This window comes from Zobellia barbeyronii (genome assembly GCF_018603515.1).
GTDB lineage: Bacteria > Bacteroidota > Bacteroidia > Flavobacteriales > Flavobacteriaceae > Zobellia > Zobellia barbeyronii.
In genome coordinates this window covers 922743-980413 of record NZ_JACATN010000001.1, presented here as the reverse complement: position 1 = coordinate 980413, position 57671 = coordinate 922743, and the positions used below count along the sequence as shown (strand labels likewise).

At 37.0% G+C, this 57671-nt stretch carries 57 protein-coding genes (2 of these 57 cut by a window edge); 13 read left to right on the top strand and 44 right to left on the bottom strand.

The annotated features are described in order from the left end of the window. The 5 genes from HW347_RS03945 to HW347_RS03925 all read right to left on the bottom strand — a co-directional run. On the bottom strand, positions 1–214 hold the 5' end (the start) of the coding sequence (locus HW347_RS03945) for a CoA transferase subunit B (protein WP_214610626.1). It extends 440 nt beyond the left edge of the window; 214 of the gene's 654 nt are visible here — the first part of the coding sequence; the start codon lies at positions 212–214; its stop codon lies off the left edge, out of view. A gap of 20 nt (positions 215–234) precedes the next feature. Next, positions 235–936 carry a CoA transferase subunit A gene (locus tag HW347_RS03940; RefSeq protein WP_214610625.1) on the bottom strand — a complete coding sequence of 234 codons (702 nt, stop codon included), beginning with the start codon at positions 934–936 and terminating at the stop codon, positions 235–237. A 117-nt stretch (positions 937–1053) separates the two neighbouring features. Then, positions 1054–3396: a penicillin-binding protein 1A gene (locus HW347_RS03935; protein ID WP_214610624.1), complete on the bottom strand. Its 2343-nt coding sequence runs from the start codon at positions 3394–3396 to the stop codon at positions 1054–1056. A gap of 3 nt (positions 3397–3399) precedes the next feature. Beyond that, the gene (locus HW347_RS03930) at positions 3400–3885 is read right to left on the bottom strand and encodes a gliding motility lipoprotein GldH (RefSeq protein ID WP_214610623.1); all 486 of its coding nucleotides are present in this window, start codon (positions 3883–3885) and stop codon (positions 3400–3402) included. Continuing rightward, positions 3878–5158 carry a PSP1 domain-containing protein gene (locus HW347_RS03925; protein WP_214610622.1) on the bottom strand — a complete coding sequence of 427 codons (1281 nt, stop codon included), beginning with the start codon at positions 5156–5158 and terminating at the stop codon, positions 3878–3880. The genes HW347_RS03930 and HW347_RS03925 overlap by 8 nt, the downstream gene beginning before the upstream one ends. A gap of 175 nt (positions 5159–5333) precedes the next feature. On the opposite strand from HW347_RS03925, the gene HW347_RS03920 reads away from it, so the two are divergent. Further along, entirely contained in the window at positions 5334–6503 is a 1170-nt protein-coding gene (locus tag HW347_RS03920; RefSeq protein WP_214610621.1) for an MFS transporter, read from the top strand. A 3-nt stretch (positions 6504–6506) separates the two neighbouring features. On the opposite strand, the gene trhO is transcribed toward HW347_RS03920, so the two are convergent. Continuing rightward, entirely contained in the window at positions 6507–7538 is a 1032-nt protein-coding gene (gene trhO / locus HW347_RS03915) for an oxygen-dependent tRNA uridine(34) hydroxylase TrhO (protein WP_214610620.1), read from the bottom strand. 524 nt (positions 7539–8062) lie between these two features. Here trhO and recA point away from each other — a divergent pair. The 6 genes from recA to HW347_RS03885 all read left to right on the top strand — a co-directional run bounded on the left by recA (position 8063) and on the right by HW347_RS03885 (position 13953). Next, positions 8063–9073 carry a recombinase RecA gene (recA, locus tag HW347_RS03910; RefSeq protein ID WP_214610619.1) on the top strand — a complete coding sequence of 337 codons (1011 nt, stop codon included), beginning with the start codon at positions 8063–8065 and terminating at the stop codon, positions 9071–9073. Positions 9074–9215: 142 nt separating this feature from the next. Further along, positions 9216–9644, top strand: a complete 429-nt coding sequence (locus HW347_RS03905; RefSeq protein ID WP_214610618.1) for a hypothetical protein — start codon at positions 9216–9218, stop codon at positions 9642–9644. Between the two features lie 85 nt (positions 9645–9729). Continuing rightward, positions 9730–10302 (top strand): RNA polymerase sigma factor, encoded by a 573-nt coding sequence (locus HW347_RS03900; protein ID WP_214610617.1) that lies wholly within the window; start codon positions 9730–9732, stop codon positions 10300–10302. Positions 10303–10358: 56 nt separating this feature from the next. Next, the gene (locus HW347_RS03895) at positions 10359–11981 is read left to right on the top strand and encodes an outer membrane beta-barrel protein (RefSeq protein ID WP_214610616.1); all 1623 of its coding nucleotides are present in this window, start codon (positions 10359–10361) and stop codon (positions 11979–11981) included. 91 nt (positions 11982–12072) lie between these two features. Beyond that, positions 12073–12957 (top strand): LysR substrate-binding domain-containing protein, encoded by an 885-nt coding sequence (locus tag HW347_RS03890; protein WP_214610615.1) that lies wholly within the window; start codon positions 12073–12075, stop codon positions 12955–12957. A 75-nt stretch (positions 12958–13032) separates the two neighbouring features. Beyond that, the gene (locus tag HW347_RS03885) at positions 13033–13953 is read left to right on the top strand and encodes a YeiH family protein (protein WP_214610614.1); all 921 of its coding nucleotides are present in this window, start codon (positions 13033–13035) and stop codon (positions 13951–13953) included. A 13-nt stretch (positions 13954–13966) separates the two neighbouring features. Here the strand turns inward: HW347_RS03885 and HW347_RS03880 are convergent, their stop codons facing one another. After that, on the bottom strand, positions 13967–14710 hold the full coding sequence (locus HW347_RS03880; protein ID WP_214610613.1) for a lysophospholipid acyltransferase family protein: 744 nt from the start codon (positions 14708–14710) through the stop codon (positions 13967–13969). A 72-nt stretch (positions 14711–14782) separates the two neighbouring features. On the opposite strand from HW347_RS03880, the gene trpS reads away from it, so the two are divergent. Next, the gene (gene trpS, locus HW347_RS03875) at positions 14783–15751 is read left to right on the top strand and encodes a tryptophan--tRNA ligase (RefSeq protein WP_214610612.1); all 969 of its coding nucleotides are present in this window, start codon (positions 14783–14785) and stop codon (positions 15749–15751) included. Between the two features lie 182 nt (positions 15752–15933). Here trpS and dprA read toward each other — a convergent pair whose 3' ends face one another. Continuing rightward, on the bottom strand, positions 15934–17037 hold the full coding sequence (gene dprA, locus HW347_RS03870; protein ID WP_214610611.1) for a DNA-processing protein DprA: 1104 nt from the start codon (positions 17035–17037) through the stop codon (positions 15934–15936). 105 nt (positions 17038–17142) lie between these two features. Here dprA and HW347_RS03865 point away from each other — a divergent pair, with 105 nt between their 5' ends. Together HW347_RS03865 and HW347_RS03860 are read left to right on the top strand one after the other, a co-directional pair. Further along, positions 17143–18102, top strand: coding sequence for an HU domain-containing protein (locus HW347_RS03865; protein WP_214610610.1), 960 nt, complete (start codon positions 17143–17145; stop codon positions 18100–18102). A 130-nt stretch (positions 18103–18232) separates the two neighbouring features. After that, positions 18233–18745 (top strand): acyl-CoA thioesterase, encoded by a 513-nt coding sequence (locus HW347_RS03860; protein WP_155595248.1) that lies wholly within the window; start codon positions 18233–18235, stop codon positions 18743–18745. Between the two features lie 7 nt (positions 18746–18752). Here the strand turns inward: HW347_RS03860 and HW347_RS03855 are convergent, their stop codons facing one another. The 19 genes from HW347_RS03855 to HW347_RS03765 form a co-directional block, all read right to left on the bottom strand. Further along, positions 18753–19595: an aldo/keto reductase gene (locus tag HW347_RS03855; protein WP_214610609.1), complete on the bottom strand. Its 843-nt coding sequence runs from the start codon at positions 19593–19595 to the stop codon at positions 18753–18755. A 7-nt stretch (positions 19596–19602) separates the two neighbouring features. Then, complete coding sequence (locus HW347_RS03850; protein ID WP_225901802.1) at positions 19603–20778, bottom strand: murein hydrolase activator EnvC family protein; 1176 nt, start codon at positions 20776–20778, stop codon at positions 19603–19605. Positions 20779–20821: 43 nt separating this feature from the next. Then, positions 20822–21616 carry a DUF4292 domain-containing protein gene (locus tag HW347_RS03845; RefSeq protein WP_214610607.1) on the bottom strand — a complete coding sequence of 265 codons (795 nt, stop codon included), beginning with the start codon at positions 21614–21616 and terminating at the stop codon, positions 20822–20824. 14 nt (positions 21617–21630) lie between these two features. Further along, positions 21631–22575: a tetratricopeptide repeat protein gene (locus HW347_RS03840; RefSeq protein ID WP_214610606.1), complete on the bottom strand. Its 945-nt coding sequence runs from the start codon at positions 22573–22575 to the stop codon at positions 21631–21633. Between the two features lie 42 nt (positions 22576–22617). Beyond that, on the bottom strand, positions 22618–23052 hold the full coding sequence (dut, locus tag HW347_RS03835; RefSeq protein ID WP_214610605.1) for a dUTP diphosphatase: 435 nt from the start codon (positions 23050–23052) through the stop codon (positions 22618–22620). Positions 23053–23128: 76 nt separating this feature from the next. Continuing rightward, on the bottom strand, positions 23129–24595 hold the full coding sequence (locus tag HW347_RS03830; protein WP_214610604.1) for a lipopolysaccharide biosynthesis protein: 1467 nt from the start codon (positions 24593–24595) through the stop codon (positions 23129–23131). Positions 24596–24675: 80 nt separating this feature from the next. Next, positions 24676–25122, bottom strand: coding sequence for a hypothetical protein (locus HW347_RS03825; RefSeq protein ID WP_214610603.1), 447 nt, complete (start codon positions 25120–25122; stop codon positions 24676–24678). 195 nt (positions 25123–25317) lie between these two features. After that, positions 25318–26178: an ATP synthase F1 subunit gamma gene (atpG, locus tag HW347_RS03820; RefSeq protein WP_214610602.1), complete on the bottom strand. Its 861-nt coding sequence runs from the start codon at positions 26176–26178 to the stop codon at positions 25318–25320. 86 nt (positions 26179–26264) lie between these two features. Beyond that, positions 26265–27845, bottom strand: a complete 1581-nt coding sequence (atpA, locus tag HW347_RS03815) for a F0F1 ATP synthase subunit alpha (RefSeq protein WP_155595257.1) — start codon at positions 27843–27845, stop codon at positions 26265–26267. 55 nt (positions 27846–27900) lie between these two features. Beyond that, positions 27901–28440, bottom strand: coding sequence for an ATP synthase F1 subunit delta (atpH, locus tag HW347_RS03810; RefSeq protein WP_214610601.1), 540 nt, complete (start codon positions 28438–28440; stop codon positions 27901–27903). A 66-nt stretch (positions 28441–28506) separates the two neighbouring features. Then, complete coding sequence (locus tag HW347_RS03805) at positions 28507–29007, bottom strand: F0F1 ATP synthase subunit B (protein ID WP_214610600.1); 501 nt, start codon at positions 29005–29007, stop codon at positions 28507–28509. 88 nt (positions 29008–29095) lie between these two features. Then, positions 29096–29284: an ATP synthase F0 subunit C gene (gene atpE / locus HW347_RS03800; RefSeq protein WP_194551881.1), complete on the bottom strand. Its 189-nt coding sequence runs from the start codon at positions 29282–29284 to the stop codon at positions 29096–29098. A gap of 38 nt (positions 29285–29322) precedes the next feature. After that, a complete protein-coding gene (atpB, locus tag HW347_RS03795) occupies positions 29323–30501 on the bottom strand; it encodes a F0F1 ATP synthase subunit A (protein WP_214610599.1) in 1179 nt (392 codons plus the stop codon). Positions 30502–30596: 95 nt separating this feature from the next. Then, positions 30597–30983 carry a DUF6168 family protein gene (locus HW347_RS03790; RefSeq protein WP_214610598.1) on the bottom strand — a complete coding sequence of 129 codons (387 nt, stop codon included), beginning with the start codon at positions 30981–30983 and terminating at the stop codon, positions 30597–30599. Positions 30984–30985: 2 nt separating this feature from the next. After that, the gene (locus HW347_RS03785) at positions 30986–31210 is read right to left on the bottom strand and encodes an AtpZ/AtpI family protein (RefSeq protein ID WP_214610597.1); all 225 of its coding nucleotides are present in this window, start codon (positions 31208–31210) and stop codon (positions 30986–30988) included. Then, on the bottom strand, positions 31188–31634 hold the full coding sequence (locus tag HW347_RS03780) for a bactofilin family protein (RefSeq protein WP_214610596.1): 447 nt from the start codon (positions 31632–31634) through the stop codon (positions 31188–31190). Before HW347_RS03780 ends, HW347_RS03785 begins: the two co-directional genes overlap by 23 nt. A gap of 3 nt (positions 31635–31637) precedes the next feature. Next, positions 31638–34193: a type IX secretion system periplasmic lipoprotein PorW/SprE gene (porW, locus tag HW347_RS03775; RefSeq protein WP_214610595.1), complete on the bottom strand. Its 2556-nt coding sequence runs from the start codon at positions 34191–34193 to the stop codon at positions 31638–31640. Between the two features lie 427 nt (positions 34194–34620). Next, positions 34621–35349, bottom strand: coding sequence for an ABC transporter ATP-binding protein (locus tag HW347_RS03770; protein WP_214610594.1), 729 nt, complete (start codon positions 35347–35349; stop codon positions 34621–34623). Between the two features lie 52 nt (positions 35350–35401). Further along, a complete protein-coding gene (locus HW347_RS03765; protein WP_214610593.1) occupies positions 35402–36871 on the bottom strand; it encodes a DUF5687 family protein in 1470 nt (489 codons plus the stop codon). Positions 36872–37138: 267 nt separating this feature from the next. On the opposite strand from HW347_RS03765, the gene HW347_RS03760 reads away from it, so the two are divergent. After that, the gene (locus HW347_RS03760) at positions 37139–38188 is read left to right on the top strand and encodes a ferredoxin--NADP reductase (protein ID WP_214610592.1); all 1050 of its coding nucleotides are present in this window, start codon (positions 37139–37141) and stop codon (positions 38186–38188) included. 42 nt (positions 38189–38230) lie between these two features. On the opposite strand, the gene HW347_RS03755 is transcribed toward HW347_RS03760, so the two are convergent. From HW347_RS03755 to HW347_RS03715, 9 genes are all read right to left on the bottom strand, one after another. Then, complete coding sequence (locus HW347_RS03755; RefSeq protein WP_214610591.1) at positions 38231–39016, bottom strand: patatin-like phospholipase family protein; 786 nt, start codon at positions 39014–39016, stop codon at positions 38231–38233. A gap of 41 nt (positions 39017–39057) precedes the next feature. Further along, positions 39058–39978, bottom strand: a complete 921-nt coding sequence (locus HW347_RS03750) for a nucleoside hydrolase (RefSeq protein ID WP_214610590.1) — start codon at positions 39976–39978, stop codon at positions 39058–39060. 50 nt (positions 39979–40028) lie between these two features. Next, positions 40029–40748 carry an ABC transporter ATP-binding protein gene (locus tag HW347_RS03745; RefSeq protein ID WP_214610589.1) on the bottom strand — a complete coding sequence of 240 codons (720 nt, stop codon included), beginning with the start codon at positions 40746–40748 and terminating at the stop codon, positions 40029–40031. Further along, entirely contained in the window at positions 40748–41521 is a 774-nt protein-coding gene (locus HW347_RS03740) for an ABC transporter permease (RefSeq protein ID WP_214610588.1), read from the bottom strand. Before HW347_RS03740 ends, HW347_RS03745 begins: the two co-directional genes overlap by 1 nt. Further along, positions 41511–42365, bottom strand: a complete 855-nt coding sequence (locus HW347_RS03735) for an ABC transporter permease (RefSeq protein ID WP_214610587.1) — start codon at positions 42363–42365, stop codon at positions 41511–41513. The genes HW347_RS03740 and HW347_RS03735 overlap by 11 nt, the downstream gene beginning before the upstream one ends. Then, the gene (locus tag HW347_RS03730; protein ID WP_214610586.1) at positions 42355–43578 is read right to left on the bottom strand and encodes an ABC transporter substrate-binding protein; all 1224 of its coding nucleotides are present in this window, start codon (positions 43576–43578) and stop codon (positions 42355–42357) included. The genes HW347_RS03735 and HW347_RS03730 overlap by 11 nt, the downstream gene beginning before the upstream one ends. 82 nt (positions 43579–43660) lie before the next feature. Then, positions 43661–45103 carry a SusD/RagB family nutrient-binding outer membrane lipoprotein gene (locus HW347_RS03725; protein WP_225901801.1) on the bottom strand — a complete coding sequence of 481 codons (1443 nt, stop codon included), beginning with the start codon at positions 45101–45103 and terminating at the stop codon, positions 43661–43663. A gap of 39 nt (positions 45104–45142) precedes the next feature. Then, entirely contained in the window at positions 45143–48361 is a 3219-nt protein-coding gene (locus HW347_RS03720) for a SusC/RagA family TonB-linked outer membrane protein (protein ID WP_214610584.1), read from the bottom strand. 90 nt (positions 48362–48451) lie between these two features. After that, positions 48452–49162 carry a TIGR04282 family arsenosugar biosynthesis glycosyltransferase gene (locus HW347_RS03715; protein ID WP_214610583.1) on the bottom strand — a complete coding sequence of 237 codons (711 nt, stop codon included), beginning with the start codon at positions 49160–49162 and terminating at the stop codon, positions 48452–48454. A 361-nt stretch (positions 49163–49523) separates the two neighbouring features. Between HW347_RS03715 and HW347_RS03710 the strand changes: the two genes are divergently transcribed. Continuing rightward, positions 49524–50141 (top strand): TetR/AcrR family transcriptional regulator, encoded by a 618-nt coding sequence (locus HW347_RS03710; RefSeq protein WP_214610582.1) that lies wholly within the window; start codon positions 49524–49526, stop codon positions 50139–50141. Between the two features lie 7 nt (positions 50142–50148). On the opposite strand, the gene HW347_RS03705 is transcribed toward HW347_RS03710, so the two are convergent. From HW347_RS03705 to HW347_RS03695, 3 genes are read right to left on the bottom strand one after another with little or no spacing between them, the layout of a single operon-like run. Next, complete coding sequence (locus HW347_RS03705; RefSeq protein WP_317195301.1) at positions 50149–51198, bottom strand: glycosyltransferase family 9 protein; 1050 nt, start codon at positions 51196–51198, stop codon at positions 50149–50151. After that, the gene (locus HW347_RS03700; RefSeq protein WP_214610581.1) at positions 51185–51787 is read right to left on the bottom strand and encodes a DUF4254 domain-containing protein; all 603 of its coding nucleotides are present in this window, start codon (positions 51785–51787) and stop codon (positions 51185–51187) included. Before HW347_RS03700 ends, HW347_RS03705 begins: the two co-directional genes overlap by 14 nt. 32 nt (positions 51788–51819) lie before the next feature. Further along, entirely contained in the window at positions 51820–52644 is an 825-nt protein-coding gene (locus HW347_RS03695) for a hypothetical protein (protein ID WP_225901800.1), read from the bottom strand. Between the two features lie 318 nt (positions 52645–52962). Between HW347_RS03695 and HW347_RS03690 the strand changes: the two genes are divergently transcribed. Beyond that, on the top strand, positions 52963–53184 hold the full coding sequence (locus HW347_RS03690; RefSeq protein ID WP_214610579.1) for a DUF6341 family protein: 222 nt from the start codon (positions 52963–52965) through the stop codon (positions 53182–53184). A gap of 51 nt (positions 53185–53235) precedes the next feature. Here HW347_RS03690 and purD read toward each other — a convergent pair whose 3' ends face one another. From purD to HW347_RS03665, 5 genes are all read right to left on the bottom strand, one after another. Beyond that, complete coding sequence (purD, locus tag HW347_RS03685; protein WP_214610578.1) at positions 53236–54507, bottom strand: phosphoribosylamine--glycine ligase; 1272 nt, start codon at positions 54505–54507, stop codon at positions 53236–53238. A gap of 89 nt (positions 54508–54596) precedes the next feature. Then, positions 54597–55964, bottom strand: a complete 1368-nt coding sequence (locus HW347_RS03680) for a sugar transferase (RefSeq protein WP_214610577.1) — start codon at positions 55962–55964, stop codon at positions 54597–54599. A 19-nt stretch (positions 55965–55983) separates the two neighbouring features. Further along, positions 55984–56730: a glycosyltransferase family 2 protein gene (locus tag HW347_RS03675; protein WP_225901799.1), complete on the bottom strand. Its 747-nt coding sequence runs from the start codon at positions 56728–56730 to the stop codon at positions 55984–55986. Positions 56731–56811: 81 nt separating this feature from the next. Further along, the gene (locus HW347_RS03670; RefSeq protein WP_214610576.1) at positions 56812–57306 is read right to left on the bottom strand and encodes an acyltransferase; all 495 of its coding nucleotides are present in this window, start codon (positions 57304–57306) and stop codon (positions 56812–56814) included. Next, positions 57306–57671 carry the final stretch of a lipopolysaccharide biosynthesis protein gene (locus HW347_RS03665; protein WP_214610575.1) on the bottom strand. 903 nt of this gene lie beyond the right edge of the window, so the window shows 366 of its 1269 coding nt (coding positions 904–1269); the start codon falls outside the window, past its right edge; the stop codon is at positions 57306–57308. Before HW347_RS03665 ends, HW347_RS03670 begins: the two co-directional genes overlap by 1 nt.

Genomic DNA, 57671 nt, shown 5'->3' with positions numbered 1-57671 from the left:
TTTGCTTCCCCGCATTAATAATATCAGCATCTTCCTCGCCTTCAAACGGAAATGGACCCATGCCTAATACTCCGTTTTCACTTTGAAATTCTACATTTATATCATCTCTTACAAAGTTGGCTACCAAAGTTGGTATACCAATGCCTAGGTTAACATAATAACCGTCTTTGACCTCTTTTGCAATTCGCTTTGCGATTCCATTTTTATCTAACATAAACAAACTCTATGATTGGATTAATTACGCGGTCTAACCGTTCGTTGTTCAATACGTTTTTCATAGTTCTCTCCTTGAAAAATACGTTGTACGAATATTCCAGGAATATGAATTTGATTTGGGTCTAATTCTCCCGCAGGAACAAGTTCTTCTACCTCAGCAACGGTAATTGTCGCTGCCCCGCACATACAGGGATTAAAATTTCTTGCCGTACCCTTAAAAATTAAGTTTCCCGCTTCATCTCCTTTCCAGGCTTTTACGAAAGCAAAATCGGCTTTAAATGCCTCTTCCAGCACATACATTTTTCCGTTGAACTCCCTAGTTTCCTTACCTTCTGCAACTTCAGTTCCATAACCTGCAGGCGTATAAAAAGCTGGAAAACCCGCTTGTGCGGCACGACATTTTTCTGCTAAAGTGCCCTGAGGAGTTAGTTCTACCTCAAGCTCACCACTGAGCATCTGCCGCTCAAACTCTTCGTTCTCACCTACGTAAGAAGATATCATTTTTTTTATCTGATGTTTATGAAGTAAAAGTCCTAGACCAAAATCATCTACCCCTGCATTATTAGAAATACAGGTAATATCTTTAATATTGGAGGAAACCAGTTCCGTGATGGCATTTTCCGGTATTCCGCAAAGACCAAAACCACCTAACATAAAGGTCATTCCGTCTTGAATGCCTTTCATGGCTTCTTTTACATCAGCTACTTTCTTAGAGATCATACTATAAAGGAATAAAAGATTTCTGTTGCAGTCAAGTTACAATTTTTAAACGAAATTGCCCGTGACTTTCATTGAAAGTCACGGGCAATTTAACAAGCTGTAATCTGCTTTTATGTATTAGAAATTTAGATCATCTATATCATCATCCAAACCATCTTCTTCATCGTTGTTCTCTACAACTCTGTCACAATCTATATTAATTGACAGGTTTGAAGGTTTTTCAAACTCACTATCAGAAATTCCTAAACTTTTATTCTCATAATTCTTTTTCATGTACAGACCCCAAATAGGTAAAGCCATAGATGCTCCCTGACCATATTTAATAGATTCAAAGTGAATAGATCTATCATCACCACCAACCCAAACACCGGTAACTAGGTTAGGAACAATACCCATAAACCAACCGTCACTATTATTTTGTGTTGTACCTGTTTTACCCGCAATAGCATTTTTGAAACCATATGGGTAACCAGTAATAATTTCTTTATAAACTGTGGTATTCTGCATACCCCTATGTCTAAGTCTTGTTCCGGAACCACCATGTGTAACACCCTCCATTAGGTTTAACATAGCGTAAGAAACATCTTTGCTCAGTACATCTTTAGTCTCAGGCACGTATTCATATAAAACCGTTCCGTTCTTATCCTCTATACGTGTTACCATTACCGGCTTAACATATACCCCTTGGTTTGCAAATGTACCGTAGGCACCTACCATTTCGTAAACATTAGTGTCATGAGTACCCAATGCTATAGAAGGTACTTCAGGAATATTTCCAGTAATACCCAAGTTTTTAGCAATAGAAACTACTGATCCCGGTCCAACTTTATCAATTAATTGTGCCGTTACCGTATTTACCGAGTTTGCTAACGCATCTTTAAGTGAATACATTTTTCCTGAGTATTGACCTACAGCATTTTTAGGACACCAAGCTTCTGTGTTTCCATGTTTCCCTGCCTCTATACAATATTGCGTATCCGGTAAAGAGTCACAAGGCGATAGTCTCAACTGATCAATAGCTGCCGCATATACAAAAGGCTTAAACGTTGATCCTGCCTGACGTGAGCCCTGAATAACATTATCATATTGGAAGTGTCTATAATCAATACCACCAACCCAAGCCTTTACGTGACCTGTCTGTGGCTCCATAGACATCATTGCAGCTCTTAAGAATGTTTTATAATATCTGATAGAATCCATTGGCGTCATAATGGTATCGCGCTCACGACCCTCACTATTCCAATCAAAAACAGTCATCTCCCTTTTCTTCTTAAACGATTCACGGATAACCTTTTCAGATTTGCCTTCATCTGCCATACTTCGCCATCTAGAAGAGTTTTTCATTTCTCTTTCTAGAATTTTATTTATTTCAAATTTCTCTAAATCTAAAAATGGAGCCGTGGGATTTCTCTTTGGTGTATTTTGATGAAAAAATTCATTTTGAAGATTCGCCATATGCTTACGTACAGCATCCTCTGCATTGGCCTGCATTCGTGAATCTATAGTTGTATAAATTTTTAATCCATCTAAATATAGATTCCATTTATCCCTACCTCCTTCCAAAGCTGGTTTGGGGTTTTTAGAGATCCAATCGTTCATGAACCCTTGTAGGTACATTCTAAAATAGGTAGCCAAACCTTCCTTGTGAGATTCTGGATTAAAATTAATATCCATCTCCATAGCCTGTAAGGAATCTTTCTCGTGCTCAGTAATAAACTCATATTTGGCCATCTGTCCCAATACCGTATTTCTACGATTGGTCACTAATTCCGGCCTTCTAATTGGATTGAAATAAGACGAGTTCTTAAGCATACCTACTAAAACTGCCGACTCTTCTATCTTTAGTTGTTGCGGTTCTTTACCAAAATAGATTTTTGAAGCAGAACGTATACCATCTGCGTTATTAAGAAAATCATATTGGTTGAAATACATAGCAATAATCTCTTGCTTTGTATATTGAGTTTCCAAACGGGTAGCGAGTACCCATTCCATTGCTTTTTGTTTGATGGTCTCAAATTTATTTTTAGACCGCACCCCCACAAAAAGTTGACGTGCCAACTGTTGCGTTATAGTACTGGCACCACCATTTTTTCCTAATTTTGCAACTGCTCTTAAAACACCGAATCCATCAATTCCTGAGTGATCATAAAAACGAACATCTTCTGTTGCAATAAGTGCGTTCACTAAATTTTGTGGAAGACTATCATAAGGCACCGGAGTTCGGTTATCATCCAAATAGAACTTACCCAATGTTTTCGCATCCGAAGATATAATCTCGGTAGCCAGGTTAGTCTGCGGATTCTCCAGATACTCATATTCTGGCATATCGCCCAACAGTCCCCAAGACGCGGACAAAAACAACAATACAACTAATAGAATTCCTGAAACAAACAGGATCCAAAACCACTTGATGTATTTAAAATACCCATTGGTTTTTTTCTCTTTAACAACCTTGGCCATACGTTACTCGTTACTTTTTTCTATTTCAAAACCGACGTCGGTTATGCCTTTCAAATTTTCAACACCGTTTACACTACCATTCTTACGCATGGCATGCCAAACACGTAAATTATATACGCCCGAAGAAGGAAAAACGATGTTTTCCTTAAACCATAATTTATTTTCTTTAATACTGCCGTATCCTTTCCCCAACCAAGTACCGTCTGGCAATGCCATTTCATACTCTAAGGTATCTTTTATGGTTTCCCCCGAAGGGTATTCCAATTCTGCAATCAGGAACAAGTTATTATACGGAAAAGTAGCATCATTACGCACAGTAATAAACATATTGTGCCTTTGGGTAGTGTCTATTTCTGAGAACGAGAAAAGAATATTATCCGTCTTGTTCCACACACCACCTTTTGTTGCCTGAAATTCGGATTTTACCAAATTATCATTGCACGAAAAGCACAATACCGTCACAGCAAAAACCAGTAAAATCCTAGCCATTATCTTGCTGTTTTTTAGGGTTGTTTCTCCTTCTCTTATTTTTAGAAGTATTTGCATTACCCGTTTTATTCCTGTTATTATTATTATTATTCGAGTTCGTATTCTTATTGTTGTTATTAGCGTTGCCACTAGTGCTTTTGGACTTATTCTTCTTGCGGTTATTTCTATTTCTAGATTGTTTAGGCCTATCAAAACGGGTAAGGCTATCCTGCCCAACAACATTCTCAAACACCTTTTCTTCCTTAACGAAATTATCTACCGTATATTCCTCTAAGCTGGCAACTTTTTCTTTCTTTTTGTTTTTTTCTAAAATTTCCTGAACCTGCTCTTTAGTAAGCGTGTGCCAATTTGCTGGATCGTCTCTGTACGAAAACCAAAGCATACCCTTAAAAATATCGGTCTTTTGACAGAATGCAAGTCCTTTTTCAGTGAACAATTTGGTGTCTTGGGAAGGAAAGTCCTTTAAAGCATCCAAATACATGTCTAGCTCATAGTTTAAACAACATTTAAGCTTCCCGCATTGCCCAGCTAACTTTTGTGGATTTAAAGATAATTGCTGGTAACGAGCGGCAGACGTACTTACAGATCTAAAATCTGTTAACCAAGTAGAGCAGCATAATTCACGCCCACAAGAACCAATACCACCTAAACGTTGGGCTTCTTGACGATAACCAATTTGTCTCATTTCGATACGGATACCAAAAGCTTTGGCCATATCTTTTATTAACTGTCTGAAGTCAACACGGTCTTCGGCTGTATAATAAAACGTGGCTTTTGAACCATCACCTTGAAACTCAACATCTGAAATCTTCATTTGAAGTTTCAAAATAATCGCTATTTCTCTCGCACGTTTTTTAATTTCTTCTTCTCGATCACGACATTTCTGCCATTTATCGATATCGTTTTGCGACGCCTTACGATGAACTTTAGGAAGGTTTTCGTCCTTATAATCAACTTTTTTGCGCTTCATCTGCACTTTCACCAACTCACCTACAAGGGTAACCATACCAATGTCATGACCTGATGGTGCTTGTGTTGCCACAATATCACCTATTGAAATAGATAAATTTTCGCTATTTCTGAAGAATTCTTTTCTACTATTCTTAAATCGAACTTCAACGCAATCAAACGGTTTTTCGCCGTTAGGAAGCGACATGTTGGAAAGCCAATCAAAGACGGTTAATTTATTACAACCATCGGTACCACAAGTTCCATTATTCTTGCAACCAGAAGGTTGTCCGTCCTTACCGGTCGAACAACTGCTACAGCCCATATATTATATCTTGGTTTGACCTAAACGGGGGTTTTTGGCCAAATAGGGTTCTTACTAATTTTATATGTAAAGGTACTAAATTTTTAATGTGATAGAAAGTTATCTCAACTTACACAGGTTCTTCGTTCCTTTGCGCCAAATTTGGCTCTGTTTTAAAAAATTGATGCTGCATTACATGGAAAAACAAAAAACACTTAGCAATACCGTTCTCTACCTCATGAGCATCTCAGCAGGTTTGGTCGCAGCAAATCTCTACTACAACCAGCCTTTACTACACATGATTTCTGTGAGTTTTGGTGTTACCGAATCTGCAGTGAGCAACGTTGCTTTAGCCACACAATTGGGTTATGCGTTTGGTTTATTGTTTGTAATTCCGCTAGGGGATATGGTTTCCAATCAAAAAATACTTAAAATTGATTTTCTATTCATGCTCCTGTCATTACTGGCCGCTGCTTTCTCTACCTCGTTATGGCTCCTTGTTGTTTCTAGCTTTTTTATAGGATGCACATCTGCCTTGCCGCAGTTATTCGTTCCCATGGCGGCACAATTATCAAACGCCGAAAATAGGGGTCGTGCCATAGGAATTGTTATGAGTGGTTTGCTTATTGGTATTTTGGGAAGCCGGGCTATTAGTGGTTTTGTTGGCGAACAGTTTGGGTGGCGCACCATGTATTTTGTAGCAACGGCCATGATGTTTGTTTTATTTATTGTTCTGAAATTTAAACTGCCCAGGGTTGAGCCGGTCTACAAAGGCCGATATATAGATTTGATGAAATCATTGATTCACTTCTTAAGAACCGAGCAGCCTTTGCGCCTTGCAGCAATACGAGGTGGACTTTCATTTGCTGGTTTAAGTGCTTTTTGGACCACCCTAGTTTTTCTTATGGAAGATAACTTTGGTTATGGGAGTGGCATCACCGGAACTTTTGGGCTTATTGGCATTGTAGGAGCTTTGGCAGCTACCGTAGTCGGAAAACTAAGTGATAGAATGAGTAAAAACCGAATCATTATTTCATCAACCCTTATTCTTATTCTTTCTTGGTCTGTATTCTTATTTTCCCATCATTCCATTATAGGCATTGTCATTGGGGTTATTTTGGTAGACCTTGGGCAACAATCGCTTCATATTGCCAACCAGAACATTATATTCTCTAGAAACGAAAATGCCCGAAACAGAATAAATACTGTGTACATGGTCATCTTTTTTCTAGGAGGTGCCCTTGGAACAATTCTAGGTGCCTTCGCATGGCAACATTACCAATGGGTAGGTGTATCTATTTTAGGACTTATCCTTTCTGTAACAACACTGGTAGCCCATTTATTATATGGCGATAAGAATATGTAAAACTTAGTTTTTAAACTTAAGCACTTCTGACCTTCCTTTTTTGAAGATTTTGTTACTGGCCCCTTTGCCCTTGCGTAACTTTTTTTGTTCTTCATAAGGTAATTCATGTACTTCTTTACATGAGTCCGAACAGCAGTCGTGCATTTTTTTTGCGCAGTCTTCACATTGAATAAACAAAAGATGACAAGCTTCATTGGCACAGTTAACATGGTTATCACAAGGATTTCCACATTGGTGACAATTCGCAATAACATCATCTGTAATACGCTCACTACGGCGGTGATCAAAGACAAAGTTTTTACCCAGAAATTTATTTTCAAGCTTTTTATTCTCTACTTGACGGGTATAATCAATAATACCACCTTCTAATTGGTAAACTTGTTTAAAACCTTTGTGCTTGTAATAGGCACTTGCTTTTTCGCAACGTATTCCCCCAGTGCAGTACATAACCAGTTTTTTATCTTCCTTATGGTCTGCGAGGTCTTTTTCTATAATATCTAGCGAATCTCTAAACGTATCTACATCTGGAGTTATAGCATTCTTAAAATGACCAATCTCACTTTCATAATGATTACGCATATCTACCAAAATGGTATCTGGATCATCAATAAGTTCATTGAACTTTTCAGCACCAACGTGAATTCCTTTGTTTGTAACATCAAAAGTTTCATCTACCAAACCATCTGCAACAATCTTGTTTCTAACCTTGACCTTCAATTTTAAAAAGGAAAGATTATCCTGCTCTATGGCAACATTCAATCGTACGTTCTCTAAAAAGGTGATGCTGTCCAAATGAGCCTTGAACAGTTCAAAATTCTCCGCAGGAATAGACAATTGGGCATTTATACCTTCATGAGCCACATAGATGCGCCCAAGAACGTCTAGTTCATTCCAATTAATGAAAAGGTGATTTCTAAATAGTTCAGGATTGCCAATCTGTGCATATTTGTAGAAAGAAATGGTCAAGCGTTCTTGCCCGGCTTCTTCAATAAGAGCCGCTCTTTCTTTTGCACTTAAGTTATTGTACAGTTGCATGCTATACTAATGTTTTAAGTTTATAAAGAATTTTCTAAGGCTGCAAAGATAAGAAATATTGATAATTCTTTTCTATTGATACAATTTAGACTGCTTAACCAACATCTGTAGTAAAAATAAAAAAGAGCCCCGGTAAATTACCAAGGCTCTTAATTGACCGTTCCCATTTTTCTTTTTCATAGCATCTTTCAAAAAACACATAAAAAAGGAACTGGTCGCCATTGCTCCCTAACACTAAAAAGGGAAGCTTATTTTGAGTTAGTTTCCAATCGTTAAACCGAAACAATATTTTAAATAAGATACAACGCCATCATAAGGGTCGCGTTAGAGAAACAACTTTTAATAAACACTTTTCTTTAGACGTGTAATAAACGTATGCCTTACAGCTACCAACATCAATTCTGAAAACTTTAACGTATTGAGAATAAGTGAAAAACTAGTTGTCTATTTTCAGAAAATGAATCACAGAGCTGGCATTATGATAAAAGAAATGGTAATTTAGCAACCCTTAAAAAAAAGAAAATATGAGCTCGGAAAAAGAAGCAAAACTGAAGGCACTTAAGCTAACCTTAGATAAATTGGACAAGACTTACGGAAAAGGTGCCGTAATGAAAATGGGAGATAGTGTCGCCCAAGATGTTGAAGTCATTCCTTCCGGTTCATTAGGTCTTGATATAGCCTTAGGAGTTGGCGGTTACCCACGTGGTAGAGTCATTGAAATATATGGTCCAGAATCATCAGGTAAAACTACGCTTACGTTACACGCCATGGCCGAAGCTCAAAAAAACGGGGGTATTGCCGCGTTTATTGATGCAGAGCATGCTTTTGACCGTTTTTATGCGCAAAAGCTAGGTGTAGATATAGATAACCTTATTATTTCTCAACCAGATAACGGTGAACAAGCTTTAGAAATAGCCGATAACCTTATCCGTTCGGGAGCTATTGATATTGTTGTTATTGACTCCGTTGCAGCTTTGACTCCAAAAAGTGAGATTGAAGGCGAAATGGGAGACTCTAAAATGGGACTTCATGCAAGGTTAATGTCACAAGCACTTCGTAAACTTACGGGGTCTATTAGCAAAACCAACTGTACGGTTATTTTCATTAACCAGTTACGTGAGAAAATTGGTGTAATGTTCGGAAACCCTGAAACTACTACTGGTGGTAACGCATTAAAATTTTACGCTTCAGTACGACTTGATATTCGTAGATCTACACAAATCAAGGATACAGACGGTAATGTTCAAGGTAACAAAACACGTGTAAAAGTGGTGAAGAACAAAGTAGCTCCACCATTCAGAACTACTGAGTTTGATATCATGTACGGCGAAGGAATTTCTAAAGTTGGTGAAATCATTGATCTTGGTGTAGAGTATGAAATAATCAAGAAAAGTGGTTCATGGTTCAGTTATGGCGATACTAAATTAGGACAAGGTCGTGATGCGGTTAAATCTTTGTTATTAGATAATCCAGAACTTTTTGAAGAATTAGATGGAAAAATAAGAGCTGCTATAAAAGCCCTTAAAGACGCATAAATACTTCTTCTTATATATTTGCGCCGATAAGAAACAACAAACCATCGTTGTTTCTTATCGGCGCAACTTTTTTATATAGCTTACAGCTACTTCACGCAACCCTTGCTCTTCTTTTTCATCTACTAAGAAAAATTGAAGTACAATGAGGAAATCATATCTTAAGATTTTAGGCTTAGCATCCTTGCTAACTATCGCGTCTTGTAGTTTAGATGACGATCGCGTAAACTTTCAATACACACCACTTCATATAACCAATGCCAGTTTACCTGATACATTTGAGTTAGGTCGCGTGTATACGGTAGATGTAAATATTCTTAGACCAGATGATTGCACCCTACTAGACCAGTTTGATGTACGACGTTCGTTTACGGATAGTACTCAAATTAGAACCGTATCTGCAGTAGGCATTACACTTGATAAAGAAGATTGCGCTGAAGTTAATGACGAACTACAAGACGGATTTCAATTTGAGGTTCTCTATACCAAATCGTATATTTTTAGATTCTATACCGGTGATGATACTGAAGGTGAGCCTGAATTTTTAGAAATAGAAGTGCCAGTAAAAGAATAATTATCTTTAACCTAAGCCATTAAAAATTTCTAATGCATTCTTTCAAAGCCTGTAAACCACAAGCTTTAAAAAACACCATACCACTTTGGGTCTAGAAGAACTCATAAATAATTGTAAAAAAGGCAACAGACTGGCACAAGAACAATTGTACCGGGATTACTCCCGCACATTGTTTGGTATCTGCCTGAAGTATTCGCGCAACAAAACAGAGGCCGAAGACAACTTACACGACAGTTTTATGGTCATCTATAAAAAAGTTGATCAGTTTAAGTTTAAAGGTTCTTTTGAAGGATGGCTCAAACGTATTACGGTAAATACGGTTTTTCAAAAGTATCGCAAAGAAGAGCACCTGAGTTTGGTAACAGAAAACACTGAAGAAGCAGAACCAGAAGTGGATGGAGATTACGAGCGCATAAGTTTAGACGTCTTACTGAAACACATTCAAGAACTGCCGGATAAGTATCGCCTAACGTTCAATCTGTATGTTCTTGACGGATATACCCATAAAGAAATTAGTGAACTTTTAGGCACTAGCCAAGGCACATCAAAAAGCAACCTAGCCCGTGCTCGAAAACTTTTAAGAGAAAAAATAGAGATTACAAAGAATAAAGCCATCATTGGTCTACTCATCTTCTTTTTATTAGGATTTTGCGTTTAGCCCTTGAAAAATAGTACATCAAAAAAACAAAATACCGAGTACCTAAGCATTGAAAGATGAGTAAGAAAAATATAGATAATTTATTCCAAGAGAAGTTTCGCGACTTCGAGGAGATTCCGGACGAAAAAGTCTGGAACGCCATTGAGGCCTCTTTGGATAAAAAGAAAAAGAAAAAGGTCATTCCTATCTGGTGGACATTAGGTGGCACAGCGGCAGCTTTGGTTATTGCTCTTGTTGCATTCTACCCTTTTTCAAAAAATGACGTAGCTCCAAATATTATATCTGACACAGAAAAGGTTAATGATACTAAGGATGACGCGATTAAAAATACCAATAAGTTTATTATCGAGCCAACTGAAAATATAGATGAAGCGGTTGTAGTTAGTTCTAAAACAGATGTTGATGTCAATACGGTTACTGACTCGTATAAAGAGAAAAAAGAAGACAAGAATTCTAATGCTTTAAATACGGAGGCACCCAAAAAGGATACTAAAAACAAAAGTGATTATAACCAAGGTTTTAAAACGTCTCAAGACACTGAGCTTGCTCAAATTGATCAAACTGAAGATGCGGTAAACGCAGAAATCGAAACTAAAAATTCAGATAAAGTCGATTATGCTTTTGGGGCAGAAAAAAGTCAAGAAGCGGCTACCTCATCAGCTAATTCTCGGTCAAATGATGATTTTAATTCACCCAAAAATAATCCCACGGAAGCAACTGGCATTGCGTTAACTGAAAACAGATCTAACAACTTAAAACCAAACACAGAGGATCCTGAAAATTCAACTAGCAAAACTAATGTAGATGATAACATTACCAAGTCACCAGATGAATTAGGTATCACAGAAAACACCACAGAAGAAGAAAAAGAGACAGAAAAGAAATCTATTTTTGATGAAATTGAAACTGAGGAAGAAATTGTAACCGCAGATAAAAGTGGGCGTTGGTCTGCAGGACCTAATATTGCTCCGGTTTACTACAATGCCCTTGGTGAAGGATCACCCGTTAATTCAATCTTTAACGAAAACTCAAAGTCTGGTAATACCAACCTCAGCTACGGGCTTACCGTTGCCTATGCAATAAATAAAAAGTTAAGCATCAGATCTGGCCTAAATAAAGTAGATTATGGTTACGATACTAATGGCGTCGCGTTTTCGTCTACCCTACAAGAAGCATCCACCGAAAAAATTCAAAACATAGACTATTCTAGTACCGCCAAAAATATAGTGGTTACTAGCCAAAGCAGTAATTTCAGTAGCTCGCCAACCTCTGATTCTATGTTCGCTTTTGAAATATCTAACGCTACTAGCTCTCAACGAGATGGCACAATGGCACAGCAATTTGGATATTTAGAAGTGCCATTAGAGCTAGATTATGCTTTAATAGACCGCAAGTTTGGATTAAATATCCTTGGCGGAATTAGTTCGCTTTTCTTAATAGACAATTCTGTAACTCTAACTTCTGGCGAACTAACTACCGAAATAGGTGAAGCAAACAACGTGAATTCGGTTAACTTTAGTACGAACATTGGTTTTGGGGTTAATTATAAATTTACACCCAAGATTCGCTTTAACGTAGAGCCGGTTTTTAAATATCAACTAAATACCTTCTCGGATGTATCGGGAGATTTTAGGCCATTTTCGATTGGAGTATATAGTGGTCTGAATTTCAAATTCTAAAATTTCCTTCAATCATTTTAAACCATCTCATTTATTGATTCCCCTTAATTATGCATAGGTTTACCAAATAATTATCTGATTATTTAAGTTGATGAAACAGAAACTTCAAATTTTTAAGGCGGTAGCATTTCACTCTAGCTTTACAAAGGCGGCCGAACAGTTATTTATATCGCAACCTGCCGTTTCTAAAGCCATCCGCAGTATTGAAGATGAATACAAAACTACATTTTTTCTTCGCAAACGTAATTCTATTGAACTTACAGAAGACGGCAAAGCATTCTTAATATATACCAATAGAATATTAGAAATCCATGCAGAAATAGAGAATCAATTTCTACATCAAAAAGAACATATTCCTGATTCAATCCATTTTGGAGCAAGTACCACCTTGGTCAATCATATCGTTCCAAAAATAATCGCCAAGTTTAGAACGCAACATCCGCATACCAATTTTGACATTAAAAGTGGCAATTCAGAGGAAATAGAAGAGTTTATCTTAAATCAACAATTAGACTTTGGTATTACCGAAGGCAGCAACACCAACCGTAAACTACATTATAAAAAGTTTATAAAAGACGAAATTGTATTGGTTACAAGCGTTAAGAACCATGCGTTTAAACAAAGTACTATAGGTACAAAAACCCTTCAAAAACTACCCATAATTGAGAGAGAAATGGGTTCTGGAACCAGAGAAATTATATATGAGTTCCTAAAAGAGCATGAGATTAAAAAACTAAACAATATAGTAACCCTGAACAGCACGGAGGCCATTAAAAACTACCTCTACCATTCAGATACTTTTGCATTACTCTCAATTCACGCCATTAATGAAGACCTCGTTGCCAACAAACTGAAAATTATAGACATTAAAAATGTGACCATTGAGCGTTGGTTCTATTTTGTATCTCGAACTGGTTATCAGTCCAATGTAATGGACTACTTTGAAAAATTCGCCAAGAACAACTATAACTTTTAGTTATTTCATATAGCATTTTAAATTGCTTAAAAGTAATTTAACACGCTTACTTTTGTATTATCAAATCAGGGTGATATGAAAGATAGAATGGCAAAAGTGGTGTTTTTAGGTATTGCACTTATCGTTTTCAGTGGATGGGTCAATAGCCCTACTGCTTTGCTACTTGGTTTTGGATTTACTTTATTCTTTGACAATCCATTTAAAGCATATTGCCATAAGGCCATCCATTCATTTCTTAAAATAGCTGTAGTAGGTCTTGGTTTTGGTATGTTCCTAAAAGAAACGCTAGAAACCAGTAAAGAAGGTTTTACACTAACTTTTCTCTCTATTATATTAACCGTAAGTCTAGGGTTTCTTCTTACTAGAGTTTTAAAGCTAGACACCAAATTAGGGCATCTAATTACTTCTGGAACTTCCGTTTGTGGCGGTAGTGCTATTGCGGCTATTTCGCCTGTAATAAATGCTAAGAGTAGGGTCATTAGCATTGCGTTGGCCGTTGTTTTTCTTCTAAACTCCGTAGCCTTGTTTGTTTTTCCTGCAGTTGGGCATTACCTCAACTTAACCCAACATCAATTTGGTCTTTGGTGTGCGGTTGCTATTCATGATACAAGTTCTGTAGTTGGCGCGGCAATTGGTTATGGAGATGAAGCTTTGCGGATCGCAACCACGGTAAAATTATCTAGAATGCTATGGATAATACCTTTATCCTTGCTTTCTATGTTTGTTTTTAAAACGAAAGGCGAAAAAGTAAAAATGCCTTATTTCATTCTTCTTTTTATAGGGGCCATAATCATAAACAGCTATCATCTCATACCAGCCCCAGCAACTAGTTTTTTAGTATCTAGCTCTAAGCACTTGTTGATACTTACCTTGTTTCTTGTGGGTTCTACCATCTCCATAAGAGATTTAAAGAAAACCGGAATAAAACCTATGGTATTAGCATCACTGCTTTGGATATTTATTTCTGTCCTTTCCCTAGCATATATTCTACACTAGTTGTAGAATAACTCTAAATATCTTGTTGAAGTTCTTTTAAAATAATAGCTCTGACGTTTTCTCTAAGGTTCACTTTATCTTCTTCAGAGAGATTCTCTGTCTTAAAGAACTTATGCACTTTAGCCCGAATACGGCCCGGACCACCACTAAAAAAAGAAAAAGAAAATCGCTTTTTGTTATCATAAAACGTAATTGGAACGACCGGTATTTTATGAGCAATAGCCATTCTGAAAGCGCCATCTTTAAAAGAATCTAGAATAATACTTTCATCATCAGGCACGCCGCCTTCTGGAAAAATACAAATACTAAGACCTTGACTTAATCGTTTTTGGGCACGTCTGTAAACTGCCATTCTGCTCTTGGCATCACTACGATCAACCATAATACAGACTCGTTTAAAGAAAAAACCAAAAAGAGGAATTTTAGCCAATTCTTTCTTCCCCACAAAAACAAAAGGGTTCTTACTAACATAAAACATTAGCATAATATCTAACATACTGGTATGGTTAGCTACGAGCATATAGCTCTTTCCCTTTTCAATATTCTGTTCCCCAAACACTTTTGGTGGGCACCCCATACCATATAAAATAGGTATGGCCCAAAGGTTTCTGGCCATCCAAAAAAATTGGGAATACCACTTTTCAGACAAAGTACTAATCAACAAAAACGGAAAAAATAAAAGTATGGGTAAGGCAACCAAAATATAGAACCAAATGCGGTACAAGGTGTAGCCAATTTTTTTAAGTAGTCTGGGCATAAAATCAAAAGTAACAATTTTACGAGGTATAATCCATTTCTTTTATCTTTGGGCTTCTTTGAAAATAAGCAAATGGCAAGAATCTTAACAGGAATACAAAGTACAGGCACTCCGCACCTAGGAAATATCTTAGGCGCAATCATGCCGGCAATAGAAATGGCGCAAGACCCAAAGAACGAATCGTTTTTGTTCATTGCGGATATGCACTCGCTTACACAAATTAAAAATGCGGAAGAATTACGCAGAAACACCTATGCCATAGCTTCTACTTGGCTTGCTTTTGGATTAGATATAGAAAAGACCGTTTTTTACCGTCAAAGTGATGTTCCCCAGGCTACTGAACTTTCTTGGTACTTGAGCTGTTTCTTCCCTTTTCAGAGATTAACATTAGCTCACGGGTTCAAAGATAAAGCAGACCGTCTTGATGATGTGAACGCAGGGCTATTCACGTACCCTATGTTGATGGCCGCGGATATACTTTTGTACGACGCCAATATTGTTCCCGTAGGAAAAGATCAAATGCAACACTTGGAGATGACTAGGGATGTAGCTTCTCGTTTTCATGCCCAAATGGGAGAAACTTTTGTGCTTCCAAATGGTAAGGTACAAGAGAGCACCATGTACGTTCCTGGAACCGATGGTGAAAAAATGAGTAAGAGTAGAGGTAACTTGATCAATCTTTTTCAGACCGATAAAAAACTGAGAAAACAAATCATGGGCATACAGACTGATAGTACGCCAATGGAAGATCCAAAAGACCCAACTAATGATAATGTTTTTGCTCTTTACAAAATACTAGCGACACAAGAACAGATTGAAGAAATGAGTGCCAATTACCTTGCGGGAAATTATGGTTATGGCCATGCGAAACAAGCACTTTACGAAGTCATAGTAAACAAGTTTGGCGACGCTCGAGAGAAGTATGATTACTACATGAACAACACTCAAGAGGTAGATGAAGCTTTGGCAATAGGTGCAGAAAAAGCACGAAAAGTTGCCAACGGTGTACTCGAAAGAGTACGAACAAAACTGGGATATTAAAATTTAACAAAACCGACCATATGGTCGGTTTTGTTTTTATAAAGTGTTTTGTGAATCTAAAATTGCTCCGTTTTTAGTAGGTTTTTAATCGATAAACCCCCATTAAAGCGATTATTTGTTCTTTGAAACTAATTTTACAAACCAATCAGTCGGTTGTTCTACTAGTTTATTTTCCAGTTTTGTTAAATAGCTTCGAACAGTTTTCCTGGTAGGGGACGAATGACACCCTTCATTTCCATATTCAAAAGAGTAGAAGAAACCTTAAAGACCGGCAGCTTACATTCTAAGGCTATACTATCCAACAATTGCTTCCCATTTTTCTGCAAGTAATCATAAATAGATTGTTCAGTAGGTTCAAGCTCTACGAAGAGTTGTTTTTGAACTGTTTTGGTTTCTTTCTCGGTAACATCCCATCCTAATAAATAGACCAAATCCGCAGCCGAAGTAAGCATGTGTGCCTTTTGTTGTTTTATTAGATTATTACACCCTGAGCTGTACTTATCTTGCGCCCTTCCCGGTACGGCAAATACATCTCGGTTATAACTATTTGCAATATCTGCAGTAACCAAACTACCTCCTTTTTCAGCAGATTCGATAACCACGGTAGCTTCACTCATACCTGCAATAATCCTGTTCCGTTTTAAAAAATTAGCCCTGTCAGGATTACTGGTACTTCTAAACTCGGTATAAAACCCACCATTCTTTTCTACGTCTTGAAGGTACTTGCAATGCACCTTAGGGTATATCTGATTGAGCCCATGTGCCAGACAGCCTATAGTTTGTAAATCATGTTTAACAGCTGCCTTTTGAGCCGTAATATCTACGCCATACGCAAAACCACTTACTATAATAGGGTTTAATGGTGCTATATCTTCAATAAATTTCTCAACGAAAGCAGTGCCATAACTGGTTATATTACGCGTACCAACTATACTTATGACTTTACGGCCTTCTAAATTAATATTACCCCTTTTATAAAGTAACACAGGACTATCAATACAATGTTTTAAATACGCTGGATAATCGGCATCCATAAAATAAGAGAAACCAATGTCATTCTTTTTTATGTACTCGTACTCCTGCTCGGCAGATTCTTGATGCTCTCCATCATATAAACCTCGTAAAGCATGCGTTCCTATGCCATCAATTTTTAATAGGTTTTGTCTTTTTTCTTCAAAGACAGCACTGGCACTTCCACAATGTGCAATAAGTTTTTTAATTGTAACATCGCCAATTTTTGGAGCACCTTGCAATCTTAAAATTGCAAGCAATTCATCTGTAGTCATTTATAGAAGCATCAAAGTTATCCACAAAATACACAAATTATAATGTTAATAAAAAGTTATGTTGCCACTGGTCTGACCCTATAATTTTTTCCATATTTGTGTTCTATGGGACTAGAACGCTATATCTCTGAATTAATGTACCGCTATAACTGTGTAGTTGTACCAGGTTTTGGAGCTTTTTTAACGGAACAGAAATCGGCTGTTATACACGAAAGTACTAACACTTTTTACCCTCCGGTAAAGACCGTTTCATTCAACCAACAGTTGTTGTCAAACGACGGACTATTGGTTTCATATGCTGCTGAAGCTCAAAATATTTCTTTTGAAGAAATGTTGAAGGAAGTAAGTGACATCGTAGCTGAATGGAAAGCTGACCTAAAAAAAGGCGGAAAATTACAGTTATCCGATATAGGAACACTTTGGTATAGTTCAGAAGATAAAATTCAATTTCAACCTTCAGGTAACGTTAATTACCTGACAGCTTCTTTTGGAATGTCTTCTTTTGTTTCTGCGCCCGTAACTCGCGAAGTCTTAAAAGAAGAAGTAAAAAAACTAGAAGAAAAAGTTCCGTTTGCTTTTACACCTGAAAAACGTGAAGCACTTACACTTCGTCCTTATTTAAAATATGCGGCAGTTGCCCTTATTGCTTTAACGTTAGGCGTAACAGGTTTCCAGTTCTATAAATCTAACGAGAACAACCAACAATTGGCTCGCCAAGATGCTGAACAACAAGTATCACAACGTATTCAAGAAGCAACCTTTTTTGATGCACAGCCATTAGAATTGCCAACTATTACACTTAAAACTTCTAAAAAAGTAGAAGCTAGTATAGCTGAAGCACGCATGCATCATATTATTGCAGGTGCCTTTAGATACCGGACTAACGCTGATAAGAAGATAGAGCAGTTGAAACTCAAAGGTTTTAACCCTTCTTATATTGGCACGAATCCTTTCGGTCTATATTTGGTTGCTTACGACAGTTTTACTGATTCTAACAAAGCTTTAGAAGCGCTTCGTGAAATTAAGCGTACGCAGAAAGATGCTTGGTTAAAATCAGGTCACTAACACTTCATTTACTTTACGAATTTCTCCAGAAAAGCTAATTTATCCGTTTTTCGATTTCACCCTTTGCCACAAGCAAAAGGTTATACCATGATGCTCATTAAAAAAGGTATCTTTGCCCAAAAATTGATTTATGCAGGCTAAAAATCCACGTGATTCTAGAACTATATTAACCGATATGGTACTCCCCAGTGAGACCAACCCTCTTAATAATCTATTTGGTGGCGAACTTTTGGCCCGAATGGATCGTGCCGCAAGTATTGCTGCACGTCGTCATAGTAGACGTATTACCGTTACCGCTTCGGTAAACCATGTAGCCTTTAATCAATCTGTACCTGTAGGAAGTGTTCTTACTGTAGAAGCAGCCGTTTCACGGGCTTTTAGAACCTCTATGGAAGTATATATTGATGTTTGGATGGAAGATCGTTTCACTGGTGAAAAATCAAAAGCCAACGAAGCTATTTACACTTTTGTAGCTGTTGACGATACTGGAAGACCTACAGTAGTACCACCGTTACAACCGGAGACCGAACTTGAACAAGAACGTTTTGAAGGCGCTTTGCGCAGAAAGCAATTAAGCCTTGTTCTAGCTGGCAAAATGAAACCTCATGACGCCACAGAACTAAAGGCTCTATTTATGGACTAATAGTCTATTAGAAATCAAAATTATCAGGGTCAGGTCCTGTGCGTTCTCCCTTGTCCAACCTATCTAAATAAGATATATCGGCTTCAGAAAGCTTAAAGTCGAAAATATCGGCATTTGACTTGATCCTATCCACATTCACAGATTTTGGAATAACCACAATTTCTTTCTGCAAATTATATCGTAAAACAATCTGCGCGATTGACTTTTTGTATTTATCAGTCAAATCAGAGAACACCTCCGATTTTCCATCAAAAAGTTTTCCGTGCATAAAAGGCGACCACGATTCGTACTGAATCCCTTTAGAATTACAAAAGTCGATTAAATCTTGTTGAACCAAATATGGATGAAATTCCATTTGATTGACCATCGGTACAACATCAGCGGTTTCCAATAAATCTTCTAAATGGTGCTGCAAAAAATTACTTACCCCAATAGCTCTAATTTTCTTTTCGCGATACAATTTCTCCATGGCGCGCCAAGTATCCTTGTATTTTCCGGCCACGGGCCAGTGAATTAAATAAAGGTCTAGGTAATCAACTCCTAAACGCTCCAAACTCTCTTCAAAGGCTTTTAAAGTGCTTTCGTAGCCTTGGTCAGCATTCCATAGTTTTGACACTAGAAACACCTCTTCACGAGCTATATTGCTTTCTTGAATACCTTTGCCTACTCCTTCTTCATTCTTATAAGCCGCAGCCGTATCAATATGTCTATAACCCGCATTCAAAGCATTCTTTACGGCATCAATAACTTCTTGGTCATTGTCTGCTAAATAGGTTCCCAATCCAAAATAAGGAATTTCTACACCGTTGTTTAAAGTAAACGAGCCTTGCAAGTCTGTTATCTTTTTCATAGTATTCTTATAATTGGTACACCCACTCCTCAGGGTTCAACTTAGAAGTGTTTTGGTGTAAGTAAAATTTCAGTTTTGTCTGTCCATTAGACCTATTGGTATAAATCTCACCAAGTTCTGTTTTAGCTTCTACATTATCCCCTTTCTTTACATACAAAATAGAGAGGTTATAGTAGGTACTGATGAAGTTACCATGCTTTAACTGCACAGCTTTATTACCTCCGGGAATCGAAAGAATAGCAATTACTTCACCCCTAAATATAGCACGAGCTTTAGCACCTTGATCCGTAGTAATAACCACACCATTACTTTGGTGTTTTATACCTGGGTAGATAGCATCTGCGTACACCCCAAACCCTTGGCTTTTAAAACCTTTTTCAACCGGCCATATTAATCTACCCTTGTTAGCGGTAAAACTATTGGCTACTATAGCAGCCTCTGGCGTTAATAAAAACTTGCTAGGGTCATCACTTTTCTTTCCCGCTTCTTTGTTTGATGCAGCAATGGCTTCACGAATCAGTCGTTCAATCTGGCGGTCAATCTCTTTGGCTTGATTCTGCTTATCCCTAATCTGCGCCGCAAACTTTGTTTCGCTTTTACGAATCGTCCCTAAAAGTGCTTGATGATCTTCCTTCTCTTGAGTCATCGCTTTTTTAGCCTTCAGGTTTTCTGCAACTAGGCGGTCTTTTTCTTTTTGTTGTACACTAAGACCAATATTCAATTTACTTAACTCTTCCGTCTTAACGACTATCTGCTCTCCTTGCTTCCGTCTAAATTCCGTGTATTGCTTTATATATTGCATTCGTTTAAATGCTTGATAGAAATCATCGGAAGACAGCAAGAACATTAATTTGCTCTGTTGAATTTTACTTTGATATCCCTTTTGAATCATCATCGCATAATCATCCTTGAGCTTATCCAACTCATTTTTTAAACCAGAAATAACTTTGATATTGGCATTAATTCTACGGTTGAGAAGGTTGGATTGCTTATTGGTGACATCTATGAGTTCTTGTCTCACCTTGATTTTATTATCCAAGGCTTCCATCTGATCAATTACGTTACCCTTCTTTTTCTTCTGATCAAAAAGCAAGTAATTAATCTGTTCAATCTCTTTTTGCAATTTTTCACGCTTCGCCTCAAGGGCTTCCTGGTCACCGTTTTGAGCAAATACAGAGCTCAATCCAAATAAACAGAAACAAAGAAAAACAACGGTATGGTGCTTGTTACCGTGCATCGTCAGTTAATGAAATTTCTTTAAAACCTTTCGGTATTTTATATGGAAAGTTTATAGGTTGATCAAATTCAATATTCTTATATTCTATATCAACAGTCTTACGCTCTTCTCCCTCAATAGCAGCAACAGCAATACGTTGCGGAAGAACATACTTACCAATCTTCTGATAATCTGTATAGTTTACCTGCAACAATCTTTTCTTTAAAGGTTGAGAAAGTTGCTGAGAAGCCATTTTAAAGTTCTTAGGTTCTATTTGAAACATCACCTTAAAAAGGTCCATTGCTTTTTTTGGCTTCAATTGATAATCGCCGTTAACGACGGATGCATCATACTTTGCTTCCCTAAGATTAAAAAGCGCCTGGCCCATTAGCATGTTCTGTACCTGCTTAAAATCTAGTTCCGTACCCAAAAACTTACTGAGGTACTCAAAATTGCCATCAAAATATTCGTTCTGTAATTTATTGTAAAAAGTAACCCTACCTGGAGTAATGTATACTTTGACCATACCTAGCGGAGCACTCATCCAAATTGCTTTATCCTTTTCCATACGCAAGCTTACGGATACACCTTGCGACGATTCTCCATCGGAATAATCAATCCGCATTTTACCGGTTAACGTATTAAAATTGGTGGTGTTTGCATAGTGATTTTTCACAATGGTTTTCGCCGAAAGATTGTCATCGACCTTTCCGTCGGCCAATACTTTTGTTGATTTACAGGATAGAAAAAAGGAAAGTGAAACCAGCGCCATTAAGCGCAAAGCAGTTCGTAAGGGTAACGCCATAATTTTTGTAAAGTTTAAAACCCGGGTATTATCTTACGAAGATACATATTTGCCTTGACTGAATTGTTAATGGAATTATAAGCATCCGCCAGTTCTTGGTAAAATTTGTTGGCCAAAGAAACATCTCCAACCAAATAATCTAGTCCTGTTTCCAGCGCTTCAATAGCATCGCGCGGTTTTGCCTTTTTATTAAAAGCATAACCTTGAGCATAATAAAAGTAAGGTTGTGATGGGTAACTCTCCAATGCCTCTCCTGCAATTTTATCTAAAGCCAAATAGTTATTGGTGCGGAGTAAGCCATCAATTTGCGCCTTGTATTGCTGAAAAGAACCTGATTCCGATCTATTTTGATTTGTAACCGTAAATGAACTACTCTTGATTGCATCTTCTTGCGCCTCTATCAAATCTTCTACTTTTACGGAGAGCTGCTGTGTGAAACTAGATTTTGGTGTCTCTTTTAAAATAGACTGCGCAGCTTTTGCCCGCCCTTTTCTATAATAGACCAATGCCAGATTTTCCTTGAATTTAGCATTATTAAAAGGTAATTGTGCCTTATATCCTTCAACGGACTTTTGCTGCTTTTGCAATATCTCTACATAGGTATTTGTGTACCACAAATTTTCTGGCTCGGCCAATAACGCAGTTAAAGCGAATGGTTCTGCGACAGGATATTGCTTCTCTTTTAAATACAGTTGGGCAAGCTCATGGTCTACCACGTAATTATTAGCGTCCAGCTGTTTGCATGCCAACATGAGGTTGATAGCCCTATCGTAATTTTCAATGCCCTTTTGTTTTAAAGCATCAAAGAATTTTTCTTGAAAATCATCTGAATAGTCTTCTAGAAAAACATCCGCACTTTCTTCAATATTAATATCTGGAGTTACTTCTTGGGCATAGGTAGCTAAAGAGATAAATAAAAAACCCCCGAAAAAAGTCGATATAATTGGACTTATCTTCATTCTACAACTTTTGCCTTATGATTGTTAAAAACTAAGAACTAGTTACTTTACACCTGTACTTCCAAAGCCGCCTTCACCTCTTGAGGTTCCGGACAATTCATTAACCTCTTTCCATTCAGCACGTTCATGCTTGGCAATTACTAATTGAGCAATACGCTCTCCGTTTTCTATTGCAAAACTTTCGTTAGATAGGTTGACCAAAATCACACCTATCTCACCTCTATAATCCGCATCTATCGTACCAGGTGCATTAAGCACTGTAATTCCTTTTTTAGCAGCAAGCCCGCTTCTTGGTCTAACTTGAGCCTCAAAACCTACTGGAAGCTCTATAAATAGCCCCGTTTTAATAATGGCACGACCCAAAGGTTGTAACGTAACTGTTTCTGATATATTGGCTCTGATATCCATTCCTGCCGATGCTTCAGTTTCGTAATGTGGCAGGATATGTTCCGATTTATTAATGATTTTTATTTTCATAGTATTTTTTAAATTGTAAAATATCAATTTGATTTTATTCCGAGTACTATTTTAGACTGCTTTAGCTAAAACTGACTTAACTTTTCTGCCTTAGAAATATCTGTTTCAACTTATCATTTTCTAGTTTATACACCAAACCTAGGTAACACAAAAGTAAGACACTACCAATAATTAAATTCCGATCAAAAACATAAAAGGAGAGTGCAGAAAAGAGAATGGAAACACCAAGATAAAATAGAATTTTTCTAAAATTATACGGAACTGGGTAGCGTGATTTTCCTAGATAGTACGAAAGCACCATCATACTACCATACGCCATAACCGTTGCGATAGCACTAGCCATATAGCCAATGTGAGGGATAAAGAAATAATTTATACCGATGGTTATAAACGCTCCAAACACTGATATAAAAGCGCCATAACGTGTTTTATCAGTCACTTTATACCAAACTGAAAGATTATGATAGATACCCAAGAAAAAACTAGCCAACAATATAATAGGCACAACGGACATTGCCTCCCAATACGCAGGGTTCTTAACAAAAAGTACTTTCAGAACATCTGCAAACACAACAACCCCTAAAAGAATAACGCTACCTAACACCACAAAATAATTGGTTATCTGCGCATAGGCTTTCTGCGGATTCTCGGTACCTGCATGACTAAAAAAGAAAGGTTCAATACCCATACGAAATGCCGTAGAAAATAACGTCATGAACAAAGCTAGTTTTACACAGGCGTTGTACATACCAACTTCTTTATTTGCAATATCTTCAGGTAATAGGGCCTCTAACATGACCCTATCAAAAACTTCGTTAATGGTAAATGCTACTCCAGCAATCAAAACGGGAATGGCATATTTCATCATTTCCTCCCAAAGCTTCTTATCAAAAGTATACTTGCTAATCAAATACGGCTTCAACATTAATAAGAGCGTTACACCACTAGCAACCAAGTTGGCTATGATTATATATGTAATCTGAAAATTGGGCTTATATAGACCCGCTAAAGAGCTTTCAGGATTGCTTTCTGCTATATTGGGTAATAACAAAAGGAAAAACAGCGTGAGACCAAAGTTAATTACCACATTTAAAATCTTGACCACAGCATACCGGAGCGGTCGCTCATTAGCCCTTAACCATGCAAAAGGTATAATTACCAGAGCATCCAGCGAAAGAATGAAAATAACATACTTGATGTACTTTGGATCAATATTCAGCAAACTCGCCATTCCGTTTTGAAAAATCAACGAGAATACCAGAAAAAGCATGGTTGACACTAAAATAGAAGTTAAGGAGGTAGAAATTACCGTTTCCTTATCCTCAGATTTGGTGTAAAACCTAAAAAAAGCAGTTTCCATACCATAGGCTAACACCACGTTAAACATCGCAAAATAGGCGAATATTACGGCCAGTTCACCATATATCTCTGGAGGCATCGCATCTGTATGCACCCTCACCAAAAAGAAAGAAATCATTCTGGGCAATACAGTGGCGAGACCGTAGATAGCCGTTTGTTTGAACAATTTTTTAAGCGGATTCAATAGTGCTGCATTTTAACCCAAAAGTACCTATTTAAAGGGATGTAGCAAAGTGAAGTTAAACAGCCGTGCTTTTCTTTTTTCTAACGACTATTTTTTTCTCTTAAGCTAGAATAAGAAACCGGAAGATTATGTTGAATTCCGTTGATGCGATAATATTTGACTTTCTCTTTGTGCACATAACTAATTACTGCCTGCGTATCGGTCAAATCAAAAGGAAACTCTTCTGGACTTTCAACCGCTTCACCAAACTCGACTATACCCATAATACCCTTGTCCGTCAATTCAATTGTAATTGGAGCCATTTTACCCTTGTGGTATACGTTTTTAAGGTCTGCTTTATCATTCTCCAAACTTAGAACAGCAACTACAAGTTCATAGCCCTTAACACTTGTAGTCTTATCTATAGACCAACTTTGTCCATAAGACTCCCCTAAACTAAAAGGTGCTAGAGTTTCCAAATTCTTTTTTGACCCGCAACCAATAAGTATGAATAAGCTTAACCCTAAAATATAAATGTATTTTTTCATAATAGTTCCCTTCAATGTAATTAGGAATACATACGATAAAAGAAGGTTGTGAGACTATCGCCAAAAAAGAAACCCCACATTCATGTGGGGTTTACTATTCTATAATTAACATACTTTGACTAAGTCAAAGTGAGTAATTTAATTAATTGTTCAATGCTTCTGCAGTTGTGGAATTTGGCTCCGCTATCGCTACACCTAATTGTTCAATGCTTCTGCACCACCAACAATTTCTAAGATTTCATTGGTAATGGCAGCCTGTCTTGCTTGGTTATAGGACAACTTCAATTGATCTCTCAAATCTGTTGCATTATCCGTTGCTTTATGCATTGCAGTCATACGTGCTCCATGCTCACTAGCAAAAGAATCACGAATACCTTTGTACAATTGTGTTTTCAAGGACTTAGGAATCAAGTGCTCTATGATTTCTATTTTTGATGGTTCAAAAACATAATCACTGCTCAAATTTTCCGCTCCTTCAACAGGAACAATAGGTAAAAACTGCTCGTTCATTATAATCTGAGTAGCAGCGTTCTTAAACTTGTTATAAACAATATCAATACGGTCGTAATTACCTAAAGTAAATTGCTCCATTAAATCCTCAGCAATAGCTGATACATTATCAAAAGTCAAATCATCATAAACACTACTATGATTTGCAATTACATTCGATTTTTTAACCAAGAAGTCATTAGCTTTCTTACCAACGGCAACAAAATCTACCTGCTTACCTGCATACTTTTCGTTAATTAAAATTGTGCACTGCTTTAGAATGTTAGAGTTAAAGGCACCTGCTAAACCTCTGTTTGAAGTTATAGCTACAACCAAAACCTTATTCACCTCTCTATTATCAGCATATACACTACCGGAATCAGAATCTAAGCTTGCACTTAGGCCCTGTAACAACTCAGTAAGCTTATCGGCATAAGGTCGCATTGCAGTAATTGCATCTTGTGCTTTCTTCAACTTTGCAGCAGATACCATTTTCATGGCACTGGTAATCTGCATGGTTGATGATACCGATGCTATTCTGTTTCGTATTTCCTTTAAGTTCGCCATTTGTTCAAGTTATAAGTTTCGAGCACAAAACAGTACAATTAATTTGCTTCTGTGTTGTGCTCCAAACCTGATATGCAATACTTTTATTAGCTTCTATATTTACCTGAAAGGTCTTTTGCTACAGCAGTCAAAACGTCTGTTACCTCATCGGTAAGTTTACCTGACTTTAATGTATCCAATACATCTCTATGCTTAGCATTCAAGAACTCTAAATAATCTCTTTCAAATTCCTTAACCTTTTCAACAGGAACGTCACGTAACAAGTTTTTAGAACCTGCATAGATAATCGCAACCTGATCTTCAACAGTATAAGGATCATTTTGAGCTTGCTTCAAAATCTCTACATTACGACGTCCTTTTTCAATAACGTTTAATGTAGCAGCATCTAAATCAGAACCGAACTTAGCAAAAGCTTCTAGTTCACGGAACTGAGCTTGATCCAATTTTAAAGTACCTGCTACTTTTTTCATGGATTTTATCTGCGCGTTACCACCCACACGAGATACAGAAATACCTACGTTAATAGCTGGTCTCACACCTTGGTTGAATAAATCTTGCTCCAAGAAAATCTGTCCGTCTGTAATAGAAATTACATTCGTAGGGATATATGCAGAAACATCACCTGCTTGAGTTTCAATAATAGGAAGTGCAGTTAAAGAACCACCACCTTTTACCATTGGCTTTAACACATCTGGTAAATCGTTCATGTTCTGTGCAATCTTATCATCGTTGATAACCTTTGCAGCACGCTCTAATAATCTAGAGTGAAGGAAGAAAACATCACCAGGATATGCTTCACGTCCCGGTGGTCTTCTTAAAAGAAGAGATACCTCACGATAAGCAACAGCTTGTTTTGACAAATCATCATAGATAATTAAAGCTGGACGACCTGTATCACGGAAATACTCACCGATAGATGCACCTGTAAAAGGAGCATAAACCTGCATTGCTGCAGGATCAGAAGCATTTGCTGCTACAATAGTCGTATACGCCATAGCACCTTTATCTTCTAAAGTCTGCGCAATTGCAGCTACAGTAGAAGCTTTTTGGCCAATAGCAACATATATACAATATACTGGCTTACCAGCATCGTAAAATTCTTTTTGGTTCAAAATGGTATCGATACAAACCGTAGTCTTACCAGTTTGACGGTCACCAATAACAAGTTCCCTTTGACCACGGCCAACAGGAATCATTGCATCAATTGCCTTAATACCTGATTGCATTGGCTCAGTTACCGGCTCTCTAAAGATAACACCAGGCGCTTTACGCTCTAAAGGCATCTCATAAGTTTCACCAGAAATAGGTCCTTTACCATCAATAGGGTTACCTAATGTATCTACCACACGACCAACAATGCCTTCACCTACTTTAACGGAAGCAATTCGTTCGGTACGTTTTACTGTAGCACCCTCTCCAATAGTCTTGGAATGTCCTAAAAGAACCACACCAACGTTATCGTCTTCAAGGTTAAGAACGATACCTTCAAGGCCGCCATCGAATTCTACTAATTCTCCGTACTGGACATTAGATAGACCGTAGACTCTGGCGATACCATCACCAACCTGCAGTACTGTTCCCACCTCATCCAATGTAGCTGTGGCTTCAAATCCTGATAATTGTTTCTTTAAAATTGCTGATACCTCAGCGGCTTTTACTCCTGCCATTTTGATAGATATAAGACATCGAACTTAAGAAATATACCTTAAGCCCTAGTTATTATTATAAACTACTTGTAAATTCTCTTTTAATAGTATTCAATTTATTTGAAATGCTGGAATCATATTGTAAATCGCCAACACGTAAAATAAATCCGCCAATAATGCTTTCATCAATTTTATTTTCGATGGTTACCGCATTACCGGTAATCTGTGCTATTTGCTTAAGAACTTTCTTCTCAAGGTCTGCACTTAAAGGTACAGCGGTAGTAACGTAAGCTACACCCTCACCTTTTAAATCTTCATTAAGAATGATATATTTTAAAGCAACCTCATTTAAAATAGATATTCTTTTGTTAGCAACAAGTGTTTTGATCAAACCTAAGGTTATCTGGTCGCTACCTTCAAATACGGCGGATAAAGCTTTCTTCTTGGTTTCCCCATTTACCACAGGACTAGCCAACATTGCTCTCAACTCCTTACTATCGGCAATAGTTGCCACAATAGAACGCATGTCTTTTTCAACTGCACTCGTAGCCTTGTTTTGTACCGCTAGGTCCAAAACCGCTTTTGCGTAACGTATTGCTGCTCTAGAATCGCTCATTTTTTATCTTGTTTTATTGTCCTGCTATCCGAATTTAACCGGCATAACAAAAAGCAATATAGCTACTTAATTCAATTTAACATCACCCAACATACTTTCAACCAACTTTAATTGTTGGTCTTTGTTGGATAGTTGCTCTTTTAAAACTTTCTCTGCAATCTCAACAGAAAGTTCGGCTACTTGATTTTTAATATCAGCAACAGCGGCTTTCTTTTCGCTTTCTATAGCAGCTTGAGCTTGCTTCAACATTTTATCGCCTTCAACTTTAGCTTGCTCCTTAGAATCTGTGATCATCTTATCCTTAATCTCACGAGCTTCTTTTAACATTGCTTCACGTTCAGCACGAGCATCATTTAACAATTTCTCGTTATCAGCTTGAAGGTTCTGCATATCTGCACGAGCTTTATCTGCTGCCGCCAATGCATCATGAATACCTGACTCACGTTCGTTTAATGAAGTCAATATTGGTTTCCATGCAAATTTCACCAATAGAAAAATCAAACCTAATAATAATATAGTCTGAACTACAAAAAGGCCTGGTGAAAAATCGTTTATTAAAACTTCCATATAAATACTACTTTAAAATTCTAAACTTGATTAAAAACATTTCCTGCAACCAACCGTTGCAGGAGAATGTCTTTTGGCTTTGTAGTTCTTATCTTCCTAAGAACAAGGCACCGAATGCCAAACCTTCTAAAAGTGCAGCAATGATAATCATCGCAGTTTGGATTTTTCCTGTTGCTTCTGGCTGACGAGCAATACCTTCCATTGCTTTACCACCAATTTGACCAAGACCGATACCTGCTCCGATTACGATTAAACCAGCTCCAATTAAGTTGTACATAGTAATTGATTTATATAATTAAATTAAAAAACTCTCTTTTAGATAAAATCCCCTCTAACGTCTTCCGCGTCTGGAACTTCATGTCCGTTTTCATCGTGCTCATGATCATGGTCGTGCTCTGCAACGGCCATACCAATAAACAATGCAGATAACATAGTGAAAATATAAGCCTGTAAAAAGGCTACCAATACTTCAATGAGCGTAATGAAAAATGATAGTACTAATGACAAACTTGTTGCGCCAACTACACCCAAACTTTTCTTAAGCGTAAACATGATGGCAATTAAGCTCATTACCACAATGTGGCCTGCAGATATATTCGCAAATAAACGTACCAACAATGAAAACGGCTTAATTACAAAGGCACCGGCCAATTCAATAATTGCAAGAACCGGTCTAATTAAAACAGGTACACCGGGCATCCACAACATGTGCATCCAGTAATCTTTATTCCCACTAGATGTATAAATAACTAAAGTGAAGATTGCCAAAGCAGCAGTAACACCCAATTGGCCTGTTACGTTGAAACCAAATGGAGTTAATCCTAAAAGGTTCAAAATCCAAATAAAGAAAAACACCGTTAAAAGATAACCTGTAAATTGTCTGTATTTTTTCTCGCCGATATTTGGCTTAGCAATCTCATCTCTAACATATATTACTAGTGGCTCCAACACTCTACCGAATCCGGTAGGCACTTTTTTGCTAGCATATTGTTTTGCCAATGAAGAGAATGCCCAAAGCATAAGAAGACCAACTAACAAAATTCCAAAAACACTTTTAGTAATGGAAAAATCCAAAACCTTAGCAGCATTTTCTGCATGATGATGTTCATCAAATTGAACTTCGGAAGCACCAGCGTTCAACTCATAAATCTTACCGTGAAGCTTTACGAATTTAGATCCTCCTTTTTCTACGATAACCTTTCCGGCATCATCATGATGAAATTCAGAAGACATGAAGGCTGCCAAACCATTGCTAGACCATAGGATAACCGGTAACGGAAAACCTACATGCTTACGTTCGCCATTGTCTCCAGTATATGAAAACAAATGAAAATCATGAGCGTCTTTAATGTGATGCAAAATATATGCGTCCACCTCATCTTTTGTGTCAACGGCTCCTTGATCACCTCCTTCAGAGATTGCAAAACCTTGAAGAGAAATGCAAAGTGTACAAAGTAAAACTAGTGTTCTGATCATTTTTGAAACTTCCTTCATTATTTTTTATCAAAAAATTATGCTCCTGAAATTTTGCGCAAAAATAGGTAATCTTGTCATAATACAAAGCATTTTTATTCCATAAAATTTTTAAACTATCTACGTTCTAGAATTTTTGAAACAAAAAATACTTCCAAGGCTAAAAAAACAAACACAGGAATTAAAAGCGAAGCCCTATAAAATCTCGGTAAATACTGGTCTCCCATAAGTTGCGGATAGCACATGGCCGTATAAGCTGCAATTTTAAAAACTAAAGTCCCCATATAAATGAAACCCACTTGAGCAAAAACTTTTTCATTTTTTGAGAGCAGTTGAAAGGTAATAATTACCGCTAAAGAGAAAATGAAATGGAAAATATAGGCTTCTTTAAGTAGCGTATTGAAGCTTAAGTTATCATCTGCCAGTAGAAATTGATGTAGAAAAAAAGAAGTCGTGCCCACCAAAATGAACACGACTATGTATTGTACTATTTGTTTGATCAATGCTATTTATTTAAGGTCATCACTTTTTTGATAACGATATACATTGACAAAAATACGGCAAGTAAAGTAATTGTATCCTCTAAAAATGTTTTTTCAAATTTTACATCTAACCAAGCCCCCAAAAGATTGCCCAAATAGATAGTTGCACCCATTTGTAAAGCAATACCCGAAAAACTAGCCGCGGTACGTATTAAATTAGAATTATCACGAGGCTTTTGCTGGCTCATTATTTCTATTAGAACTACTTAGAGATGATTTAAAACTGTTAGAAGAACTATTCTGAGAACCGCCCTTTCCTTTCATGGTACATGAAGCGTTGAACGTAGCACCTGGCTCTACTGCCAGTTTAGTTACGGAAACAGTACCTTCAATTACAGCCGAAGACTTCAGAGATAGTAAGTCTGATACTAAAAGCTCACCATTGAAGCTACCTTCAATATCTGCATTTACACATTCTACTTTGCCATGGATATAGCCGTCTTTACCAATAACTACTTTACCAGTAGTCTTTACGTTACCGTCTAATTTTCCGTCGATTCTAAAATCAGCTTCAGATTCGATATCACCTTTAATTTTTGTGTGCTTGGAAATTCTGTTAGGTTGTGCGCCAATTTCGTTCATAGTTCGTGGTTTTTTGTTGTCAGAAAACATTGTTTAAGGTTTTGGGGTTAAAATTTGATTTTTATAAGATTGTAGGTTTTTATGTACCTGAATTATTTTATAATTGGTAGATAAAATAACAAAATTCTCATTCTCAATTCGGTAATCTTTGTTAAACTTTATAAGCTCTGCAAAGCCAAGTGCGTAATCCTTAGACTTAAAGCCATGCACTACCACAAATTGGTCTTCTAAGGTATAGATATCTTTTGAAACTATATTCTTATATCTTAAATCTACAATAGCATCTTCTAGTGCTTTCTTTACCCTTTTGGCAATTTCATCATTGCTTCTTCTAAAGGGAAAAACAACCTTCCAATTGCCGGTACCGGATGAGCCAAGCTCCGTAGAAAATTCTTTGACCGCTAGTTTAGGAAGTTGCTCGGCTACCATTTGCTCTGCCTTCTTACCTTCTGGATTGTTGGGGTAAGTTAAGGCAACGTAATTCAAAGCTTCCTCAAAAGGAATAAACCCATTTAGTCTTCCAATTGCATTGGCCTTCAACATTTCAAATTTAGGAACAATAGGGTCGCCTGTGTATTTCTCTATATTCTCTTCGGCACCTGTAATAGTCTCTAAAAATGCTTGTTGCTTGTACTTACGATATAAGGTAGCGTAACGTGCATCTGGACTATCGGCATCATCTTCAAGAACAGCCCTAGGGTTCAGTATAATTTCCGCATAGCGAGAATCCGCATGATTAGAAAGGATATTGTCTTTCATAGACGCCAAAAGCGGACTACCCTCTTCTTCGTAAATCTTGTACAGATTGTATTTAGAGGGAAGAATCAATCGCTCTTCTGGGTCGGAATCCAATACGTTTTCCAATTTTCCAGCTGCCAAAAGGTTTTCTTTAAACTTCTCCTTATAAATCAATCCTAATTGGTAATTGGCAAAATTTCGCTCGTCCTTCAAACTATCTATAACAGCTACATCTGTAGGCACTCGATTTAAATAGTAATCAATAGAAAATTTTTCTTCTTCACCAACTTCACTTGGTACTGTATCATTTGCCACAAGGGCATCATCTGTATTCTCTTGTGGTAAGACTCTTTTTTTATTACTCCATCTCCAATCATCCTCTAGTTGTCTTTTACCCCACCTCTGGACAAAATCATTCTTACCGTAACCTAAGCTGGTTAGATTATAAAAATAGAATTTGCCTTTATTCTCTTTACCTCCCTTACTTTTTGCAAATTCCGCAAAACCAGAGGTTATCCTTCTTTCTTCTTTCTTGGCAGCTGCGGCTTTGGCGGCTTTTAAGTCAGCAATATAATCTTCAAAAAAGGCGGTACGCTCAGCTAACGGCTTATTATACAGTGTAATAATACTATCTGTTTGATGGGCGATGTCTTCATATTTTACAACATCTTCAAGGTTATCTAATTTCTTCTTGGTAGATCTATATTTCTTCGTATTCTCATCTAGGTTCGTTATCACACTATCATAATACGCTCCTGATAGTTTATACTCGTTACGGTCAAAATTATAGACAGCCAAGTTCTCATAATTGAGTGCATTTAGCTTAGGCTCGTTCTGTGTAGCCCGAAGAGATTTATTGAAATAGGCCAAAGCCAAACTGTCATTCTCTTGCTCCAAATGATATTCTGCAACTTGGCGGTAAATTTTATCTAAAAAAGGGCGGTTCTCACGGTTCTCTTCCAAATCTGTAAGGAACTCCAGCATTTCTTCGCTGTTCTCCGAGGTAATCTTAGTATTGCGAATTTTCTGAATCTCCGCATTGATCATATATACTCTGGGTGATTTCCGGTTAAGATCAATTACTTTGGTAAAAGCATAGTTGGCACTATCCTTTTGATCCATTTGGTTGTACAACTGCCCAATAATGTATAGATATCGTCCTCTTTCTTCGTTTTTTTTGGTATAGTGAGATGCTACTTTAAGATGTTGTACTGCAGTATCAATCACCTTCTCATTAATATAAGCTTGTGCTATCATAGCACGGGTATCTGCATATTCCTGATCTGTTAGGCGTTCAAATTTTAAAAGTCTTTTCAGATTCTTAATCGCTAACTCATCATTTTCTAATCTAATATTTACTTTCTCTCGCCAAATGTGAGCTTCGTTCAGCTTGTCGCTATAGTCATATTTTTTTATGATATAATTGAAAGCTTCAAGAGCAGGCATGTAGCGCTGATCAAAATAACGAGCCTTGCCTAAAAGTAAAAAGGCTTCGTCCGTCTGCGGATTGCGCTCTTCATCTTTAATTTCCATACTATGCTTTTGTATGGCTTTAGTAGCCTTTTCTTCGGCTATAATAAAATTAGGGTTGTTATCTTCAGAATCTAACTTAATATCTTCCGTAACTTCCAAACGCTCTATAGGCAGAACTTCCCAATAGTCATCTTTGTAATTTAACTTAAGTTCTTCGCGACCTTCTTCAAAAGCAATATTGCCATTGTACAAGGTATTGTACTTGGTATTGAGCGCATGCCAATTACGATTGACAAATGCGTCTTTTTTGGTTGAACATGCGTTAAAAGCGATGCCCCCAAGAATTGAAAATAAGATAAGTTTATAGTGCGACTTCAAAATTGTATATCTACGTACTTTACATTAACTAAAAAAGAACGGTATTATTATGCAGTTGGTCGATAAAAAGTTTACGGTTCGGGGTTTACGAACGTAACCGAAAGCATGATTATAATGACAATTTCTTTTTTCTTTGATGCTAACTCTTTGACAAACCTCTTTACTCTTGCCACATGTTAATGCCGAATAGGAATTTCATTTAGACCAACTTTCCTTTTCACAAAGTTCGTGAAGTTTGCATAAAATAGAAATAGAAGATTTCAATTTTAACCGACTAACCGGTTTGCGACTGCTCCCGTTCACCGATTAACAGTCGGTTTTATTGCCGTTTAATAGATGATAATGGCAGGTTATCGACAAAAATTCTTAGCGAGATATAGGTTTAAGAAAGAGGTATGGACCAGGTAGTCGGTTTTAACAAAATGACTTACGATACCGATACATCTTCCTGAGACTCTTCTTTTCCGCTGAAAAACAGTTCCAATTCTTTTAAAGTAGCTTCTGAAGTTTCAATATCTTTTACAATTTCACCTTTGTTCAATACTACAATACGTTCACAGACCTCGGTTACATGAATAAGGTCGTGGCTAGAGACCAATACCGTAACCCCCTGTTTGGATGCCAAGTCCTTAATAATGCTTTTTAGACGTATTTGCGTTGTAGGGTCAAGGTTAGCAAAAGGCTCATCTAAAATGACCACTTCTGGGTTACCAATAAATGAAGCCACAATGCCCGCTTTCTTTTGATTCCCTTTTGAAAGGTCTCTCAAGTATTTTTTCTGATTCAATATCTCGCCATGAAAGAAATCCTCAAAATTTGAGAGTAATGCATCTACATCTGCTTTGTTCTGGTTACGCAATTCTCCAATGAAATAGAAGTACTCCTCTGGTGTTAGATATCCTATAAGAAAAGTTTCATCAATGAAAGAAGAGGTATTTGTCTTCCAAGCTTCACTTTGATCTACCTGCACTTCATTATTAATAATATGCCCCGTAGTAGGCTGGATCAAATCTAATAGAAGACTAAAAAAAGTAGTTTTACCTGCTCCGTTGTTTCCAACAAGACCAAAACTTTGTCCTTTTGGTATTTCTAACTGCTCTATGTTCAGAACAGTTTTGCCAACGTATTTTTTAGTAAGGTTTTGTACTGTTATCATAATTTTCAATAAAGTTCACATTTCAATTTATAACTCTAAAACAAAGACATTTCTAACTGTTCTGTTCTTTAAAACCTGCAATCATACCGTATTTCTTCTTTCGATATGCATTCGTAATGAAATCCAATAACTTATCTCTAAGGGCAAAACCAACAACACCAAAAACACATAGTGCGATTAGAGCAACTTCAGAAGAAACGAAAAAGGCCAATGGACCATAAATTAACATTGGTAATCCAAAAAGAGGCAACGCTACTAAAAACTGGGTAGCGCTTGTACCCTGCATGTTACCCAAAGCACTCTTGTTTAAATCAATACGCTTTTTATTTTTTGAACCGAAGAAAAGAATAAGTGGAACATTTACTCCTAGATTATACAAAGCGCAACTAAAATTGATCGCAAGAGAATCCCATCCATAATATACGTAGGGAACTGAAAGTAAAAACATCACCCCAATACTAACATAAATAAGTGCCGCCTTAGCTTCAAGGTATTTTTTTAAGGGTATGTTCTGTGACATCATCATGCTATAATAAGAGCTATCCCAAGCGGGGATAAACTGCCCAAAGTTCATTAAGAAAACACCTGTCATTAAAATACCTACTAAAACGAACATACCGGACCCCATACCCATGTCTTCCATACCGTAAACAAATAAACCGTAAAAAGCGAAGGCTAAGGATACAAATACTTGAGTTTTGGTTCTTTTATTTCTCCAAATCAGCTTTAAATCCAACTGCAAAAAAGGAGCAATATCACCAAAACGTTTTGTCCATGATAAATCAGAAGAAGTGGCTTCAGTAGCTTTCTTCTTTAGAGAAGCGTCTAAAAAAATCCTATTCCGTATAAATGAATAATTAAAATAATAAGATAAACCGGCTATGGCCAAGGGTATGATCGCATAAAGCGGGTTTGCATAAAGGGCATAAAATATATTGCCTGCATATTCCTTTATAGGAAGAATCTCAAAATATTCCAAGCTGTAACAGGCTACCAAAAGACTAGCAATGCTGATTAAAGCTTTGTCACTCTTGTTTACTATGAAGTTGATATAATTAATACTCAATACGATGCCTATCATAGCCAATAACCAAAAAGAGACATTTAGAAAAGCGTAGCCCTTTATAAGCAGTACAATTGCAAAGGGTATAAAGAAAAATAAAGCCAAAAAATTATAAAAAGAAACAGCAGAACGCCCTAAAATATAATGGGCGATACTGCTTTTTTTGATAGGAAGGATCAAAAACGGCTTGATGTCCATTACCGGAAGCTTCTGCATAAAATATCTTATAAACAATTCTGCAAGCACCCAATACAACAAATACTGACTTATGATAGCTAACGGATCCGTATTAGGGATTGCTTTTTCCAAAACAAAGAACAATGATGAGCCAACAAAGGCCAACATTCCCAAAAAATACAATGCAAAGAAGCCCATTACAATCTTTATACCAATGCTTTTACCCATTGATGAAGACCGAAAGAAAGATTTCCATTGCAGCTTACTAAAGCTTTTAAACATAAGAAATAGATTACTAGTACGGTAAGTTAGTGTTTGGGAAGGTAAGATTTGTTACAATAAAACTGCAAAATTTTTATTTCAAATTCATTTTAATGAAAAATTAAACCCGTTTTTGAGTACATAAACTTCAACAATATAATAAGTAGCCACCAATCCAAAAGGACCATCAATTAAAAATAAAATTTAAGTCCTTTTTTTATCGTTTCCGTTCCAAATGGCTGTGTCAATGCTTATTTTTGCGGACACATTAGATCAAAAAATTAGATAATGGTGCACTTTCATAACTTGACCGTAAAACATATTAAACCGCTTACACCTAGTTCGGTTGCTATAACTTTTACGATTCCTAAAGACCTTATACAAACCTTTGATTTTGTTCCTGGGCAATACATAACCATTAAAATGGAGCTTAAAGGAAAAGAAATCAGAAGGGCTTACTCTATCTGTTCTTCTCCAAAAAGCGACTGCTTCACCATTGGTGTCAAGAAAGTTGATAAAGGCGGGTTTTCAGATTACGCACACTCCATATTAAAAGCTGGTGACGTATTAGAAGTTATGCCTCCTGAAGGTAGATTTACCTTTCAACCAACTGGAAAAGTCAAAAATATTGCAGCATTTGCGGCAGGTAGCGGTATTACGCCTATCATGAGTATTGCTAAGTCGGTTTTGGCAGATAATCCTAAAAGTAAATTTGTTCTTATTTACGGAAACAAGTCGCATAAGGAAACGATGTTTTATACGGATTTAACGAAACTAGAATTGGATTATGCAGGTAGATTCAAGGCCTACTTTGTAACTAGCCAAGCTCAGGAAGATGATTCGCTTTTTGGACGTATTGATGTTTCTACTGTTAACTATGCTATTAAGAACAAACATAAAGATGTAGATTTTGATGGGTATTACCTTTGTGGACCTGAGGCCATGATTCATTTGGTTTCCGATACGTTAAAAGAAAACGATATCCCAAAAGACAAAATACACTTTGAACTTTTTACAACTACTGAAATTTTAGATGAGATGCCCGAGCAGCCGGAAGGTAAAACTCAGGTTTCTATTGTGGTAGACGATGAGGAGTTTACTTTAACGATGGATAAGAAGGAAATTGTTCTTGATGCTGTCTTAAAACAAAATATTGATGCGCCTTACTCCTGCCAAGGTGGTGTTTGTAGTAGTTGTATCGCGAGAGTAACAGAAGGTAAAGCAGAAATGGTAAAAAACCAGATTCTTACCGATGGTGAAATTGCAGACGGTTTAATTCTTACCTGTCAGGCACACCCAACTACACCGACGTTAAAAATTGATTATGACGATGTTTAAATAATACATCGATTAAAAACTAGAGAAAGCCGCAATTGTAACTTACAGTTGTGGCTTTTTTAATAATTCTTCTAGCCTACGTGATGTATTTTCATATCCTACGAGGTATGCTTTTTCGATACCTTTTCGGTCTAAAACACCAATATTTTCTAGTTCCTTAAACTCCATTAACAAATCACAGGCATTAAGCTTTGTGCGGTTAATGGCGTAAATCATAAGCCCCGTTACTCTTCCTGCAAGTTGTAATGAGTTCTTAAGAGCGTTCTTATTGAGTTCACCCACGACGGATACATTGCTGCCAATAATATAATCGGCCTTACCCATTACAGGTTCTAAAGGGAAATTATTCATTATACCACCATCAGCATAAAGCTCGCCGTTCATCTCAACAGGACTGAAAACGGGAGGTATCGCGGCAGATGCCAATAAGGGACGGATGAGTTCGCCTTCTGAAAAATATTCAAGATCACCTTTTTGAAGATTCGTTGCCGCTACGTGTAATTTCTTTTGAAGTGAATCAAAAGTATTTTCAGGAAAGTAAGCCTTAAAAACTTCAAAATACCTATCGGTATCTAAAAATCCAGGTTTAACAATGGTCAAGAAATTATACTTAAACAATGGTGTTTCCTTGAAGAAATCCATCATATCCAAAACAGAATTACCATTAGCATATAACGCACCAACCAAGGCTCCTACACTACTACCACCAACTACGTCTGCCGATAGACCAAATTCATTCATTGCTTGAATTACTCCAATATGAGCCATACCGCGTACGCCACCGCCAGAAAGCACAAGCCCAATAGATGTTGATTGTAAGTCTTTCATAATAGTACCTAAATTGCACGCATTTAATGCTGCGAAGGTATCTATTTCAATAGACTATCCATTAACTTCTTATGGTAATCGGGAACAACATCATAACAGTACTTAACAGGCGAACCTGCTCCTTTATCGCACAATAAGTAGGATTTGAACACCTGTTTATCGTTCTCTTTAACCGTATCGTCTTGGTGAATTTCCAGTCGCGCGTTCAAATCTTCAAATATAATATCTTCAGGAGAAATTATATAATGACTCGCCAACACATCAAACGGATTGAAACCATCTGCTCCTTGATCTACCCATTGTTGCAACCATGCTCGTGAAGCCTCAGCCAACCATTGATTTCCTTTATCGCCTTTTGCCAAAGCATCTAAATCTGCTGCCTTAACCCAAACCTTGTTGGAAATCTCAAAAGGACACAAAGTTACCGGAACACCATGTTCGAACATTAACCGAAACGCATCATTATCCAAATCAAAATTGAGGTCCTGTGCGTGGTTTCCTTTATTCCCGATTTTAAAGTAATCCTGAGCCGTTCTACGTCCCGCAACGAGTACCACTTCTTGTATTTTATTACTTAACTCAGGGTATTTTAATAACAGTAAACCAATGTTGGTTGCGGGGCCAATGGCCATAATGATCATAGATTGCTTCCGGAGGGCTTCAGCCAAGCCTTCTACCGCTTCATTGCTATTCCCCTCTTTCAAATTTATAGCTTCGCCTGCTCCTCTAAAAACAGGTATTTCACCCATGGCGAACTCCTTGCTCATTTCTTGACTGAGCGGGTATGAATTTTCTATAACAGTATTTCCGAAGACTGCACTTATTCCACATATCTCAACATTCTGCGCTTTCATCAATTGTAAAACAGCAAAACCATCATCAACATCACAATAGCCATCACGTTTATGTCTTGTCATACCCACGGAAAGATCAGTGTCTATCCATACCTTCTTCTTCGTCATCTCTATTGTTTTACTGTCCTTTTTATTGCTTTTATTGAAATTGATTGAAGCTATAGCAACCCACCCCAAAACTCTATTTCACTCTGTACACCAGTTTGTGGGTCCTGAATAAAATCCTTCTTATCCTCATATACTTTCAAAACTCCATCTTGCATAAAACCAATTTGATTGCCCATCAGTACTGCTTCTTTCAAATCGTGGGTCACGAAAAGTGATGTAATATCAAATTCTTCAGTCAGCTTTTTAAATAGCTCTTGCATCCGCTTTCGAGTACCGGTATCTAAACTACCAAAAGGTTCATCCAATAACAAAAGTGAAGGATTGGTGCTAATAGCACGACCAAACGACACCCGTTGTCGCTGCCCTCCAGAAAGCTGGGTTGGCATTTTGTCCGCCTGTCCTTCAAGCTCAAGGCTGTGGAGCATATGTTCCACTTTCTCTTTAATTAAACCTTCTGGTATTTTCTTTAGTCTCAGACCAAAGGCAATGTTCTCAAAAGCATTTAAATGAGGAAACAACAAGTCTTCTTGATACAAGTAAACAATGCTACGCTTTTCAGGCTTGGTCTCCGTAATATCTTCTCCGTTCAGTAGAATTTTTCCTGAGTCAGGTGGCACGAGTCCACCAATAGTTTTAAGCATGGTGGTCTTACCACAGCCCGATTTACCAAGAATACTTAAAGTATGTTTAGCGCTCAGTGAAAAGTTCAGATCTTTGACCACCTTTTCATCACCAAAACTCTTTACGATATGTTGTACCTCAAGAAACATTAGACAAATTTTTTAAACACGTAACGCTTGTTAAAATATAATAAAACTACTGGGGGGAAAATCAATAGACAACAACTTAACGCCCCATAGAAATAGTTAGCCTCCTTAATAAACAAAAACACCTTAATTGTAAGTGTCTGTACTTTTCCAATGCCTATTATAGAAGTTAATCCATATTCAAACCAAGAAATAAGAAACGTTTGAAAAAAGCAAATAAGTATAAGTCCTTTAGCTAAAGGCAGCAATACTTTTGTGTAGGTCTGCCATTTATTCCCGCCTAAGGTAGCAACTAAGTCTTCATAGCTTTTTACCTTTTCATTCCAAAAACTACTAAAAAACAAAAGTGCATATGGAAAAGCGATTATAAACTGCGCGACTACAACTCCTGTCATATTTCCGAAAAGGCCCATTTTTAAAAAGAAAAAACTTAGACAAGCGGCGAAAACAACAGGCGCCAAGATATAAGGGAAATAAGCCAACAACGTTAATACTCTTTTTTTAGGGTGATAGAAAACAGCTTTACTGATTAAAAAGCCCGAAGTCGTAGAAAACACCGCAACCGATAATGATATCACTAATGATGAGAAAAAACTCTTTAATAATCCAGCTTCAGAATTAAAAACCGTTACCCAGTTTTTAAAACCAATATAAGAAGGCCAAACATCTGGAAATCGCCATTCCGATGCCAATGATAGAAACACGAGATAGACAAATGGAAACAGAATTAACAGCACCACTAAACTTAATACGAAGGGTTTCCAATTAAGTCGCATAGGCTCTTTTTCTTTTCGGGAGAAATAATAAAATAGCCGCAACCGAAACAATTAGCGTGTACAAAACGGCAACCACGTACCCTTCTGAAATTTTATCTAAATCGTATTGTTTTATTTCTTGAATAATCAGTACCGATAGCATTTGTGGCGATTCTTGTCCTAAAATTAGCGGTACCTCATAAGCGCCTAATAAAAAAATAAAATAAAGCACAATAAGTACCCATGTCTTCTTTAAGAGAATAGGTAGAAAAACACGCCGTGAAATCTGATTAGCATTTGCACCAAGGGACTGCGCCAATATAGAAAGTTCTTCTACTCGCTCATTTTTGTAAACATTCAAAAAAAGCAACACAAAAAATGGTGTAATCATGGTAAGAAAAGAAAATATAATACCTATTGCTAAACCATCATTTACCAAATCAGGGAATTGTGAAGCTTCTGTTATAAATCCTAATTTATGACTGATACGGGCAAAAAAACCTCCTTTTGAAAAAAGTTGAAATGTAAAAAAGCCTGTAACAATACCCGGTACCGCCAATGGTAGATAGATGATAAAAGACATAAACCGTGTCTCTAGTTGTTGTCTAAATTTTAATGTAATCCAAAGTGCGCCTCCAACAGAAATAGCCACAGCTACTAGCGCTATCAAAAAACTGTACCCAAAAGATTTAAAAAATGTCCCAGAGGTAATAACAGACTCCCAGAATTGAAGCGTAAAACCATCATTAGCAACCCCAATTATTCCAAAACTATATAATAGGGCATAGATGAATGCTGCAGCAAAAGGCACTACGCCTACCAACACAAATAGCAGAATTCCTATGTTTAGTTTTTTAATTCTCAATTACATTTTTTCTAAAATCCTCATACAAACGTATCATATACTCCGGAGCCGGTTCGGCAATGGCGTTAACCTCCAGTTCTTTAAGGGTAGGGCCGTATTGACGTTTTCGTGCATCTAGGAATTTATCCTTCCATTCGGTATCCAGTTTATCCATCGCTAATACGGTATTGGAATCCATTCCTTTGGCATCTGCCTTCTTTAACTGTGCCTCAGGGGAAAGCAAGAAATTAATGACCTGCATTGCACCTGCTTTTTCTGGTGAGTTATAAAGGATACCCAAGTAGTTAGAGTTCCTTATTGTACCATTGGACCAAGCGTAACCCTTTGTTGATTCCGGATAAAGACCGGTCAGTACTTTATCTTCAATACCACCCTCATTAAACCCGTAGGCTATGAGTAATTCTCCATTAGCGTAAAGCTGATTCATTTTAGATTGCTCCTTTGGAAAAGTACTCCCTTCCTTCCAAAAATACTGTTTGTTATCGTTTATAAATTTCCATAGTTTCTGAGAAAGCTGTTTGTATTTATTCTCATCAAACGCACCATCCAATACATTAGGTCCGCCTCCTAATTCTGCCATAAAACTCTTTAAAAGAGTCATACCGGTAAAGTCATTAGATATGGTAAAGGTCCCAGGGTGCTCTTTAATGAAATTTTTAAGCTCTGGAATATTTTTAGGAGGATTGGGAACCTTTTCAAAATCGTATACGATTGCAAACTGATTAATGCTCCACGGTGCTTCCATGCCATTCACTGGCTGTTGAAAATCTGTACTTATATATGAATCTTCAAAATTAATTAATGAAGCATTGGGGAGCTGTTCTACGAACGGACCCCATAACCCTTTCACTTTTCTTAATTGAAAAAAGGTCTCTCCGTTAATCCAAACCATATCTACCTGCCCTTGCTCAATATCTGCCTGCTTCTCGCCCATAACCAGCTGTACAATTTCCGGTCCCTGGCCTCCACTAATCTGTAAATTGATATTGTACTTCCCTTTAACACTAGGAACCACATAATTATTAATGTAATCGTTTATAGCAGTACTGCCTTGCCACATCATAAAATTAACGGTTGTTCCTTCTGCTATAGCCTCAATATCTTCCCAAGGAGCACTTTTAAGCTTATCGTCATTATTTGTAGACTTCTCCCCACATGATTGCACCACTAAGCTCAATAAAAAACCGAATAGTATAAATTTAATTCTCTTCATTGATTATGCTTCTGTTTGCTTTGTGGTTCTCTTGGTCGTTTAAAATGTTGTGACCTTTATAAAATCTCGTTATAATACTTACTTATTCTTTTTCCCACCAATTTTGACTATTGATATTATCTCCTCCAATTCGCTCTGCCGCAATCTTATAATTAGCACTATTAGTTGCTTGTTCAGATTCAGGATACAAATACCGAACGGGATATTTATTATTGTTCAAGTTGTCTGGGCCCGGTTTTAAACTGGGAACCCCTGTTCTACGGACATTGAACCAAGCTTCGTGCCCGTTTGAAATTAAACTAAACCACTTTTGCGTCAAAATTTTATTGAGATTATCTGTACCGTTAAGTGCCACTGTTTCTTGTGAAAGATACTCCTCCGGTAGCTCAACAGTATAATATTCAAAACTGGCCGCAATGCCTGCCTCATAATAGGCTTGCACATCACCTGTAATATAACCTCGTTCTACAGCTTCAGCCAAAGCGAACTGTACCTCTGAATACTGCATAAACTGTGCATCTACACCATCGGGTACATCTCTAAAAATAGCACCGAACAAAGAAACGTCATTTAAATCAATTCCCCTTGCAGCAATTGTTTCACGACCTTGGCCATTCTGTAATCCCTTAAATTCTGGTTGACCATTATTAACACTGGCCTGAGTAGGCTTGTATAGTACATTAACCCTTGGGTCGTTCCACAGTGTCAATACCGAATCTACCGTGGTGGTCATACGATGTTCCTGATATAAGCCTAAAGCTGATAATGTCATTGGGTATTGATTGGGTGCGGAGGTCAAATAAGGCAATACGGCGTTATCTGCATTTGACTGCATGAGTTTATCTGAAGAGGCCAACGCCTGAATCTCTGAATAATCAGTTAATCGCTTACTGATACGCATTAGGTAGCGCAAACGTAAGGAATTGGCAAAACGCATCCATTTGTTCAAGTCTCCGTTAAAAAGTACATCGCCATTGATAGTGGCATTAGAATTTTCTAGAGTAGTCGAAGCCCGTTCCAACACTGCCAAAATACCAGTATCAGAGTTTGTGTAAATACTCTCTTGTGTGTCATAGGCTGGTGTAAATTGGCCATCTAGTGCATTTACGGCATCAGAATAAGGAACATCTCCCCACATATCTGTTAACTGAGAGAATAGAAAACTTTGCATAACATCACCCACAGCATTGTAAGCATCATTAGAACCCTGCAATTCTCGCATAGATTTAATATCGCTCAACAACTGAAAAATCGTATTCCAGTACTCGCTATTTGTACCCATCTCATAACGGTCAATTCGTTCAAATTCTACACTAGCAGCAAACTGTTGAATATAGTTTGCTAGACGAAACCCTTGAGAAAAGGCATTTTGGTCTGCTTCTACTGAAATAATGTTTGACAACAAAAACTGTGGATCCACGGTTTCTGGTGAATTTGGGTTTTCATTGAGCTCATCAAACTCATCGGTACAACTACCTAATAAAACAGTAAAACTAATGAGACTTAGTATATATAGTTTGTTCATTATCTTTATTTTTTGAGTTCCTATCATGATTCCTTCGTCTTAAAAATCGGTTTTAATGTTGAATCCGAAACTTCGGGTCGAAGGATATGAAAAGTCTTCCACACCATAAACGATACGCTGTCCTTGTAAAGCATTTAGCTCTGGGTCAAAATGAGGGTTTTCGGTAAACAATAATAAATTGCTACCTACCAAGCCCAGTTTTATATTCTGAAAACCTATAGACTTTGATAATTTTTTAGGGAAGTTATAGTACAACCCCACTTGACGCAGTTTTACATAAGACGCACTGTACAATGCACTGTCCTCATTACCACGGTCAAAGAAATTGTTATAAAACTGACTTGCAGGTACTGAGGTGGTATTAGCTACATATTGCGGACTTTCCGCCGTACCAACATTCACTACACCGTCACCAATGACTCCGCCTTCACGACCAACTAAGGTTTCTTGCAAAACACCGGAAGTACTTCCCAAAGCCTTAATTCTAGAAACAATAGTGCCACCTTTTCGCCAATCGAAAAGGATAGTCATGTCAATATTTTTATAGGAAAACTTATTATTGAAGCCTACCGTAAAATCTGGGTTGTAATTCCCTAGAAGTCGTAGGTTTCCGTCTTGCACAGGCAGACCATTTGCTCCAAAGACCGTTTGGCCATCTACTTCTAGAAAACCAGTACCGTACATATCGCCAACGCGACCATTTTCCCTTGCGATATAAAAAACGGTATTAGAACCACCCCCACCCGAAAAAATATCCGCAGTACCCGTTACAAACTGATCAACACCATCCGGCAATTTGGTTACTTCACTTCTATATGTAGAATAGTTTACAGATGATTCCCAACTGAAATCTTCTGAACGAACCACTTCTGCACTTACCAAGGCCTCAAAACCTCTTGTTCGTACCTCACCACCATTAACATTAAAGTTTGAAAAACCACTGGTCTGCGATATAGGTCTTGAAATGATCTGGTCAATACTGGTATTCTGATATCCTGCAAGATCTAATTGAAATCTTCCGTTAAAAAACCATGCTTCCAAACCAGCTTCTAGCGCATTCAAACGTTCTGGTCTTAAATTAGCGTTCTTTAAAACTGTTTCATTGGTTACCCGAAAACTGGACCCGTAATTCTGATTAAAAACAAAGTTTTGTACATTTTGATATGGGTCCGTATCGTTACCAACACTAGCCGCACTAAATCTAAGATTCAAATATGAAACAGCTTCGGGCAACGTAAACATATTGCTCACCACATAGCTAAGCCCCGCCGAATAATAGCCAAAAGAATTACTATCACTAGGTAATGTACTACTCCAATCATTTCGGAAAGTAGCATCAAAATAAAGTGAATTTTTATAGGAAAGGTTCCCACTTGCGTATACACTATTAATACGCTTATTAAACTTCTGACTATCTCCTTTTAGCGGAGTTCTTGAATTGGCCAAAGTATAAATACCAGGAATTGCCAATTGAGAGGCTTCCGAGTATTTGTATTGAATATCCTGATCAAAACGGTTGGCACCTGCCGATACGTTATATTTCCAATCGGCATTGATTTTATCCGAATAGGAAAGCAAAACATCCGTATTAAGTTCCCTAAAACGAACATCATCCTCTCGATAAGTACCCAACGGATTCTGATTGGTACTAACTGCTCTTCGAAACTCTCTTTTATCATCATAGGTATCGATACCTGCACGAACGCTAAGGCTTAATTTATCCGTTATATCATACGTAGCCGAGGCATTACCTAGAATTCGGTTTTTATTGAAACTGTTGGTATTTTCAAAAACGGTTAAATAGGGATTTGTTAACCATAAATAGTTAAAATCATAATGTTGAATGCCTTCTTGGCCTGCCTGCCAATAATTTTGTAACGACTCAACATTGGTGTTTCTACCCGTCCAGTTAAACCCATAAAGCGGATTTTCATAACCATACCCCAAATTGGGACGGTTACCGCTACGGGTGTTGATATAGTTCAAGAAAGCTTTGACTTTAAACTTTTCATGTACATTTTGGTCTATACTAAGAGCCAACCCGTTTCTTTTTAAATCGGTATTGGGCACGATTCCGTCGTTCTTTAAATTGCTATAAGACAGTCGTGCACTTCCTTTTTCTCCACCTGTGCTAATGGAAATATTGTTCTGATAGGTTACCCCTGTTTCAAAAAAATTACGAACATTATCAGGTCTTGAGACCCAAGGAATACCCGTTATATCTGTAAACGAACCATCAGGTCTGGTACGAGAAATGACATCACCTGCACGAACTGGGTTTCCATCAATATTTACGGAAGGGCTATCAAACTGAGCAATAAGTTGCCCTTGATCTAGGCGTGGACCATAGCTACTAATTCCGCCATCGTTTACACCGGCACCTATTCCGTTTTGAAAAGCATACTCGCCATTAGAACCACCGCCATACTCATTTTGATAATCAGGCAAGGTCAATAAACTTTCCACCGTTAACGTGCTATTGATGCTTATACCAAGTCCCTTTTTCTTTCTACCTCTCTTTGTATTAATAACTACTACACCATTTGCCGCCCGTGCTCCATACAAAGCTGCTGAACCGGCTCCCTTAAGAATAGAGATAGAAGCAATATCATCTGCACTAATGTCAGAGCCTCCATTACCAAAATCTACTTCTTGAAGAGCTCCATCATTTACAAGGTTACTGGTAATCTGTTCATTACTGATAGGTACACCATCAACCACAAATAAAGGTTGGTTGCTACCGCCCAAGGAGTTCTCACCTCTAATAACGATACGAGATGAAGAGCCTACTCCAGATGAGCCGTTCGTAATTTGAACTCCAGCTACACGACCAGCAAGACTGTTCACCATGTTCGTAAGTGGCACTTCTGTAAGCTGTTCCGCCTTCACAGTAGTTACTGCAGAGACTAACGATTGCTTCTCTCTTTCAATGCCTAAAGCAGTGACCACAATTTCATCTAGTTGCTCGGAAGAAAGTTCCAGTGTAATTACCTCAGGTAAGCTTCCGTTTACCGTTGCAATCTCTTTTGTTATATATCCTATGGATGCAATACTGATCGTAAAATTTGTTGCTTCGGTCTGAAGCGTAAAAAATCCTAATTCATCTGATACTACATAATTATTGGAACCTAACTCGTTTACCGTGGCATAAGGCACAGCCTGGTTATCAGTATCCATTATTTTTGCAGTGTATGAATTGGTTTGGCCATATGCCAATATTGTACATAGCTGCATAAGCGCTATTATAGCTGTTTTCATCAAAATTCAATAAAGGGTTGTTATTTGTTTTATGAAAAGGAGAATGCCATACTATTACACTGCTCCTTTTCTAGCCCAAGTAAGACTAGACTATGCTGCAAAAAGAATTGCAGGCGGACCTCTTAATTGAGAAGAAGATGAATAATTATCTGAAAAGAAGAATGTTTTTGAGTGAATAGCACGGTTTGTAAAGACCGTTAAATGATTCAAGATGAAGTCTACTAGAATAACATCATCCGAACTATATAAAAATTGATGTAAGGCATGAGCTGTGTCAATATCCGAAAGTTCATCAAAGTAATGAGCTTTCCCTTTTTTCCAGAAAGCGCCATTTACTAAAGTATTGAACAAGTTAGCCTGCAACCAAGGGAGCGCTTTAAATTGGTCCAAGTTGAAGAATTCCCTACGCATCCCCAACAAATAGACTCCTCCGTCTGTTGAAGGGCCTATAACCAAATCATTACTCTGTATGCGGTCAACTGCCTGCTTAAGCACTTTAGCTGTTAAGTCTGGCGTGTCATTACCAATGGATAGCACTTTGTTGTACCCTAGGTCAAAAAGCTCTTGAAAAGCATTCGCATACCGTTCTCCAAATGAGGTTCCTTTCTGTAAGCTTTCGTCTATTACAAAAACATCGGCCTTTGTAGAGGTGGCAATTTCGTGGGTACGGTTGATAAGGATATCAAAAAACCCTTTAGAGGATTTTTTGTTGCGTTTGCCAAAAAGCGACTTTCGTTCCGCTTCCAGCTGTGCCGAAAGCGAGAATATTAATATCGCGGTATCCTTACTTGTTTGCCCCATTTCTCAAGTTTCGTCGTAATAGTTTTTCAACCTTACTCAACTTTTGGGTGCAAGATACTAAAGAAGTGATATTCAATTCACGCACCTGTATATATTTTCTTACATCTCTGTGATGTGTTTATTAGATATAAAGCAGCTAAAAAGTGATTGTTCTAATGACATACAACCTATTTAAGCTCGGTAATCGACACTATTTACCGACTATGTGGTTTGTACGTCACTCGTTGAATGACCACATATTAGCCAATTTGGTCCTTTTATCGAAAAATTTGGTCGCATGACCCCTCTTCTCGAACATAGCATTCATTGCAGGGGTTATTTGTATGAGACCCAACGGTCTGTTTAACCCAAATTTAAAATTATGACCAAGAGCTTAAAACGTATGGCTACCATGCAAAGAATGCAAGTAACAGGATTAGAGTTCTTTTACAAAAACGGATACTATAACACGAGTATTGATGATATTTTAAAAGAGTTGTCTTTATCTAAGGGTGCTTTCTATTATCATTTTGATTCAAAAGAGGATTTCTTCGTTCAGATTATTGAAAATCTATTGGTGAGAAAAATGTACAGTCAGCTTATAGAGCCTATTGAAGGTCATGACAATACATTAGATCTTATTACACAGTGTTTTGAAGAGGCTTTAGAGACTGCGGTTCATAATGAATTCGACTTTGGTTTTGTGCTGAGTAACTTCATCAACGAGTTTAACGGTAAGAACGAAACTATAATGAAGCACCTGAACGATATTCTTCGTATTTGGGAAGTGAATTTAGTATCTGCCGTACAACGTGGTAAATTTAATGGCCATATTGATAGACATGTAGATAGTGAAGGTGTTGCCGTTTATCTTATGAGCTCTTATATTGGTGTTAGAACCTTAATGGTAGAAACAGCTCCTAGTGCACGTAAATACAGATTTATGTCTCAATTGCGTCAGTATTTCAAATCTTTAGAGCCTAAGACGGCAACAGTATAAAACCGACTTATACTTTATCTAAAACGAGTTGAAGTTTGTTTACAATGGTTTCGGGTAGAATTGTACGCATTGCCATTTCGTAACCCTCTGGCATTTTATTACCATATACCGATGTTGGAATGAGCGGGAATTTTTCCCTATCGGCACAAAGAGCATTATCCATATCCTGACCAAACGGATAGAACCCAGCATACGGGTGAGTAACTCCCCAAATTGTAATTACGGGAATACCGTACATAGCAGCCAAGTGCGCGTTGCCGCTATCCATAGACAACATGATGTCTAAATTTGATATAAGCGCCAGTTCATCACTAAATGAAAGTTTACCAACCATACTCAAACAGTTATTAAACTTACTATCAAGAACTTCCAACTTCTGTTCTTGAAGAGAACCGCCGCCAAAAAGAAATATTTTATACTTATCAGTATTATTAAGAGATGTTATAACCTCTTCCATTAATTCTAAAGGATACGTTTTCCCTTCAAACGCTGCAAAAGGGGCTATACCAATCCACTTTTTTGAATCTGAGCCAATTATTTTAAGCGCATCCTCCGACAGGGTTTCTTTAGGTAATACCGAGTCTTTTGATAAATTGATAGAAAAACCTAATTCTTGAAATACATCTATATATCGTTGATGAGTTGTTTTTAAAAGTTTAAAAACTTTAGAAGTACTTTTGGTTAGTGCCTTTTTTTCTGGTCTACCTTTATCAATCTGCTGAACCGGAATTTTGCCATACTTAAAATACCGCTTTAGTACTTTGCTTCGCAGTACATTATGCAAATCGGCTACAGCATCAATTTTTAATTTTCTAAGCTCTCTATATAGCTTCCACAATCCAAATGCACCCTTATGCCTTCCTTTTACATCTGCTTCATAAACGTCAACGTTTGGTAGTGTAATAAACATTGGACTGAAAAATTTACGCGTAAGCACAGTAATTTTCAGTTCCGGGTATTGTTTTGTTAAAGCAATAAGCACAGGTACAGTCATTGCGACATCGCCCATGGCCGAAAGCCTTATTACTAATACGTGATGTGGTTTATTTTTGTCCACGGAGAACTGGGTTCATCTCATCATCATTATACATCTTCATCTGTTTGTAAACTTTCATATACTTATCGCCAGCCTCAATATCTGCTAACAGTTGATCTATTGCAGAAGATAGGTCTTTAAGTTGTTCAAGTAATACATTCAGTTTCTGAGTACATTTTTCAATATGCTCAGCAGAGGCATCCGTTCTGTCAACCTCTTCTTGCATATGATAGATTTTCAATGATAAAATTGAAAGCCTATCTATAGCCCAAGCAGGGCTTTCTGTATTTATAGTAGCACCATCCTTAACCTTAACGTCTTTATACTTCTCGAAAAAATAACCATCGATAAACTCTACTAAATCGGTTCTGTCTTGATTACTTGCGTCAATTTTTCTTTTTAAAACTAGCGCGTCAGTAGGTACAATTGCAGGATCACGAATAATATCTTCATAATGCCATTGAACCGTGTCTATCCAGTTTTTACGATAGAGCAAATGAGCTATATCATCTTTAGGGTAGGGGTTTGTAAAAGACTGATAAACATCATCCTTAACATGATATTTCTGAATACTTCCTGTAAAAATAGTATAGGCGAACTTGCTGAACATCTTTTATTGCTTTAGCGCAAAGTTATTCATAATTATTTTATCGCAATGGCAGTCATCAATACCAAAAATGGAATAATTACTGCAGCCATGAGTATAATCTCACGAATATTGGCTTTCCGTAACGACTCAATATACTTGGTCATAAAAACAACTGCCGGAAAGAAAGTAATCATAATAGGGTACACATTGTCTGATAGTAGCAGTACATTTAAAACTAGACCTATAATAAAAGAAAGAGCTATTAGGCGCATGGTAATCACTCTTCCGAACCCGGCTTTTCCCAATTTTAGAAAAGCCAAAAGGCCCGCTACAAAAGTGGTCAATGCGAATAAAACAAGTTTGGTACTATGCCCCCAATACGAGAAGTAAGTGATATTGAGTGAAACCGTAAATTTATAATGTTCTGCAAAAAAATCTTGTGTACCAGACAGAACAAGAACACATTCTGTAATCATAAGCACCGTAAAAGCAGCGGCAAGTGGCACCAACCAGTTTCTAATATTCTTTGGTTCATAAAAATATATGGCGGCCAACACTAAAATTAGAAACAACAAGGCCCAATCATAAAAGAGACTTGAAACTAAAACCCAAATGGTTGCATCAAAAATTTTAAACTTAATCTCTTTCAATGACCTAATACTTATTAGCCTTCTAGTGGCCAACAATAGGAAAAAGCTACAAAAAATAGCATTAGAATCTAGCAATGTTTCTGGAAACACAACCATTAACAGTCCATAAAAAAGTATGGAAAAGGAGTTTGCACCCGTTACTTTATTGCGCTTCACAATAAAATTTACAATGAAAATGCTGAAAAATAAAACCGCCAAAATAAACATCTGCCAAAATGTTTGACTCATGGAATAGATTCTATCGAACATAGAAAAGTGCACGAACCAATAGAAAACAAAGAGAAACGAAAGAATTATTATGTAGTTAATTGGCTTTGTCTTGCCAAAAATGATTGATATCATTTGAAAAATTATCTAAATTTTCACCGGTCGGTATTATAGTTTATTCACCCTATTATGGGGTGACAATTTTAGTGCAATAATCTCTATTCTTTAGCCGTTAACCTTATTTTATTAAAATATTAAAGTTGACAAACTAAATCATCAAAATTAAAATTAGAAAGTTCCCGTGCTTTTTATACTTTTGCAGTTGTAAATATAGCTAAGATGAGATCATTTTTTGAAGGAATAGCAGATTTGTTCGTAAACCATTTATTTTGGCCATTGGATCAGTTGCGTCATATGCACAGCTGGTGGGGCGCCAATTTTCTAAACTGGATTTTTGCTGCAATTGGTTTTGTTGCTTTTATCTATTGGATGTTACAACTTAAACAATATAGTGACAATGACGAAGAAGATAAATCTGTCTCTTCTCACTCTTACCTATAAACCTTTTCAGGTTATTTAATAATTTACATTAAAGATATTGGATTCTTTCTTTTATAGATCGAATCCAATATCTTTTCTATAGTTCATATCCTGGAACTTGATTTTCTCTATGTTCTTGTAAGATGTTGCTAATGCTTCCTTAAAATTATTTCCAAAGGAAGTAACTGCCATTACCCTTCCACCACTAGTTACAACCTTGCCCTCTTTTAATTGGGTGCCAGCATGAAATACCAATGAATCTTCTACAGAATCATATCCGGTAATTTCTTTACCCTTTTCATAAGCCTCAGGATAACCTCCCGAAACTAACATAACGGTAGATGCCGTTCTTGGGTCCAGCTCTAAGTTTATATCATCTAAAGTTCCGTTGGCAACAGCTTCAAAAACCTCAACTAAATCATTTTTTATTCTAGGGATAACCACTTCCGTCTCTGGATCACCTAAACGTACATTGTATTCAATAACCTTAGGTTCATCGCCAACCTTAATCAGACCGATAAATATAAAACCTTTATAAGGTAGATTGTCTTTTTTAAGGCCCTCTACGGTAGGTTTAACAATGCGCTGGTGTATCTTATCCATTAAAACATCATCAGCGAAAGGAACTGGTGAAATAGCCCCCATACCCCCTGTGTTAAGTCCAGCATCCCCTTCACCAATACGTTTGTAATCTTTTGCAGTTGGTAAAACCTTATAACCACTACCATCTGTCAAAACAAAAACACTTAATTCAATACCGGCTAAAAACTCTTCTATAACCACAGTAGTACTGGCATCACCAAATTTGGCATCTACCAACATGGTTTTCAACTCTTCTTTGGCCTCTGCTATATCCTCAAGGATAACAACTCCTTTACCGGCAGCTAGTCCGTCTGCTTTTAATACATATGGCGGCTGTAATGTCTCAAGGAAATCAAATCCTTGTTGAAGTGTCTCCACAGTAAAGCTTTCGTAAGCTGCGGTAGGTATGTTATGCCTAATCATGAACTTTTTGGCAAACTCTTTACTTCCTTCAAGTTCAGCTCCTGCCTTTTGTGGTCCTATTACGGGTATATTCTTTAATTCCGAATCGTTGAGGAAGAAATCGTGAACACCATTTACCAATGGGTCTTCTGGACCAACTATGACAATATTTACGTCATTCTCTAGAACTGCCTTCTTTATACCTTTAAAATCATTTACACCAACCGGTATATTAATTGCGGTTTTAGAAGTACCTGCATTACCAGGTGCTACGTAAAGGTTCTTTAGTTTTGGACTTTGACTAAGCTTCCAAGCAAGAGTGTGCTCGCGACCGCCAGCACCTAAAATAAGAATATTCATGTTCTAAGGTTTGCGCAAAAATACGTTTTGAAGTGGAAATACGAGTTATAATAAAGAAATTATCTCATTAACAAATTTGAATGATAAACCTACACCCCTCTAGAGAACAGAACAGTGGTAACAGTCTTAAAGATGATTCTCAAATCTATAGTAATAGACTTATTTTTTATATAGTATAAATCATATTCAAGTTTTCTAATTGAATCTTCGAGATTCTCCCCATACTTATATTTCACCTGTGCCCAGCCTGTTATACCAGGCTTTATAAGATGTCTTGCACTATAGTAAGGTATCATTTCGTTTAACTGATCTACAAATACTTTTCTTTCAGGTCTTGGACCAATAAACTGCATATCACCTTTAATAACCGATATAATTTGAGGTAACTCATCTATTCTAAAAAGCCTCAATATTCTTCCGAAAGGGGTAATTCTAGCATCATTAGTAGTAGCCATGGCTGCTCCAGCTTTTTCTGCATCTACAACCATAGACCTAAATTTATAAATGCTGAACTCATTTCCGTGTAATCCAACTCGCTTTTGACTATAAAACAATGGTCCTCTATTAAAAAATAGATTCCCAAACCAAACGAAAGGAATGCATAATATAAATACTAGTCCAGCAAATAATGATAGAATAAAATTGACTCCAAAAGTAAATATTCTTCCTAAGTACCTGATTTTACGGTTTCTTAACTGTAATATTTCATAAAAACTATCATTACGAGATCTAATAGGCAGGGCCTGATATACATCCTCATAAAAAGAAGTAAATGTTACCACTTCTCTTCCCAACAAAATGGCTCTTAGCAATACCTTTTCTAATTCGGAAGGTATGTCATCGTAACTTCTCATGTTAATAATGTAGACATCAATTTTGTCTACAGCAGACATAAAGAGTTTTTTATTGATATAATTTACCTGTTCCAAAGGGTAGGTAAGTTTTACCTTGTAAAAGGTTTTCATTTCCTCTCCGTTGATAACATCTGTATCTTCTTTAACTAGATTAGTAGCATATTCATCATAGATATAAAGCACATTTTTTGTTACTGGTATTATTCTAAATATATTTCGAAAAAACAATCGCCATAGACCGATTTCTATTGGTGTCAATATCATAAAATAGAGAAGAGGCATTCTCCAAAAACTAACATCATAAACAATAACCAAAAATATAAAAACAACAAACACGTACATGGCACTTATATAAAGCGATTGTGTGAATACGTATCTACGTTTTGCTACTTTCTCTAAATTGTAAAATTCTAAGATATATGCAAGAACCAAATAGCTAATTATTCCGAAAGAAAAAACAACCACTTTTAAACCCATTAAAATATACTTGGCGTCAATAGCATTGTTTACCAGTACATTTAACGAAGCCAGCACAATAACTAGGTCACCCACAAGCAATATAAACTTGCGTTCTACAGAATTTAATACAGAAGGCCTAGGCATTTATAATAATTTAGAATTATCAAAAGTAGGTTTTCAGTTTTAAAAAAATTGCCGAAATCGTATAAAATACAGATTCTAATACAGTCAACCCCTCTACATCTCTATAAATCTGCCACTCGTATTTTAGTAGTTTAAACTTGTTCGAAGATATAGATTCATTTCCTATTCGATAACTAGACAAACATTCATTTAACCCAAAACCATCTGCCTTTTTCAATAGCTTTAACCAAAGAGCATAATCTTGACGTTTTCGTATTACTGGCATATATTGTTTTCCAAAAAAGTCTACACTATAAATTACAGTTAAACAACCAATCGGATTTTTATACAAAGCAGATTTGTAAGTGACTAGGGATTTGGCCTTAATAATTTTTGAAAGTGGACTACCTTCTTCATTTATAATATCATAAGAGGTAAACGTAAAATAATGACCTTGGTTTTGCATAAAAGAGAGTTGCTTGGTCAATTTTTCTGGATACCACGTATCATCACTATCCAAAAAGGCTATAAAATTACCCTTTGCAGCTTCAATAGCTGTATTTCTAGCGACACCTGCACCGCTATTTTCGCTCAAAAGAATTAGTTTTATTCTAGCATCTTTGTCCGCATAAGCCCTTATAATTTTAGAACTTTCATCAGTTGAGCAATCGTCTACAAGTATATGCTCCCACCGCTCATGTGTTTGAGCTAATACCGAACTCATACAATCATCCAAAAACATCTTGGAATTATGTACCGGAGTAATTATTGATACTAGATTATTCAATTTAGTCTTCTTTAATTAATATCCTTCAAGGGTTAAACCATGTTCCTAATAAATATGTTTTTTGGTCAATTGTATATTGAACTAAATAAACTTTCCATCTTTCTTCAACATATCGTACTTTTTCCTATCCCTAGAGGCAAATACCTTTGCCGGGTGCCCTCCAGCTATACTTAGTTCATTTATATCACTTACTACGACACTCCCGGCTTGAATTATAGCACCCTCGCCAATTGTAACACCAGCCAAAACAGTCACATTAATCCCTAACCAAACATTATCTTCTATAATAACATCTTTAACTATCAAGGTTTCATCATATGGAATTGCATCACCAAGATGATTATGATATGAGGTTAACACTTTACAACCAAAACCAGAATGAAAATTATCTCCGATAACAAAATTGCCCTTACCATATACAATCAAGCCATTAAAATGTACATTCTTACCAACACGAGTATATTTGTTCAATCTTGTATAGCCGTTAGCTTTTATTGAAGAGCCAAAGTTACCACTTGATTTCTTTGCTATAAACGTAAAAATCAAAGACCGTATTCTTTTAAATAATTTAATCATTATGTATTAATTTTATTTAGTCCCCAAGGCATTTTATAATTCTTATAGCTAAGTATGAATACGCCCAAAAACAATACAAAAAATGTAATAGTCGTGGCCTGCGCAGCCCCAAGGATTCCATTCTTCTGTATTAACAAATAATTGAGAATTAAATTCAAAATTGCAGACCCCAAAGTCATATATGCTATTAATTTGGTTTTCTTTAAATAGAATAAATAATTGGCAACCATTTTATACATGCCGTTAAAAGCATAACCTAATAAAATCCATAGGACTACAGCACTTCCCGTGGTAAAGGCGCTGCCAATAAAATACTTATAAATGAATGGTGTTAATAGATAAAACACTAAAACTAAGAAAAGGAT

Bases quoted from the DNA above. Each gene is read 5' to 3' on its own strand.
- HW347_RS03730 (WP_214610586.1), bottom strand. From the start codon at position 43,578: ATGAAGAGAATTAAATTTATACTATTCGGTTTTTTATTGAGCTTAGTG.
- HW347_RS03785 (WP_214610597.1), bottom strand. From the start codon at position 31,210: ATGAGCCAGCAAAAGCCTCGTGATAATTCTAATTTAATACGTACCGCG.
- HW347_RS03780 (WP_214610596.1), bottom strand. From the start codon at position 31,634: ATGTTTTCTGACAACAAAAAACCACGAACTATGAACGAAATTGGCGCA.
- HW347_RS03840 (WP_214610606.1), bottom strand. From the start codon at position 22,575: ATGAAGATAAGTCCAATTATATCGACTTTTTTCGGGGGTTTTTTATTT.
- HW347_RS03670 (WP_214610576.1), bottom strand. From the start codon at position 57,306: ATGATTAAATTATTTAAAAGAATACGGTCTTTGATTTTTACGTTTATA.
- atpE (WP_194551881.1), bottom strand. From the start codon at position 29,284: ATGTACAACTTAATTGGAGCTGGTTTAATCGTAATCGGAGCAGGTATC.
- HW347_RS03940 (WP_214610625.1), bottom strand. From the start codon at position 936: ATGATCTCTAAGAAAGTAGCTGATGTAAAAGAAGCCATGAAAGGCATT.
- HW347_RS03710 (WP_214610582.1), top strand. From the start codon at position 49,524: ATGACCAAGAGCTTAAAACGTATGGCTACCATGCAAAGAATGCAAGTA.
- HW347_RS03750 (WP_214610590.1), bottom strand. From the start codon at position 39,978: ATGACGAAGAAGAAGGTATGGATAGACACTGATCTTTCCGTGGGTATG.
- atpG (WP_214610602.1), bottom strand. From the start codon at position 26,178: ATGGCGAACTTAAAGGAAATACGAAACAGAATAGCATCGGTATCATCA.
- HW347_RS03760 (WP_214610592.1), top strand. From the start codon at position 37,139: ATGGTGCACTTTCATAACTTGACCGTAAAACATATTAAACCGCTTACA.
- HW347_RS03920 (WP_214610621.1), top strand. From the start codon at position 5,334: ATGGAAAAACAAAAAACACTTAGCAATACCGTTCTCTACCTCATGAGC.
- HW347_RS03825 (WP_214610603.1), bottom strand. From the start codon at position 25,122: ATGAAAAAATACATTTATATTTTAGGGTTAAGCTTATTCATACTTATT.
- purD (WP_214610578.1), bottom strand. From the start codon at position 54,507: ATGAATATTCTTATTTTAGGTGCTGGCGGTCGCGAGCACACTCTTGCT.
- HW347_RS03695 (WP_225901800.1), bottom strand. From the start codon at position 52,644: ATGAGTCAAACATTTTGGCAGATGTTTATTTTGGCGGTTTTATTTTTC.
- HW347_RS03740 (WP_214610588.1), bottom strand. From the start codon at position 41,521: ATGCGACTTAATTGGAAACCCTTCGTATTAAGTTTAGTGGTGCTGTTA.
- atpH (WP_214610601.1), bottom strand. From the start codon at position 28,440: ATGAGCGATTCTAGAGCAGCAATACGTTACGCAAAAGCGGTTTTGGAC.
- trhO (WP_214610620.1), bottom strand. From the start codon at position 7,538: ATGCAACTGTACAATAACTTAAGTGCAAAAGAAAGAGCGGCTCTTATT.
- atpA (WP_155595257.1), bottom strand. From the start codon at position 27,845: ATGGCAGGAGTAAAAGCCGCTGAGGTATCAGCAATTTTAAAGAAACAA.
- HW347_RS03880 (WP_214610613.1), bottom strand. From the start codon at position 14,710: ATGCCCAGACTACTTAAAAAAATTGGCTACACCTTGTACCGCATTTGG.
- HW347_RS03925 (WP_214610622.1), bottom strand. From the start codon at position 5,158: ATGGGCTGTAGCAGTTGTTCGACCGGTAAGGACGGACAACCTTCTGGT.
- HW347_RS03680 (WP_214610577.1), bottom strand. From the start codon at position 55,964: ATGCCTAGGCCTTCTGTATTAAATTCTGTAGAACGCAAGTTTATATTG.
- trpS (WP_214610612.1), top strand. From the start codon at position 14,783: ATGGCAAGAATCTTAACAGGAATACAAAGTACAGGCACTCCGCACCTA.
- atpB (WP_214610599.1), bottom strand. From the start codon at position 30,501: ATGAAGGAAGTTTCAAAAATGATCAGAACACTAGTTTTACTTTGTACA.
- HW347_RS03895 (WP_214610616.1), top strand. From the start codon at position 10,359: ATGAGTAAGAAAAATATAGATAATTTATTCCAAGAGAAGTTTCGCGAC.
- HW347_RS03905 (WP_214610618.1), top strand. From the start codon at position 9,216: ATGAGGAAATCATATCTTAAGATTTTAGGCTTAGCATCCTTGCTAACT.
- HW347_RS03745 (WP_214610589.1), bottom strand. From the start codon at position 40,748: ATGTTTCTTGAGGTACAACATATCGTAAAGAGTTTTGGTGATGAAAAG.
- HW347_RS03725 (WP_225901801.1), bottom strand. From the start codon at position 45,103: ATGAACAAACTATATATACTAAGTCTCATTAGTTTTACTGTTTTATTA.
- HW347_RS03855 (WP_214610609.1), bottom strand. From the start codon at position 19,595: ATGAAAAAGATAACAGACTTGCAAGGCTCGTTTACTTTAAACAACGGT.
- dut (WP_214610605.1), bottom strand. From the start codon at position 23,052: ATGAAAATAAAAATCATTAATAAATCGGAACATATCCTGCCACATTAC.
- HW347_RS03865 (WP_214610610.1), top strand. From the start codon at position 17,143: ATGGGACTAGAACGCTATATCTCTGAATTAATGTACCGCTATAACTGT.
- recA (WP_214610619.1), top strand. From the start codon at position 8,063: ATGAGCTCGGAAAAAGAAGCAAAACTGAAGGCACTTAAGCTAACCTTA.
- HW347_RS03845 (WP_214610607.1), bottom strand. From the start codon at position 21,616: ATGGCGTTACCCTTACGAACTGCTTTGCGCTTAATGGCGCTGGTTTCA.
- HW347_RS03890 (WP_214610615.1), top strand. From the start codon at position 12,073: ATGAAACAGAAACTTCAAATTTTTAAGGCGGTAGCATTTCACTCTAGC.
- HW347_RS03765 (WP_214610593.1), bottom strand. From the start codon at position 36,871: ATGTTTAAAAGCTTTAGTAAGCTGCAATGGAAATCTTTCTTTCGGTCT.
- HW347_RS03930 (WP_214610623.1), bottom strand. From the start codon at position 3,885: ATGGCTAGGATTTTACTGGTTTTTGCTGTGACGGTATTGTGCTTTTCG.
- HW347_RS03885 (WP_214610614.1), top strand. From the start codon at position 13,033: ATGAAAGATAGAATGGCAAAAGTGGTGTTTTTAGGTATTGCACTTATC.
- HW347_RS03935 (WP_214610624.1), bottom strand. From the start codon at position 3,396: ATGGCCAAGGTTGTTAAAGAGAAAAAAACCAATGGGTATTTTAAATAC.
- HW347_RS03805 (WP_214610600.1), bottom strand. From the start codon at position 29,007: ATGGAAGTTTTAATAAACGATTTTTCACCAGGCCTTTTTGTAGTTCAG.
- HW347_RS03700 (WP_214610581.1), bottom strand. From the start codon at position 51,787: ATGTTCAGCAAGTTCGCCTATACTATTTTTACAGGAAGTATTCAGAAA.
- HW347_RS03690 (WP_214610579.1), top strand. From the start codon at position 52,963: ATGAGATCATTTTTTGAAGGAATAGCAGATTTGTTCGTAAACCATTTA.
- HW347_RS03715 (WP_214610583.1), bottom strand. From the start codon at position 49,162: ATGGGGCAAACAAGTAAGGATACCGCGATATTAATATTCTCGCTTTCG.
- dprA (WP_214610611.1), bottom strand. From the start codon at position 17,037: ATGACTACAGATGAATTGCTTGCAATTTTAAGATTGCAAGGTGCTCCA.
- HW347_RS03755 (WP_214610591.1), bottom strand. From the start codon at position 39,016: ATGAAAGACTTACAATCAACATCTATTGGGCTTGTGCTTTCTGGCGGT.
- HW347_RS03720 (WP_214610584.1), bottom strand. From the start codon at position 48,361: ATGAAAACAGCTATAATAGCGCTTATGCAGCTATGTACAATATTGGCA.
- HW347_RS03770 (WP_214610594.1), bottom strand. From the start codon at position 35,349: ATGATAACAGTACAAAACCTTACTAAAAAATACGTTGGCAAAACTGTT.
- HW347_RS03860 (WP_155595248.1), top strand. From the start codon at position 18,233: ATGCAGGCTAAAAATCCACGTGATTCTAGAACTATATTAACCGATATG.